Here is a 55,639-nt window from a genome sequence, read left to right on the forward strand (position 1 = left end):
CCGGGTCGGGCAGATGATGCTTCTCGAGCTTAGCCGGAGGGTAGGGGATATCGAACCCGGCGACCCGCAGTACCGGCGCCTCGAGCCGGTAGAAACACCGCTCGGTGATGCGGGCGGCGATCTCGGCGCCGATACCGCCGGTGCGCGACGCCTCGTGCACCACGATGAGCCGGCCCGTCCGGTCCACCGATTCGGCGACGGTGTCCACGTCCAGCGGTGCCAGGCTCCGGAGATCCACGACCTCCAGCGAGATCCCTTCCTCGGCGCCCGTCTTCGCGGCGGCCAGCGCGGTGGCGACCGTGCCCCCGTAGGCGACCACGGTGGCGTCGGTCCCGCGCACGCACACCCGGGCCCGGTCCAACGGCAGGTCGGGCTCGGCTGCCGGGTCGAACTCGGCTTTGTCCCAGTACCGGCGCTTGGGTTCGAAGAAGATCACCGGGTCGTCCAGGGCGATGGCCTGCCGGATCATGGTGAAGGCGTCGGCCGGATTGCTCGGCGCCACCACCCGTAGCCCCGCGGTGTGCGCGAAATACGCCTCCGGTGATTCGGAATGATGCTCGACCGAGCCGATACCGCCCCCGAACGGGATGCGGATGGTCAGCGGCGCCCGTACCGCGCCCCGGGTCCGGTAGTGGATCTTGGCGACCTGGGAGACGATCTGGTCGAACGCCGGATACACGAACCCGTCGAACTGGATCTCGCACACCGGGCGGTAGCCACGCAGCGCCATCCCGAACGCGGTGCCGATGATCCCCGACTCCGCCAGTGGAGTGTCGATCACGCGGCGGTCACCGAAATCCTTCTGCAGCGCGTCGGTGACCCGGAAAACGCCGCCGAGCCGGCCGATGTCCTCACCCATCAGCACCACTTTCGGATCCTCCTCGAGCGCACTGCGCAGCCCGGCGTTGAGCGCCGCGGCGAAGGTGGTGATCATGAGCGGACTCCTTCCTCGCGCGGGGTGGGCGCGACGGTGGCGAGCGCCCCGGCCGGGTCGTCGGCCAGGTACGCCAGATAGTCCCGGCGCTGCTCGTCGAGGCCCCGGTGCGCGGTCGCGTAGACGTGCTCGAAGAGTTCCGGCGGTTCGGGGTCGGCCATGGTGAGGGTCTCGGTGCGCATCCGGTGGGCGACCTCGTCGGCGCGTTCCTCCACTCGCCGCCGGGTCTCGGCGTCGAGCAGGCCCTCGCGTTCCAGTAGCCGCCGCATCCGCAGGATCGGATCCCGCCGCGCCCATTCCTCGGTCTCGGCCGCGGCGCGGTAGCGGGTGGGATCGTCGGCGGTCGTATGCGGTCCCATGCGGTAGGTGATGGCCTCGATGAACGAGGGCCCACCCCCGTTGCGGGCGCGCGCGACCGCCTGCCTGGTGACAGCCAGTACGGCCAGCACATCGTTGCCGTCCACCCGGATCGCGGGGATCCCGTAACCGAGCGCTCGCCGGGCTATCGGCGTGGCGCTCTGCAACTGCACCGGCTCGCTGATCGCCCAGTGATTGTTCTGGCAGAAGAACACCACCGGCGCGCTCCAGCTCGCGGCGAAGGTCAGCGCTTCGGCGATATCTCCCTGGCTGGTGGCGCCGTCGCCGAAATACGCGACGGTCGCGATCTCGGCACCGTCGAGGTGGGCGGCATAGGCATAACCGGTGGCGTGCAACCCCTGCGCGCCGACCACGATCGCCGGGTTGGCCATATTGGCCGCCGCCGGATCCCCGGCGGAATGCGAGACGCCCCGCCACATCGCGGTCAGGGCACTCGGCCGGACGCCGCGGCAATAGGCGACCGCGCTCTCCCGGTAGCTGCCGAACACATAGTCGTCGGGGTGGAGCGCGTGTGCCGATCCCACCTGGGCCGCCTCCTGTCCCTGGCACGGCGCCCAAAGGCCGAGTTGCCCCTGCCGGGCCAGGGCGACGGCCTCGGTATCGATCCGCCGGGTGACCACCAGGTCTTCGTAGAGTCGACGCAGTTCACCGGGCCCGATATCGGCGACCAGGGCCTGATATTCGGGGTGGTGCACCCGAGCGCCGTCGGGCTGGATCAACTGCACCGGATACTCGGTTGTGCCGGGCATCGGCCTCGCCTCCTCACGCGGGTCACGCGATGTGGCCTATAACACATAGCATCCACGCTTAAGCGATCTGCGCAAGTCTTGATCCGACAACTGAGCAGAATGCACGGTTTCGCTGCCTATTGTCCTGTCATACTGCGTTACATGACCAGTCCGGAGACTTCCGATGCGGTAGTGGATGCCACCGACGCGCGCCTGCTGCTGGAACTGATCGCCAACCCCCGGGCCACCGGCGTGGAACTGGCCGCCCGGCTCGGGCTGTCCCGCAATACCGTGCAGGCGCGGCTCACCCGCTGGGAAGCCACCGGCGTACTGGGCAGTTTCGAACGCCGGGTCGAGTTGCGGGCGCTGGGCTACCGGCTGTCGGCCTTCGTCGCGGTGGTCGTGGACCAGCACAGACTGGAGGCGGTGGTCGGCGAATTGGCCGAGATCGCGGAGGTGACCGAGGTGTGCGGGATGACCGGCCCCACCGATCTCACGGTCCGGGTGGTGGCCCGCGACGCCGACGACCTCTACCGCATCACCGGGCAGATCCTGAAGATCCCCGGGGTGGTCCGCACGAATATGGCCCTGGTGATGCAGGAATCGGTGGGACCGCGCACCGCCCCGCTGCTACGCCGGCTCGCCGAGCAGGCACGCCCCGCCGACGGGCGCCGATCCGATTAAGCGACACATGAGGGCATATGTCGCATGTAAGCGTTAGAGTTCCGGCATGGAGCTCTCAGGCACAGTAGCGGACACTTTCTCGGGCCGGACCGCCGTCGTCACCGGGGGCGGATCCGGTATCGGCGCGGCGCTGGCACGACGGCTGACCGGCCACGGGGCACGGGTCGTCGTGGCGGACCTCGATCCGGCCACCGCGCAGCGGGTGGCCGGCGAGATCGGCGAAAGCGCCGTCGCCGCCGGCGGGGACGCCGCCGATCCCGCGGTGATCCAGCGGCTGATCGATACCGCGGAATCCGCCTTCGGCCCGGTGGACCTGTACTTCGCCAATGCCGGGATCGGCGGCGGCGCCGGGCTGGACAGCACCGACGCGCAGTGGGCCGCCGCCCTGGAGATCAACACCATGGCCCATATCCGCGCCGCCCGCCTGCTCGTTCCCGGCTGGCTGGCGCGCGGTACGGGCTACTTCGTGAGCACCGCGTCGGCGGCCGGACTGCTCACCCAGCTGGGTTCCGCGCCGTACTCGGTGTCCAAGCACGCCGCGGTGGGTTTCGCGGAATGGCTGTCGATCACCTATGGCGACAAAGGCATCCGGGTCAGCTGCGTATGCCCGATGGGCGTGGATACGGCGCTACTGCGCGAGGGAATGATCCCGCCGGACAACGAGGCCGCCGGGCGGCTGGCCATCAACGCCGTGAAATCCGCGGGCGCGGTGCTCACCCCGGAAGAAGTCGCCGATACGGTGCTGGCCGGAGTGGCGGCCGGACAGTTCTTGATCCTGCCGCACCCGGAAGTGCTGACGATGTACCAGCACAAGGGGTCGGACTACGACCGGTGGATTCGCGGTATGCGCCGATTCCAGCACGCGCTGGAGAACCCCGCCTCCCCGCAGTGACGCCCGCCGCCCGCCGCCCGCCGGGCTCCGCGGTGACGCTTCCGCTGCCGTCGCACTCCACCGCGCCCGGCCGGCGGAGTCGCGGCGGCCTCGGCCGATACGGCCACCGGAGGCGGTGGTCACGCGCGGGACGCACCGAAATGCCGGGTTACCATAACTCGGTGAATGGGCCCGGTGAGGTGGATACTGCGGCGCGAATCCTCGATTCCGTGGTCGAGATCATCGAAGCCGACGGTTATGACGCGGTGCAGTTGCGCACGGTCGCCAAACGGGCCCGGGTATCACTCACCACGATCTACGGCCTCTACAGCAGTCGCGACGAGCTCATCGTGACCGCCGTGGCGGCATGGATGGCCGCCCATTCCTACGATGAACTGGCTCTGCATCCGCGCGAGGAGCCGCTGGCCGACGGGTTGATGCGCCTGATTCGGCAGGTGTTCCAGCCGTGGGAGCAGAGTCCGCGCATGGCACTGGCCTTCTTTCGCGCCCGCGCCACCGCAGGCGGGCACCGGCTGGACCGCCAGGGGTTCGAGGCCGTCCTGCCCGCCGCCGCGCATCTACTGGCCGGGCTGGACCGCGATTACGTCACCGATATCGCACTGGTCATGGTCAATCTCTGCTACGCGATGGTCGGCCGACTGGTCGACGGGACTGCCGACGTGCCCACGATCCTGTCCTCGCTGGACCGGGTGATGCACCGGTTGACCAGCGACAACACCCAACTGGCGACACAGCGACCGGCGTCGGGCGCGCACTCGGGCGCACCGGCACTGGACTTCTCGCTGTTCTCGTTGTTCGGCCCCGGTATCGGCGAGCCGAACGGTCCCGCAAACGGCGGCGGACCGGCCGGGGCGGACACCGAGCGGTCCACCCGGTAGTCGCCGCGAGATCGACGCCGGCCTCGGCGCGCGCCGGATGGCGCGCGCCCGGAGGTGGCGTTCGCGGTGACCGTGCCGCGCAGCACCGAAGACCGGCCGGGCGGTGCGCCCCCGCTATCGCCGGCCGGGGTCCGCCCAGAGGGTCTCCGCGGCCGACGACGATACGGCCGGGACACCGGCCGCGTCCAGTGCCGCTCGCTTGAAAGCCTGTGCCGCCAGGCTGACCCGATGCGTGTTCACCAGCGCGAACCCGTCACCGAATTCGACAACGGGCCCCCGGCCCCAGAGGTAGGTCTGCCGGGTCGTGTGATCACGCCGCGCCAGGAACTCGTCGCGGACCCGGGCATCGGCCAGGTAGATATCCGCGGCGGCGGCGAGTATGTCGAGGTCGGCGGTCCACCCGGCGCGGACCGGCACATCGGCGAGTGCGATCGCCTTCGCGCCCAGAATGTCCAGAGCTCGGGTATCACCGGGATCCGGCAGGAGTACGACGGTCTCGCAACCCGCCGCGGTTCGATCGAAGATCCAACCGCCCAGGCAGTCCACCGCGGCGGCAACGGTGGGCGCCACGACCGCGGCACGGTTCCGGATCGACCGGCGCCCGGGGCTGTCCGCCCAGCGGGCGGCCGAGCTGATGGAATCGGCTCCGAAGTCGGGGGAAACAGCGAATTGCACTGCCATATCTGCCATTCCGTTCTATCGAACTACACCGTCGGCTGCCGCGTCCGCGCGCAGGCGGAGACTATGGGCATACCGAAAGAGATTCCGTTCGCGCGCCGGAGAAGACCGGCCGCGGTCCGGGGAAGCGCGGGCGGCCGGGTCCGCCGACCGTCGCCGGGCACCGTCCGGATCCGCTGCGGCGACCCGCCGCCACCGGATTTCCCGACGCCCGCTCGACCACCGACGACTACCTGCACAGGCCTGCCCTTCCGTGCGATCGAGAAGACACCTCGACCACCCTGCCGCACTGCTCTCGCACCTACTCCGCAGCGCGGCGCGGCACGACAGTAACACGGTTATTGCCTGTTCATGGCCGGATTCGGCAGTCCTGCCGAAGAACTGTCCGCGGCCGTGCGCCGGTCCCCGCGCGAGCTCGCGGAACATCGGAGAACGCGCTGCGCAGATCACCGAAGGCGACTGGAAGTGCCCGCGGGTGATTCGCGGGCGTGGTGCCCACCGGGAAGCTTCCGGAGAGCCGGTTTCCGCTTACTGCTCGGTGGCGCCGGTGACCAGAATCGCGGCGGCCTTGCGGATCACCTCGGGGATCTCGACCGGTTTGCGCGTTTCCTCATCCACGTAGACGTGGACGAAGGTTCCGGTGGCGGCAAGCTCGAGCTCGTCGCCCGCCTCCCGGAAGATCGCGAGGTCGTAGGTGATGCTGGACCGGCCCAGGCGGGCGATCCGCAGACCCACGCGCAACAGGTCGGGGAAACTCAACGAGGCATGGAAGCGGCATGACGTCTCCGCCACGATCCCGATGGCGGGCAGTTCCCGGATATCGGTACCCGTCGCGTCGATCAGCCAGGCATTGACCGCGGTATCGAAGTAGGCGTAGTACGTCACATTGTTCACGTGCCCGTAGTGGTCGTTGTCGGCCCAGCGGGTGGGCACCGGCCAGAGCACCGGATACTGCTGCGTCACCCGGCCGACGATACCGGGGTCAGCCGGCCGTGGGCACCGCGGCGGCCCCGAGCCGGTGATCGCGCGGGCTCACCCCGAACTGTCGTTTGAACGCGGTACTCAACGCGAAGGCACTGCCGTACCCGACCCGGCGGGCGACGGCCTCCACCGTCTCGTCGGTGCCCTGCAACAGATCGGCGGCCAGATCCAGCCGCCACCCGGTGAGGAAGGCCATCGGCGGTTCGCCGACCAGTTCGGTGAACCGCCTGGCCAGAGCCGCCCGCGAGGACCCCGCTTCCCGGGCCAGGGCGGCCACCGTCCAGCCGTGGGCGGGATTGTGCTGCAGTAGCCGCAACGCCCTGCCGACCAGTGGATCGCTGTAGGCGTGATACCAGGGCGGTGCCTCGTTCCCGGCGAACCAGGTGCGCAGGGTCGCGATGAGCAGCAGGTCCAGCAACCGGTCCAGTACCGCGCTCTGCGCGGGCCGATCCTTCACGGTCTCCTCCACCAGCAGGCTCAGCACCCGCTCGTCGGAACGTCCACGCGGCACCACCAGGGTCTGCGGCAGAGCGCGCAGCAGGCGCCGGCTCACCGCACCCGCCTGCTCGTAGGACCCCGTGACCAGCACGGTTTCCCCGGCGGGGTCGTTACCCCACTGCCGCACACCCAGGCTCATCGTCTCGCAGAGCACCTCGCCGTCCACCGTGGTGGTGAGCTGACCCGGGTTGATCAGGATCTGCGGCTCGGTGGCGGGGTCGTCGGCGACGGTATAGGGCTGCGGCCCCCGGAACACCGCCACATCCCCGGCGCCCATCCGGTACCGGTCGCCGGCCTCGGTGAGAACCCACGCATGCCCCTGGATCACCGCGGCGAGCGTCAACGGCGATTCATCCTGGATGCGTAGCGACCACGGCGGGCTCAGCAGTGAACGCAACAGGAACGCGCCCCGCGCCCGCGGACCCTCCAGCAGCCCGGCCAACGCATCCATTCGCCCAACGATAGCCGCGGTGCCGGGCCCACGACGGCTCCGGGCCGCCCGGTGGCGGGAAGGGTGGATACGGCCCGGCTCGTCCCTGCTCTCGACTCCGCAGTTCGCGAAACTACAGGTACATGCCGGAATCGGGAGCAGCCGCGGTGACCGCGATATCCCCCCGGCCGTCGCGGAGCGCGACCAGCTCCGCGAGCGTCGACTCCGTGGCGGACCCGGCGGCGGGGTGATCACCCAACCAGGTCCGGGCTTCGGCGGCCGACAGCCTCCCGATCTCCAACTGGGCCAGACAGCGCCCGGGCCGGGTGACCGCGGGGTGCAATCGCGACAAGTCTTCGTTGGTGCTGATCGCCACCAGCACATCGCGACTCTGGCCCAGCATCCCGTCGGTGAGGTTGAGTAACCGGGAAAGACCCTGTCCCGAACTGCTTTTCGCCTCCGCGTGAATGAGTTCGTCGCAATCCTCCAGGATCAGCAGCCGCCAGCGGTCGGCTTGCTCGTCCTCGCCTTCGGCTCCCATCGCCGCACGCATCAGATACCCGGGCTTGGCGAACAGCATCTCGGGATCGAGTACACAATCGGCCTGGCACCAGTCGGACCATGATCTGGCCAGCGCCCGCAGCACGGTGGTCTTGCCGGTTCCGGGCGGACCGTGCAGCAGGAGCAGCCGACCGCGAATACTGTGCGGACGCAATGCCATCAGGCGGTCCAGGGCGTCGGCCACGCTGCCGCTGTAGTTCCCGCGGATCTCCGGCCACTCCGGCGTGGTGACCGTGAGGACCCGCCGGGTGGCCCCGCGGTCGCTCTGGTGCCAGAACCCCATCTTCACCGAGGCCAGGTCGGCGGGGGCCGCCTCCTCGGCACCGCGAGTCGCCTCCGCGACTATGCGTTCGGCCAGTTCGTCGCTGATCGCGGTCACTTCCACGGTGGCCGATTTATCCGCCCACCGATCGGCGCGCAATGCCCAGCCGTCCCCGAGCACGAGGATGGACAGCGCGTCGGCTTCGACCACCTGTCGCGCGATCACCGAACCCGGCGGGCGCAACGGCGCGTCGGCCCGCACCCGCTCCAGCTGACTCTTCCGATAGAAGGGCTGCACACCCCGGCCGAAGAGGCTGAGCGCCAACATGTCCAGCAGGTCACGCGGGGTGGAATAGGAATCGAGGACGGCCGACCACGGGAGGGCGTCGGCGGGTTCGGCGGCGGTGCTGTCGAACTCGATCAAGCGCAGGGGTTCGTTGCGTTCTGGCATCGCCGACCATGATCTGCCCACCGTCACGCCGGCGTCCACCCGTTTTTCGCGAAATCGCCGGTGCACCCGTGCGCCGCGCCCGCGCCGGGCGGCTCAGGAGCGCAGCGACAACTCGACCAGCGGCACGGTATCGATATCGCGGCCGGTGGCTCCTTCGATGATTTCGCTCAGCTTCCGGTAGGCCTTCGGATGCCTGATCCGATAACCGTCCAGTACCGCGGCCGCCGCTTCCCGGTCCACGGCGCGCGCCACCGCGAGCGCGCGGTAACGACCCCCGATACTGACCCGGCACCGTGGTTCGGCCAGCAGATTCCGGTACCACTGCGCGGTCTCGCCGAATCCCGAAGCGATCACCACGGTATCGGCGTCCGGGCGGTCCACCGTCTCCAGCGCCACGTAGCGCGCGGCGCCGGACTTACGGCCGATATGTTCCAGCAGCAGGAGCCGGCCACCGAACAGGAAACCCAGCCGGGCCCGGAACAACCAGATCGGCGATCGGACGAACCAACGGGACTGCAGCAGTTTCGCTCCGACACTCGCCATCGGCCGACCGTACAACAGCACCACGGCCCCGGGCGCGGTGGTGAACCCACCCACCCGGGGCCGTGGCGCGACTACCGTGTGATTACAGGGCCTTCAGTTCCTCGGTGACCGCGCCGACCGACTTCTTCGCGTCGCCGAAGAGCATCGAGGTGTGGTCGGCGTAGAACAACGGATTGTCGATACCGGCGAAACCGCTGTTCATCGAACGCTTCAGCACGATCACCGATTTCGCCTGGTCGACATTGAGGACCGGCATACCGTAGATCGGGCTGGCCGAATCCTCGCGGGCGGCCGGGTTGGTGACATCGTTGGCGCCGATGACCAGGGCGACATCGGTGCGACCGAACTCGCCGTTGATATCGTCCATCTCCTTCATGGCGTCGTAGGACACCTCGGCCTCGGCCAGCAGCACGTTCATATGGCCGGGCATACGACCGGCGACCGGATGGATGGCGTATTTGACCTCGACGCCCTTGGCTTCGAGCAGTCCCGCCATCTCCTTGACCGCATGCTGGGCCTGGGCGACGGCCATACCGTAGCCGGGTACCACGATCACCTGATTGGCGTAGGCCATCTGGATCGCCGCGTCGGCCGCCGAGGTGGCCTTGGCCTGCTTCTGTTCGCCGTCACCGGAACTCGCGACCGCACCGCCGCCACCACCGAAACCACCCGCGACGATCGCCGGAATGGACCGGTTCATCGCCTTGGCCATCAGATTGGTCAGGATGGTGCCGGACGCGCCGACGATCATGCCGGCCACGATCATGGCGGTGTTGTTCAGCGCCAGACCGGCCGCCGCCGCGGACAGACCGGTGAGCGCGTTCAGCAACGAGATCACCACGGGCATATCGGCGCCACCGATCGGCAGCACCACCATCAGGCCCAGCACACCGGCGGCCACCAGCAGCCCGATCATCCACAATTGGGATACGCCGCCGTCGGAGGCGCCGAGGCCGATGACCACCGCGGCCCCCACCGCCGCCACCAGCAGCACCAGGTTCACCAGCTGCTGCAACTTCCCGAGCCCGATCGGGCGGCCGGGCAGGATCTCCTGCAGCTTGCCGAACGCGATCACCGAACCCCAGAACGAGATCGAGCCGATGATCGCGGCGAACAGCGAGCCGACGATGATGTGCACCGTGGGTTCCTCGCCGTGCTGGAACGCCGAGAATCCGGTGGTATCGATGAATTCGGCCCAGGCGATGAGGGCGACCGTACCGCCGCCGACACCGTTGAACGCCGCCACCAGCTGGGGCATCGCGGTCATCTTGGTATAGCGCGCAGGCGGTACACCCAGCACCACACCGACTATCAGGCCGGCGACGATCAAAATCCAGTTGGTGCTGTCACGCACCGCGATCAGCGTGGCGATCACCGCGATCGCCATACCTGCCGCCGCGATCCAGTTGCCTCGGACGGCGGTCTTGGGGCCGGTCAGCCCCATCAGGCCGTAGATGAAGAGGGCGAAGGACAGGATGTAGAGGATGTCGACCAAGTTGTCCATGGGTCACTTACCTGCCTTCTCGGCACCCGCGGCGGGCTTCTTACCTTTGAACATGCCCAGCATCCGGTCGGTGACCACGAAACCACCGATCACGTTCAGCGTTCCGAACACCACGGCCACGAACAGGATGGCCTGCACCCCGATCGAGGGATCCTCCACCCGCCCGAGGGTGACCAGCGCGCCCAGCACCACGATGCCGTGGATGGCGTTGGTACCCGACATGAGCGGGGTGTGCAGGGTGTTGGGGACCTTGGAGATCACCGCGAAACCCACGAATCCGGACAGCACCAGAATCGCGATATTCGCCAGCAGCTCGGTGTACATCATTGCGCCTTCGTTGTCGGTTCGGCGTCACGGGTGACGCAGGAATCGGCCAGCACCTGATCGGAGAAATCCGGTTTCAGTTCGCCCTCGGCGAGCATCAGTTCCAGCAGCGCGGCGACGTTCTTCGAGTACAGCTCGCTGGCGTGCTCGGGCATCGTGGCAGGCAGGTTCAGCGGCGAGCAGATCGTCACATCGTGTTTGACCACGGTCTCGCCGGGCTCGGTGAGTTCACAGTTGCCGCCGGTCTCCCCGGCGAGGTCGACGATGACGCTGCCGGGTTTCATACCGGCCACCGCACCGGCGGTCACCAGGCGCGGCGCCGGCCGGCCGGGTACCAGGGCGGTCGTGATCACCACGTCGAAACCCTTGATAGCGTCCTCGAGGGCCTGCTGCTGCTTGTCCTTCTCCTCGTCGGTGAGTTCGCGGGCATAGCCGCCCTCACCGGCGGCGTCGATACCGAGATCGAGCCACTGGGCGCCCACCGAACGCACCTGGTCGGCGACCTCGGGGCGCACGTCGTAGCCGGTGGTGCGGCCGCCCAGGCGTTTCGCGGTGGCCAGCGCCTGCAGACCGGCCACGCCGACGCCGAGTACCAGCACGGTCGCCGGTTTCACGGTGCCGGCGGCGGTGGTGAGCATCGGGAAGAAGCGGGTCGATTCCGACGCCGCCAGCAGTACCGCCTTGTACCCGGCGACATTGGCCTGCGAGGAGAGCGCGTCCATCACCTGGGCGCGCGAGATCCGCGGGATGGCCTCCACCGCGAATGCCTGCACCCCGGCCTGCTTCAGCGCATCGATCTGATTGTCGGCGTTGCGCGGGGCGAGAAATCCGATGAGCGTCTGCCCCGAGGACAGTTTGTCCACCTCGGCATCGCTGGGCGGGGCCACCTTGACGACCACATCGGCCGACCAGGGGTCACCGATCTTCGCACCGGCTTCCTCGTAGGCGGTATCGGGAATGAGCGCGCCCGCTCCGGCTCCGGCCTCGACCACGACCTCCACGCCCTGCTTCACCAGCGTGGGGATGATCTTCGGAACCAAGGCGACCCGCCGCTCGCCCGCGGCGGATTCGCGAACGACACCGACACGCGCCCCGCGCGGCGACGAATCGCTCACGGCCTGCGTTGTCTCCACTTGTCTGCTTCCCTCTCCTGGTGTTTCGGCCGCCGATCAACGGCGCCGGGCGGAGGTGTCCTGCGACACCACCGCCCGAAATCCTGGCAACCGTACATCGGCCGCAGTGAGATTAGCTGAGATGCCCGTCACATTCCGAGTCGACAGAAGGATGTCTTCGCATCGGTAAAGCCTGATAGTGGGATATATCCGCCGAAGCATGCCCAGGAGTTTGAAAAGTTTGCCAAGTCCGTGCCCAGTCCGGGACCCGCCGCAGCCTTACGCCGTAGAGTGCGCCGTGTGAGCGACTGCGTTTTCTGCGGGATCGTGGCCGGTACCGCACCGGCCCATCGGGTGTACGAGGACGATACGGTGACCGCGTTCCTGGATATCCGGCCGATCACCCGCGGGCACACCCTGGTGATCCCGAAGCGTCATGCCACCGACCTGTCCGAACTGGATGCCGAGGCCGGGATGGACCTGTTCCGGGTCGGCCATCGCATCGCCCGGGCGGTACAGGGGCCCGGGTTCGCCGCCGACGGCGCGAATCTGCTGATCAACGATGGCAAGGCCGCGTTCCAAACGGTCGCGCACGTCCATTTGCATGTGATCCCCCGCAGCCACGGCGACAAGTTCCGGTTCGCGACCGGACTCGTGCTGCGCCGCTCGCACGAGCCGGACCGCGTCGCCGCCACGCTCCGCGCGGACCTGGCCGCCCTGCGGCCCGGACCCGACGGCGACGCCGCCTGATTGCCGCGTCCGCACGAATTCCGATCAGTCACGGAAGACACTGCCGATCATGCGATATTTCCGCCGCCGCCTCGGCTCCGCGCATCGCAGGTACCGGCTTCGAAGGAGGACCGAATGACCGACACCCTCGACCATCCCGAACTCACCGCGCGGTTGGCCGACCAGTTCGACGCCCTCGCCGAACTGGTCGCCGGCCTCGGCGAGGAGCAGTGGCGGACACCCTCACCGCTACCGGGGTGGACCGTGTTCGATGTGCTGAGTCATGTGATCGGCACCGAATCGCTGCTGCTCGGCGACAGGCCCCCGGCGCGTGATCCACAGGCGCCGGATGTCGATGTGAAGACTCTGCCGCATGTGCGCAACGAGGTCGGCGCTGTCAACGAGATCTGGGTGCAGCGGCTGCGACCACGCAAGGGCGCCGAACTGCTCGGCCTGTACCGCGAAGTGATCGACCGCCGCCGGGCCGCGCTCGCCGCCATGGACGACGCGGCGTGGTCGGCACCGTCACCGTCCCCCATCGGCGAGGTGCCCTACGCGCGGTTCATGCGGGTGCGGTTGTTCGACTGCTGGATGCACGAACTCGATATCGCCGACGCGCTCGGGAAGCGGGTCGACGAGGGCGGCCCACGGGGCGAACTCGCCTTCGCCGAGTTCGCGCAGTCGCTGCCCCGGGTGGTCGCGAAACGCGGTAGGGCACCGGCCGGTTCACTGATCACGCTGGCACTCACGGGTCCGCTCGCGCGGACCCTGCACATCGAGGTCGGTGACCGGGCCCGCTATGTGGACGCGCCCGCCACCGAACCCACCGTCACACTGGAACTGGACTCCGGTCTGCTGGTGCGGCTCGGCGGCGGCCGGGTGGACGCCGACTCGGCACTGGCCCGGATCACCTTCCACGGGGACGCGGATCTGGGCCGGCAGGTGGTCCGGAATCTGGCGTTCACCCTCTGAGATGCGACTGTTCCTGGCGAGCTATCGATTCGGCGCTCACTACGACGTCTTCGCTTCGCTGATCGGCGAACCGGGCCCGATCGCGGTGATCGCCAATGCCTTCGACTCCTGGCCGCGGGGCCGTGCCGCCGCGCTGACCAGCGAACTGACCCCGTTGCGCGCACTCGGGTTCCGGCCCGAGGAGGTTGATCTCCGCGAATATGCCGGACGCCCGGAAGAATTGGGCCGCCGACTGGCCCGGTTCCCCGTCCTCTGGGTCCGCGGGGGCAACACCTTCGTCCTGCGCGCCCAGTTCGCACGGAGCGGCGCGGACCGGGTGATCCCGGACTTGCTGGCGTCGGATTCGGTCGTCTACGCGGGTTACAGCGCGGGCGCCTGTGTACTGAGCCCGGACCTGCACGGTCTGGAGACCGCCGACGACCCCGCCGAGGTACGGCCGGCCTGCGGTATCGATCCCATCTGGACGGGTCTGGGGGTGGTCGATCGTCCGATCGTGCCGCATCTGGACTCGCCCACCGACCCCGAGCGGACGGGTAACGCCCTCGCCGACCGCCTCCGGATGGCGGGCACCCCGCACTGGGCGCTCACCGATGCCGATGTCGTGGTCCGCGACGGAGACGAAACCCGGGTGTACACGGGTTGATCGGCGGTCAGCGGCGCCGGAAAACCACCCAGCGCATGGCCGAGTACATGTACACCGCCTCGCCTGCCCCGGCCAGCATCCGCGACAGGTGGTACTGCGCACCGAGCGCGGCCAGTCCGGCGCCGACGCCCAGGATGAAGGCGAGGTAGTTGATCAGCACGACGACCGTGTAGACCACTGCCTGCCGTCCCGCCGGCGCGTGGGAGCGAAAGTTCAACCGGCGGTTGAGATAGAACGCCAGTGCGAAAGCGCAGCCGTAGCCGACCGATACCGACAACCATCCCGGTAACCCGAGTCCGCTGCGCAGCCCGGTGAGGATCAGCAGATCGACCCCGAAGGTGAAGCTGTTGATCAGCGCGAAACCGAGGAATGTGGGAGCGACGACGCGGTCCAGACCCCACGGCAGGCGCGCGACCACCGCGGCGCACCAGCGGGCGAATCGGATCTCCCATATATCAGCGTTCGTCGCCAGGTCCTGCACACCGCCAGCCTCGCAGGGCCAGGTGTCCGGCAGGTGAGCGCGCGGAAAACCCACAGTTCGGGCGCTATTTTCCGCAGGGATGCCGTAATCCGGCCGCCTCGCCGAATTGTCATTACAGCAAAATTATTTGCCAATCGGTTCGAAGGTGCGGATAGTCGGCGCCGAGGAGGTGGTCACGGTGACCGATGAACTGGACAACGACTACGACGTGGTGGTGGCCGGCGGCGGGGCGGCCGGTCTGAACGGGGCGCTCATGCTGGCCCGGTCGCGGCGCAGCGTGGTGGTGATCGATGCGGGACAACCGCGCAACGCCCCCGCCGACGGCGTGCACGGGCTGCTGGCGCGCGACGGTATGCCGCCGGCGGAACTACTCGAGACCGGCCGTGCCGAGGTCCGTCGCTACGGCGGCCGGGTGGTATCCGGGGAGATCAACGGCGCGGTCCGCGACGGTGACCGTTTCACGATCACGCTCGCCGACGGCCGGGCGGTCCGGGCACGGCGGCTGCTGGTCACCACCGGGCTGACCGACGAACTGCCCGATATCCCCGGCCTGCGGGAACGCTGGGGCCGCGATGTGCTGCACTGCCCGTACTGCCACGGCTGGGAGGTGCGCGACCGGGCGATCGCCGTGCTGAGCCGCGGGCCGATCTCCGTGCACCAGGTGCAGCTGTTCCGCCAGCTCAGCGATGACGTCGTCTACTTCACCCACGATCAACCCGACCCCACACCGGAAGTCGCGGAACGGCTCGCCGCGCGCGGCGTCCGCGTGGTGCCGGGTGAGGTGGCCGGAATCGAGATCGCCGACGACCGGATCACCGGCGTCCGGCTCGCCGACGGCACTGTCGTCGCCCGGGAGGTCGTCGCCGTGGGCTCGCGAATGGTCGCCCGCGTCGGCTTCCTGACCGAGCTGGGCTTGACGACCACCGAGCATCCGACAGGGTTCGGCCAGTACATCCCGTGCGACGCCACCGGCCGCACCGAGGTGCCGGGGGTCTGGGCCGCCGGCAATGTCACCGATCTGTCCGCACAGGTCGGGGCAGCCGCCGCGGCCGGCGCAATGGCCGGTGCGCAGATCAACGCCGATCTCGTGGAGGAGGAATTCGATACCGCGGTCGCCGCCGCGCGCCGCGGGTTCGCAGCGGCCGCCGAGGCCGAGCTCGCGCAGTCGGTGCACGGCGCCCGCGGCCACGGACTGTGATCACCGGGGTCCCGTCTGGCGCGGATGGGACCCCGTCCGGGCCGCGAGCGGTTAGCGTTGGGGCGTGGACCTGCATGAACTGATCGATCTCCTACCCGTCGGCACGGTGCTCACCGATCCCGATGTCCTCGCCGGATACCGGCAGGACTGGGCGAAGGACCCGGCGGCGGGGACGCCGCTCGCCGTGGTCCGCGCCACCGGAACCGCCGATGTGTGCGCGACGCTGCGCTGGGCCGACGAGCATCGGGTCCCGGTGGTCCCGCGGGGCGCCGGTTCCGGCCTCTCCGGCGGCGCGACCGCGGTGGACGGCGGCATCGTGCTGAGCACCGAGCGGATGCGCGGTATCACCATCGACCCGGTCACCCGGACCGCGGTCGTCGGCCCCGGGTTGCTCAACGCCGAGGTCAAACGGGCGGTCGCCGAACACGGCCTCTGGTATCCCCCCGACCCCTCGTCGTTCGAGATGTGCTCGATCGGCGGTAACGCCGCCACCAACGCGGGCGGCCTGTGCTGTGTCAAATACGGCGTGACCACCGACTACGTCCTGGGTATGGAGGTCGTGCTCGCCGACGGCACCGCGGTCCGGCTGGGCGGCCCGCGGCTGAAGGATTCGGCGGGGCTGTCGCTGACCAAGATGTTTGTCGGCAGCGAGGGCACCCTCGGGGTCATCACCGAACTCACCCTGCGGCTGCTGCCCGCGCAGCCGGCGCAGAGCACCGTGGTCGCCTCCTTCGCCACCCTCACCGCGGCCACCGAGGCGATTCTCGCCGTCACCGGCGCGCTGCGCCCGGCCATGCTGGAGTTCATGGACTCCGTCGCCATCAACGCGGTGGAGGACGAACTGCGGATGGGCCTGGACCGCGACGCCGCCGCCCTGTTGGTGGCCCGCTCAGACGCGCCGGGCGACCACGCCGCGCAGGAGGCCCGGATCATGCTCGAGGCCTGCCGGGCCGCCGGGGCCACCGAAGCGTTCCACACCGCGGACCCGGAAGAGGGCGAAGCGTTCACCGCCGCCCGCCGCTACGCGATCCCCGCGGTCGAACGGCTCGGCCCGCTGCTGCTCGAGGATGTCGGGGTGCCGCTGCCCCGGCTCGGCGATCTGGTGACCGGTATCGCCGAGATCGCCGGGCGCAACGACGTCACGGTGTCGGTGATCGCGCACGCCGGCGACGGGAACACCCATCCGCTGATCGTGCACGACCCGTCCGATCCGGACGAGACCGCACGCGCGCACCGTGCCTTCGGCGAGATCATGGCCCTGGCCATCACCCTCGGCGGGACCATCACCGGCGAACACGGTGTGGGCCGCCTCAAGAAGGCCTGGCTCCCGGATCAGCTGGGTCCCGAGGTGATGGACCTGACCAGGCGGATCAAGACGGCCCTCGACCCCCACGGCATCCTCAACCCCGGCGCTGTCCTCTGAAACCGGAACAAACCGCACCGGGCCCGCCGTTTCACCGAAGGTGAGTACCGAATTGCGACACAACGCCGGCGACACCCGCTTCGAGATCTACCTGGACGGAACCCTCGCGGGCTATGCCGACTACGCGGAGACGGAGTCGCCGAAGGTCCGCAACTTCCACCACACCATCACCTTCCCGGAATTCCGGGGACGGGGCGTGGCCGCGCAGGTGGTGAAGTATGCGCTGGACGAGACCCGTGACGCCGGTTTCGCGGTCGCGGCCACCTGCTGGTACGTCGACGATTACCTCGGCGCCCATCCCGAGTACGCCGATCTGGTACATCGCTGAGCCCGGATACCGCGCCGGACGGACCGGGCGCGGTATACGCCGTTGATCAGCTCGCGGTCTCGTCCAGGATCCACTGACCGTAGGCGGGGTTCACCCCCGCCACCGGTACCGCGACGACCTGTGGAACCTCGTCGGGGTGTTCGGAGTTGGCGCGTTCGACGATCGCGGGCACCAGCGACGCCCGCGTGTGCAGTACGACCACGGCCTCGGAGGCGTCCTCCACCGCACCCTCCCACCGGTAGATCGAGCGCACGTCCGGGATGATGTTCCCGCACGCCGCCAACCGATCCGTGACGAGCCGGTGGGTGAACTCCGCCAGCCATTCTTCGTCGGGTCCACTGATGGTCACGTCCACAAGATCGGTATCGCTCACGGCGTACATGATCCTTGACTTCCTCCCCACGCCTGAAGGCGGGGGATTCCAACCTCGCGGTTGGGTTTTCCTGTTTCACTGACGGTTGCCTCCTCGCATCAGCTGCGAGGCGGTCTCACACGGCGGCCAGCGCCGCCGTATCCTGCTCGCCCGGGCCCTGGTGTCGCCCGCTCGCGCGCTCCTGTTGGACGAACCCACCGAACACCTCGATGCCGTGGCCGGCGCACAGCTGTTGCGGGATCTGCTCGATATCGACAGCGGCTGGTCGCGGCCGACCGCGACGCCACCGGAGTCCCGCTGATCTACACCTATATCCTCGATCCGGCGACCGGGTCCTACCGGACCGGCGAGATGTTCACCGGGCCGTCGCAGCCTCCGCCCCGTTTCCCGTGAAGCTCGATCTCGGCCGGATCTGAACCGCCGCAGCGGATCACAGGCCGAAGGCACGTCCTACATGGTTCGCGGCTTCGTGCTCGGTCATCGACCCGTCGACCTCGAGCACGGGCAGCCCGAGCCGAGCCGCTTCCACGCGCAGGTGGTCGGTGAACATTTCATCGCGGCGCAGCAGGTTGCGCCGGGCGCGGGCGGGGTCGCTCGTCCGGCGCGGGATCTCCCAGCCGCGGCCGGCGAAGACGTTGCGGCGGAACCGTGGTGACGGCAGCAGCCAGATCGCCCGGGCGGGCTCGGCCAGCAGCGGCGCGACCAGGTGCGGCAGCAGGCGGAATCCTTCGGCGACGGTAGGTTCGGAGATTCCCAGCAGGTCGTCGACGATCGCGCCGAAACCCTCGCCCCGGAACCAGTGGAACGTTTCGAACATCGTCTCCGGAGTCCGGTGCACCCAGCGCTCGTCCATGCTCATCACCAGGAACGCCGACAGATACGGCGCGTCGCCGGGCGTGCCGCGCTCCGCGTGCTCGGCCATGGCGTCATCTGTCGAGTACACCCGCAGACCGTGCCGGGTGGCGACAGCGGTCGCGACGGCCGACTTCCCGGCGCCGCTCCCCCCACCGATCCAGTAGACGTGCCGCAGTCGCGACCGGAGTTCGGCCGGGTCGTCGAACTGCGTACACGCACCGGATGTCATCCGATCCATTGTGCGCCCATCCGGCAACACCGGCGGGCCGAACCACACCGCATGCCACAGTCAGCCGGTTCTGCCTGCGATTGCCGGATCGAGCACTGGATCCATCTCGGGATGCTTATCACCAAGACCACTTCCGGTCTGTATCGCTGCCCGGAAACCCTGCACTGCCTACACGGGACGACCGTGCTGGACGGCAGAGTGGCCGAACACTGGCGCAATGTCCCCGGTGAATATCCCTGGGTGGGGATGAAGGTTCGGAGGACCGGATCCGCCGACCCGCACCCGGGCGGCGACAGGGACCGAGCGTCATACCGCCGTGGATCCGCCGGCGAACTGCCCGGCGTATTCGGCGGTGGGCGGTATCTCGGTGATGACATCGATCAGCACGCCGCTCGGATCCGCGAGGAGGAAATGCCGCTGCCCGAAATCCTCCGAGCGGATATCGAGTTCGGCCCGCAATCCGCCCCGCACGACCAGTCGTTCCCATTCCGCGTCGACATCGTCGACCTCGAAGTTCAGCAGCAGGCCCTGGACCGGTTTGCGGTAGCCCGCGGGGACGGTCTGGTGCGTGGAGTCGAGCAGTGCCAGCTCGTAGTACCGCTCGCCTTCGGTGCGCCGCAAACTGACGTACCAGTCCGCCTCGAAAGTGATCTCGAATCCGAACCAGCGGGTGTAGAAATCGCGCGACTGCGCGATCCGAGTGGTGCCGATGACCGGGTAGAAGCTACCGAGTGCCATACCTGCCTCTTTCGCGCCGAATTTCACATACCAACGGTATGCTAACTAGGCTAGGCCGCATACCGTCGGTATGTCAACGGAAGGTTCGTGATGGCCGGATCGCTGCGCGCCCAGCAGCGGGAACAGACCCGCGCAACTCTGCTACACCAGAGCAGGAAGCTGTTTGCCGCCAAAGGTTATGCCGCCGTGGGTCTTTCGGAGATCGTCACCGCATCGGGCGTCACCAAGGGCGCGCTGTACCACAATTTCGACAGCAAACTCACGCTGTTCCGCGCGGTCCTGGCGGACGTGCAATCCGAGGTCGGCGACCGCGTCGCTGCCGCCGCGGACATCGAATCGGACCCGTGGACCCAGCTCGTCACCGGCTGCGAAACCTTCCTGACCCTCTGCACCACCCCCGATATCCAGCGCATCATGCTGATCGACGGCCCCGCGGTCCTCGGCTGGCAGGAATGGCGCGCCATGGACGAATCCGCCTCCGCCCGCCACCTCGAAGACGCCCTCGCCACACTGGTCACCGCCGGAGTCATCCCGCCCCAGCCCATACCGCCGCTCACCCACCTGCTGTCCGGCGCCATGAACGAAGCCGCCCTCTGGCTCGCCACCTCCCCCGGCCCCGGCGCCTTGTCCGACACCCTGGCCTCCCTGCGCCGGATCCTCGAAGCCCTCCGCACCACACCGGTTCCCTGAACCTCCCGGCCGTCACCGGGTCGGTGAACCGTCCGGGTCGCGGACCGCCTCGATCTCGCGCACCGCGCGAGCGATGGCGCGGAAGTCCTTGCGCAGGATCGCACCGTGATTGCTGTCCACCTTCGCGCTGATCCGGATGTTCGGGTTGCGGGTGAGCACCGCGTCGAGGCCGGCGCGGATCCGTTCCTGCTCGTCACCGCGACTGCCGAACGACGTACCCGAAGCGATTACGTACCGCGCCGGGACGGTGATGCTGTCCAATACCGGGCCCAGCTCGCGCTCACGGGAGATCCGGCCGACCTCGATATTGCTCTCGGCCTGCTGTCCGGCACTCATCCGCGGCGCCAAACCGGTCGGGCGCAGGAGCGGCAGGAACCAGCCCAACCGGGTGAACAGCGTGCGGATCCGCTGTTCCATCGCCTCGTCGAGCCAGTCGTAGGGAAACGCCCCATCGACCATGACCGCACCCCGGGCCCGGTCCGGATTCCGGCTCGTCCAGTACGCCCCGACCAATGCCCCGTAGGACCAGCCGACCAGCAGCGGCCGGTCCACGCCCCGGGCCGCCAGGACGGCGTCGACGTCCCGGACGGCCGCCTCGAAGGAGTAGTCCGCCGAACGCTGCGACTTACCGCGAGCCCGCTCGTCATAGGTGATGTGCCGGTAGCCGGGGCCGAGGTCGGCGATGACCTTCTTCCAGTACCCCTGGGTGGCGAACTGGCCGTTGAGGTAGACCACGGGGATACCGGGCCCGCCGGTATCGGTGACGGCCAGGGCCGTGTCCTCGACCGGCACCATGCCGGTCCAATCCGAACCGGTCGCGGAGCTGCTGTTTCTCGTCATGACAACGACTATCGACAGGCGGCCTGATATCGACCTGACGCCGGACTGACATCACCCCTGACACGGCGCCCACCCCGGACGCGCCGCGCTTCCCGCCCGGCTCCTTTCAGGTCACCGGACGTCGCACCTGCGAGGTGTCCGCACCGATCTCGTGCCCGGCTCGGGTGCGCGGGCCGAGTTCGGCGAGTTCGTTCCCGGCGAGGTCGGTCAGTGTCGACCGGGCCTCACCGGCGGTGAACGCGTAGCGCTCACCCCACTGCCGCAACGCCACGAGGGTCGTGAACAGATCCTTGCCCGCGGCGGTCAGCTCGTAGACGTGCCGCTTCCCGCCAGGGGCTGCGCTGGTGGCCAGGATCCCGTTGTCGACGAGCCGGCGGAGCCGGTCGGCGAGGATATTGCGGGCGATTCCGAGCCGCTGCCGGAACTCGGTGAACGACGCCGCGCCGTCCATGGCGTCCCGCACGATGAGCAGGCTCCACCGATCGCCGACGAGGTCGACCGTCCGGGCCACCGGGCAGGTGGGGTCGGTCCATTCGCGGCCGGCGCCGAGTTCCATCGATCCACCTCACCCCATCGGTTGCAATTCGAAACCATTTTGCCATACCGTCAGATGGTTGCATATTGCTACCAATTGGAGGTGGTTATGGATATCGCGAAGTCACCGCGGCTCGTCCTGGCCATGGTGTGCGCCGTAGCGGTGTCCACGATCTACGCGATCCAGCCGGTTCTCGAAAAAGCCGGTGCCGAACTGGGACTGACGCCGGAGTCGCTGGGCCGGCTGGTCGCGGCCGGGCAGATCGGGTACTTCGCAGGCCTGGTCCTGCTGGTACCGCTCGGCGACATACTGGATCGCCGGCGGCTCATCACCGGCCACCTGCTGCTCACCGGCGCCGGGGCCGCGACCGCGGCGGTCGCGCCGAACGGGATCATCGCTGTGGCAGGCCTGGCGATGGCGGGCCTGTTCGCGGTCGTCGTCCAGATCACCGTCGCCTACATCGCGGCGATCTCCGCACCACACGAGCGGGGACGCAACATCGGCGCGGTCACGTCGGGCGTGGTGACCGGCATCCTCGGAGTCCGCGTCCTGGCCGGGCTCCTGAGCGATACCATCGGCTGGCGCGCCGTCTATGTTCTGCTCGCCGCGGCCTGCGCCGTACTCGCGGTCACGGTCCGGACGAGACTCCGGCCCGACCCCAGACCATCCGGCGGCCGATATCCGCAGGTACTGAGATCCCTGGGGCGGTCGGCCGCGAAAGACCCGCTACTCCTCGGCCGAGGCGTCATCACCTTCTTCGTCTTCGCCTCGTTCGGAACGCTGTGGAGCGGCCTGGCCCTACCGCTCGGGGCGCAACCCTGGACGTTCGGCACCACCGAGATCGGGCTCTTCGGCCTGGCCGGGCTCGCCGGAGCCGCCGGAGCCGCCCGGGCCGGCCGCTGGGCCGACGCCGGTCGCGCCCAATCGGTCACCGGCGGGGCACTCGTACTACTGGCCGCGTCCTGGCTCCTGATCGCCCGGACCGAACCGACATTGTGGCTGCTCGTCCTCGGTATCGTCGCGCTCGACTTCGCCGTTCAGGCCGTACATGTCAGCAGTCAGCATCTGCTGACCACCGCGCATCCGGACCGCACCGGCAGCGTCATCGGCGCCTATATGGCGTTCTACTCCCTCGGCTCGGCCCTGGGCGCGATCACGACGACCTGGGCCTACACGACCTGGGGATGGCAGGCTTCCTGCCTGACCGGTGCGCTCTACGCACTCGGCGGGTTCGTCACGTGGGGAGTCACCCGGTCGGTGGCGGCCGCTCCCCCGGCCGGGGACGATCCGGCTACGCCCCCTGCAGACTCGCGCGGTATTCCCTGTTCACGGCCATGAGCCGGTCGAGTGCGTCGCGGGTCCGGATCAGTTCGTCGATATGCGCGGACAACCGGTCGCGTTCCTGTTCCATCCGTGCCATCGCGGCGTCGGAGGTCTCCGCGCTCGGCGATTCGACGCAGGGCAGTACTTCGGCGACAGTCCGGCTGGACAGTCCCGCGGCGTACATCCGCTGGATGAATTCGACCCGCTCGACCTGGTCGGCCGTGTAGTGCCGCTGCCCGCTGACGCTGCGGGTGCTGATGAGCAGTCCCTGCTCTTCGTAGTAGCGCAGGGATCGGATGCTGACCCCGGTGCGTGCCGCCAGTTCGCCGATGCGCATCGCGTCCTCTCGCATGACTCACGCCACAGGCCTTGCCTCTGACATCGATGTGAGGTTTTACGGTAGCCGATATGCCCGAACCGGGCACACCGGATACGAAGGAGACCAGAGTTGATCAGCCTTTTCGACAACTACCGACTCGGTGATCTGGCGCTGCCCAACCGCATGGTGATGGCTCCCATGACCCGGGTCCGGGCCGCGACCGGTGGTCTGGCCACAGCCGCGATGGCGACCTACTACGCGCAGCGAGCGACCGCCGGTCTGATCGTGAGCGAAGGGGTGCAGCCGAACGCGGTCGGCCAATCCAATCCGGGGACACCCGGGCTGTACACCGACGAACACGTCGACTCCTGGCGTCCGGTGACCGCCGCTGTGCACGCCAACGGCGGGCGGATCTTCGCGCAGATCATGCACGGCGGACGGGTCTCCCATCCCGACACCACCGGCCTGCGACCGATCGGTCCTTCGGCCGTACCCGCCGTCGGTGACGTCTTCGCGCCTACCGGCCGTATCCCCGCTCCGGTGCCCCGCGCCCTGGATACCGCCGAGATCCCCGCGCACGCCGAATCCTATGCCGACGCGGCCCGCCGCGCCGTCGACGCCGGTTTCGACGGTGTGGAACTGCACGGCGCCAACGGCTACCTGATCTCCCAGTTCCTCTCCTCGAACGCCAATCTGCGTACCGACCGCTACGGCGGCTCCCTCCGCAACCGGATCCGGTTCGCCGTCGAAGCGGTCTCCGCGACCGTCGCGGCGGTGGGCGGCTCCCGGACCGGTATCCGCCTCTCCCCCGGCGGCGGCTTCTGGGGTGTCGAGGAAACCGACACCCCCGCGCTCTACGCCGCGCTGCTGAACGAGCTGGCCGGCCTCGACCTCGCCTACATCCACCTGGAGGCCACCACCGACGACGAGACACTCCTCGATCTCCGCCGCGCCTGGCCGGGCACCCTCGTCATGAACCCGGTGCATCCCTCGGGCCCGAAACCCGCCGGCCCGGCCGACGCCGAACGCTGGCTCGGCCTGGGTGCCGACCTCATCAGCTTCGGCCGCGCCTTCCTCGCCAACCCCGACCTCGTCGAGCGACTGCGCAACGCACTCCCCATCACCCCCGCCGACGAGGACACCTACTTCCAGGGTGGTGACCGGGGCTATCTGACCTACCCGGCGTACCGGTACACAGCCTGATCCCAGGTGCGGCCGAGCGGGCCGGGCCGCGAACCGGCCTGTTCAGTGCGCGCCGCGCTGCGCGCCATACTCCGCGGCGACCGGTCGGCCCGGTGAGCCGTCGGTATCGGCGTCGACGGCCGACGAGCCGGGAATCCACGCCGTGATCGCGATCCGGACGTCCGGCGGCCGGGCGTCCGCGAGTCGGACCGGGCCGGTCGCCGATCACCCTTTACCGGACGTTCCGGCGGTCCGGTCCGAGCGTGCGGCGGTGATATCGACGGCATGGTCCACCGCCCAATCGGCCAGCGCCGACAGCGGGACCAGCAGTGTGTCCCCCAGCGGGGTGAGTCCGTATTCCACGGCCGGCGGAACCGTCGGGTACACCACACGACCGATGAGCCCGTCGTCCTCGAGCGCGCGCAGGGTCCGGGTCAGCATGCGCTGACTGATGCCCTCGATCGAGCGGTGCAGTTCGTTGTAGCGGTAGCGACGTTCGGCCAGCAGCGCGATCACCAGCAGAACCCATTTGTCGCCGATCCGACTCATCAGCCCCGACACCGGGCATGCCTCGTACTCCGCCACCGGCACCGGTGTGGGAAGTGCGGCGGCGGCGATGGAGGGCACATCCGTGTGCGTACTGAACATAAAAGTGCCTTCTTTCGCTTCCGGTGGCCGCTGCCGAGGATGAGTACAGCAGTCGAGTCCGCGGAGGTGTGATGTCCAGAACCATTCTTATCAGCGGCGGCACGGACGGTATGGGTCGTGCGATCGCCCTGGAACGCCTCACCCGGGGCGACCGGGTCGTGGCGATCGGCAGCAACCCGGCCAAAGGCGAACAACTCACGGCCGCGGCCGGCGCGGACGCGGATCGCCTCCACTTCGTCCGCGCCGACCTGCGTTCCGTCACGGAGGTGGAACGGGTGGTCGGCGAGATCGGCGCGGCCTACGACACCCTGGACGCACTTCTGCTCTTCGCGAACCGCACCTCGCGGAATCGCGTCCAGACCGCCGAGGGTTTCGAGCAGACCTTCGCGCTGTACTACCTCAGCCGGTATCTGCTATCGCACCAGCTGGTTCCGCTGCTGGCACGCGCCCCGCGACCGGTGATCGTCAGTATCGCCGGGGTCGGCGTGCAGAAGGGCGCGGTCCACTGGGACGATCCCCACCTCACCCGCGGCTACAGCGTGGTCGGCGCCCAGTTACAGGCCGGGCGGGCCAACGACCTGCTCGGTGTGTCGTTTGCCGAAGAGCACGGCGACAAGATCAAAGTTGTCCTCTACCACCCTGGCTTCACCAAGAGCGGCGACCTCTCCCCGCTCGGTTTCCTCACCCGGACCGTGATCCGTTCCCTCGCCACGGTCGCCGCACGCCCGGTGCGCACATCGATTCGCCCGCTACACGATTTCATCGACAACCCGCCCGCGGAACCACTCACCGCCGTGGACCGCGGCCGCACCCTGGACCTCTCACTGCCCTCACTCGATCCCGGCAACGCCCGCCGCCTGGCCCGGCTCACCGCCGATCTCCTGGCCGTGCGAGCCTGACACAGCCACACCACCGGATCGACCGCTCCCCGCGAGCTCACCCGCACCACCGGCTCGAATGCCCGTCGCGCGAGATCACCGGCGGCGGCGTTCGCGCATCGCGGTAGCCCACCGGGATGTCGTGCCCGGCGCTACCGTCCGGCATCACCGGATCCCGGCGCGGACCGGGACCGGAGCACCGGCCGGCCGATATTTCCCGGCACCGCCTCGGCCGCCGGGGCTGCACCCGGGTCGATGACCGCATCCGCAGCTTTCCTCACCCGGCGGCCGGGACATGCTCGCAGGTCTGATCCTTCCCGGGCATGGTGCCGTCGACCAGGTAATCCGTCGCGATATCGAACGCGCAGGAGTTCTTGCCGAGGACGTACACCCCGTGCCCACTCCCGTCGACATCCACCAGCCGGGACCGCTCGCCGAACTTCTCGTCGAGCAGCTCGCCGCCGCGCAGCGGGGTCACCGGGTCGCGCTGGTTCTGCAGGATCAGCACATCGGCCGGTCCCGTGTTGTCGATCCGCACCGCCGGCTCGACCGGACCCCACTTCCAGTAAGCGCACGGCAGGATATTCGCCGTGGCCGCACCGAAGAGCGGGTACTGTTCGCGGTCCTCGGCCACAGCCCGCTCATAGGCCCCGATATCCTCGGGCCATTCGACATCGTTGCAGGTCGTCGCGAGGAAGACCGTCAGAGAGTTGTCGTGCGGCACGAGCGCCGTGGGGTCGGCGGGCGGCGCGGTGGCGGCCGGGTCGCCCGCCGACCCGGCCCGCACGGCGGCGAGCTGCGACTGCCAGGTCTGCGCCATCTTCTCGTAGGACTTCGTGTTGAAGAGCGCGGCGAACACACCGAATCGGAAGAATCCGCCGTCGATCCCGTCGACCGGTTTCTTATCGAGCCCTTCCGCGATGGTGAAGTAGGTCGCGCGCACTTCCTCCGGTGTCCGGCCCAGCCCGTAGCTGTCGTGCCGCGCGGCGGCCCACTGCGCGAAATCCGGGAACGTCTCCTCTACACCCCGGCCGTACCTGCGCATTCCGTCCTGATCGAGGAAGGTATCGCCGATATTGCTGTCGAGCACCACCCGGTCGGCGCGCTCCGGGAACATCGAGGCGTACGCGGCCCCCACCGCGGACCCGTAGGAGTAGCCGAGGAAGCTGGCTGTCTCCTCGCCGAGCGCGGCCCGGATCCGGTCCAGGTCGCGGGCATTGTTCGCCGTCGTCAGATGCGGCAGCCGGCCCTCAGGGTCGTTCGCCGCGCACAGTTCGGCGACATCCCGGGCAACCGCCGCCTGCGCGGCGACCGCCGCCTCGTCGACCGCGTACGGCGGGATATTGGTGTAATACGGCCGGTCGATCGTGAAACCACAGCTGACCGGCGACGAGTGCCCGACGCCGCGAGTGTCCATACCGATCAGGTCGTAGCTGTCCAGGACACTGTCCGGCGCACCTTGGTCGACCAGCAGCTTGGACAGCCCCAATCCGGACCCACCCGGGCCGCCCGGGTTCAGCAACAACACACCCCGCCGCTTGTCCGGATTCGTACTGGCCAGCCGGGAGATCATGAGTTCGATCTGCACGCCCCCGGGATCGCTGTAGTTCAGCGGCACCGGCAGGGTCGCGCACTGCAGCTGCGGCGGGTCGGCCGGAACATCCTCCGGGCACGGGCCCCACTGGAGTTGCGTGCCGGGCTCGCCCCCTTCCTCGGCGGCTACCGGGGGCGCCCCGGCCAACGCTCCGGTGAGACAGAACACCGCCAGCAGGGGTAGCCCTCGACGAAGACGCCATTTCCGGTTCATATGCCCACTCTCCGACGTGGTCTCGCAGGTCGACTGTGCCGACTACCACCCCACACCGTGCCGTCGCGGCACAGTCAAGGTTGTCTTTCCGCCTCCTCGGCAAGCCGTGGAGACCAGCAGGTGACCGAGGAGGGTCGACATGAGTCCGGGCCGAGTCGGACACCAGCATCAATCCCCGATGCATCTCGAGGTGGGTGGCAAACCTGGGAAGGGTCGGAGGCAGCAACCGACGCGCCTCGTCCTGAGCTGCCACCGCGTCCGATTCATCGCCGAGCCGAGCTCGCAGCAACGAGCGAAACACTCCGAGCTGCATCAATATTCGAGGTCGGCCCAGTCGATAGTGATCGGGAACGGGAAATCAATCCTTACCCCGTGCTCGTCGGCAGGCGTCCATTCGCCTGCCATGAGGTAGTTGGCGGGGTGAAGCGGGCGCACTCCGGCAGGTAGCTGAGCGTGGCCTGTTTCCAGCGCGTATGCCCGCACCACCGCGATCGCGCTGGTGTTGCGCGCCAGGCCGACCTCCCAATACCAGGGAATTCCGGCGCCCGCGTAGCGGCTCTTCTTGGCTTCCATGTCCGACTGCGTATTCGAGGGGGAGAGCACCTCGCCGACGAGCAGTGTGTCGATTGCCCTGACGTCCTCGTATGGGGAGTCCAGGCAGCGGTGAACCAGGAAATCCGGAGTGAGGAAATCGGACTTACCGTTGGCGCCGAGAAAGACATTGGTTTCCACATTGACCCGCCAGCAGGTCTCCGGGTTCTCCGAGATGGATTTACGCGCGCAGTTTTCGATTGCGTTGCGCATCCGGACAGTGAACATCTGGTGTTCGGCGGGGCCGCGACGCACCCACACCACGCGGCCGCTCCAGAGCTCGATCTGCTGGGCGATATCCTCCGGCAGTTGCTCGAGCTCCTCCCAGGTCATGAACTCGGGAAGGTCGGGCTTCTCGATCCGTGGGGTGGGCATGCGGCCATGATATGCGGTGTCGGCGCGTCCCATGGATGGTCCGCGGGCGTCCGTCCGCACCAGGAACGGCCCTCCCGGGTCGCGCGCAAAGCCGACACCGCACGCACGACCCGGGAGGCTCGAACCACCTCGACGGCGATCGCCGCGGGATGCCTCAGCCCTTGAGCAGGGCGCGGGACATGACCACCCGCTGGATCTGGTTGGTGCCCTCGTAGATCTGGGTGATCTTGGCGTCGCGCATCATCCGCTCCACCGGGAAATCGGTGGTGTAGCCGGCCCCACCGAACAGCTGTACCGCGTTCGTGGTCACCTCCATGGCGACATCCGAGGCGAAGCATTTCGCGGCGGCCGAGATGAAGCCGAGGTTCGGCTCGCCGCGCTCGGCGCGGGCGGCGGAGGTGTAGACCATCAGCCGAGCGGCTTCGATCTTCATCGCCATATCGGCCAGCATGAACTGGGTGTTCTGGAAGTCGGCGATGGACTTGCCGAACTGTTTGCGGTCCTTGGTGTAGGCCAGTGCGGCGTCCAGGGCGCCCTGGGCCAGGCCGACCGCCTGCGCGCCGATGGTGGGGCGGGTGTGGTCGAGGGTCTGCAGGGCGGTTTTGAAGCCGGTGCCGGGTTCGCCGACGATGCGGTCGCCGGGGACCCTGCAGTTCTCGAAGTACAGTTCGGCGGTCGGGGAGCCCTTGATGCCGAGCTTGTGCTCGAGCGGGCCCACGACGAAGCCTTCGTCGTCCTTGTGCACCAGGAACGCGGAGATACCGTTGGCGCCCTTGTCGGGGTCGGTGACGGCCATGACGGTGTACCAGGAGGATTTGCCGCCGTTGGTGATCCAGCACTTGGACCCGTTGATGATCCAGTCGTCGCCCTCCTGGCGGGCGCGGGTGCGCATACTGCCCGCGTCCGAGCCGGCTTCTCGCTCGGACAGCGCGTAGGAGGCCATTTCGCCGTTGACGATATCGGCGAGCACCTTCTGCTTGAGTTCCTCGGAACCGTTGAGGATCATGCCCATGGTGCCGAGCTTGTTCACGGCCGGGATGAGCGAGGAGGAACCGCAGACGCGGGCGACCTCTTCGATGACGATGCAGGTGGCCACGGAATCGGCGCCCTGACCGCCGTAGACCTCGGGGACATGCACGGCGTTGAAGCCGGCGGCGTTGAGCGCGGAGAGGGCTTCCTCGGGGAACCGGGCGTGCTCGTCGACGTCCTTGGCGTACGGGGCGATTTCCTTCTCGCACAGGGCGCGGATGGCCGAACGCAGCTCATCGTGGAAGTCCGCCAGCTTGAACAGATCGAAATCCGGGTTTCCCGCCATTGGGTTCACTCCTGTTACTTACGGGGCGGTGCCGACAATCGGCACTCAGTGTCAAGACCTCTGCCCAGTCTACCGCGCGCTCGCCCGGGTTCGTGCGCCGCATTCTGGCACTCAGTGTCAGTCGGCGGGTGCTTCGGCCAAACTGCCCAGCCGCTGCCGCAGCAGTTCGGCGACATGCCGTACGGGCAGGTCCCGGCGGAACACGGCGAGCACGAGATCGTCCTCACCGCCCGGGTGTCGGCCACCCCGGGGGATCTCGCCGAGCGCGGTCCGCAGGTCACCCGGGCCCGCCGCCGATTCGCCGCGGATCATCCGGCGTAGCAGATAGTTGTGGGTGGCGGTCACCGCGGCCGCGAACTGTACGCGCGCCAGGTCGGGGGAATCGGGCAGCCGCTCCCGCAGGTAATCGGTGAACAGGCGCTCGTAGCGGAAGACGGTCACGATCTCCCGGTCCCGCAGTGCCGGGACCCGGCGCACCACCCGGTACCGCCGCTCGGCGATATCGCGCCAGCGGGTGAACCGCTCGAACACCCCGACCGCCGCCTCGCAGACCGCGTCCCACGGGTCGAGCTGCGCCTGCTGCAGGTACTCCTGCGCAGCGGCCAGCTGGGCCTCGTGGTCGGCGAAGATCACATCTTCCTTGGACCGGAACTGCCGGAAGAACGTACGCCGCGATATCCCGGCGGCCTCGGCGATCTCGTCCACCGAGGTCGCCTCGTAACCCTGATCCGCGAACAAACGCAATGCCTCGTCCACGACACCGAGCCGGAAACGGACGAGCTCGGCGCCGCCGACTCGGCGGGCGGTTTCCTCGTTGTCCATGGCGACACCGTAGCGAGCGGGGCCGCGCTGCCCTCAGCGTCGTCCGTCGAGCGCGATATGGAGGTCGGCTCCGCTGAACAGTAGATCCGCACCGCGCTGTGGCGGCGGGCCGCTCTCGACGGACCGCGCCCGCGGGGCGAGCAGGTACAGCTGGTGCAAGAACACCTCCACCGCGAGCGTCGCGAGTTGCTTACCCGGGCAGATGTGCGCACCGAACCCGAAGGTCAGCGGTAGTTTCCCACCCCGCCGCAAGTTCCCGCAGTCCGGGAAAGCCGCAGGATCGCGGTTCGCGGCCGCGAACATGACCAGCACCGGTCCCGCGGGCAACTCGGTCCCACTGGTCAACACGACCGGCCGCCGGATACGCCGCTTCCAGGCCACCAGCCCCGGGTCCAGCCGAAGCACTTCGACCGCCACCTCGGCCGCGGTCCGGGGTTCGGCCAGCAGCCGCCACCATTCCCGATCCGGGTCGTGCAGTAGTCGCTGAACACCCTGCTGGATACTGCCGCTCACCGTATGCACTCCGGCCGCCAGCGAATTCGCCACCGCCGAAACCGCCACCCGGCGCGGGATCCCCGCATCGCGCAGGCGGGTCGCGAAACCGACCGTGTCGCTGCGCAGACCGTGGTCGACAGCACGCCCGCCGACCGTGAACAACTGTCCGAGCGCCGCCACCGCGCCGGCCAGTTCCCGGCCGCGCATCGATCGGCCCAGCAATCCCGACTGGGCGCCACTCCACACCGCGACCCGCGGCCACATTTCGGGCGGCAGCCCCACCGCGGAACCGGTCACCCTGGTGGCGTACGCGATGGACAGCGCGGTCACGTCCAGCGTCGTCCCGAACGGCGCCGTCGCGGCGAGGGCGGCGTGGAAATGCTCGGTCAACGCCGCGAGGTGCTGCGGCCTGTCCGCGGCCCGGATCGTGAAATGCCCGGCCGGACCGGCCATGGTGTTCCACACCCGGTCGTGCAGGGGTTCGTCGGCCAGATCGGCGGTCGCCTTCGCGGGCAACGGGATCAGATGCCGGAACAGATGCGGTAGCGCTCGCGGAGTCGCGGCGATGCGCGGATACCCGACCAACGGCTCCAACGAGTTGTCCCGGGATATCTCCGCTTTCCCGGCGGCAAGAACCTCGCGGACATCGTCGTACTTCCAGATCATCCGTAGTCCGGACCGGTGCGCGTAGGAGCGCTGCGGCCATTCGTGCAACCGGCGGTAGCGCTCGTCGCGCTCGGCGAAGAACATCTCGTTCGCCGTCACCTCAGCAAATGGGAACTCCGCCACGGGAACCGCCTGACTGTCGACCCTGTACACCGTCAGGGATCGTAGGCCGGGCAAATGTACGGCGCATCCCGGGAACGGTGAGACCACAGCCGTCCCCGGGAAGCGCGATCAGCCCAGCAGGCGCGCGCGCAGCGCCTCGTCCTTCTCCAGCACCATCGTCTCGAGACCGGCCTGGAACTGTTCCATCCGCTCGCGCAACGCCGTCTCGTGCGCCCCGAGAATCCGGGCGGCCAGCAGGCCCGCGTTCCGGGCGCCACCGATCGACACGGTGGCCACCGGAACTCCGGCGGGCATCTGGACGATCGAGAGCAGCGAATCCATACCGTCGAGGTACTTCAGCGGGACCGGGACACCGATCACCGGCAGCGGGGTCGCCGAGGCGACCATGCCCGGTAGATGCGCGGCGCCGCCGGCGCCCGCGATGAGCACCCGCAGACCCCGGCCGGCGGCGTCGCGGGCGTAGTCGAGCATGCGCTGCGGGGTCCGGTGCGCGGACACCACACCCACCTCGAACCGGATCCCGAACTCGGCCAGCGCCTCGGCGGCGGCCTCCATCGTGGGCCAGTCGGAATCGCTGCCCATGATCAATCCGACCGCCGGGGAGCCCGGAACACTGCCTTCCACCACGTCACTCATGCGGGTCCCATCCATCGGTCCATACCGCGTGCGACATCCAGTGCGCCGCGCGCTCGGCTCGTTCCCGTACCACCGCGACATCGTCGCCGAGCACGTTCACATGCCCGATCTTGCGGTCCGGGCGTTCGCCCTTTCCGTACAGGTGCACCTTGGCGTCCGGCATCCGGGCGAACAGATGGTGCAGGCGTTCGTCCATCGACATGACCGGCGCCTCGGGCGCCCCGAGGATATTCGCCATCACCGTCACCGGCGCGAGCGGGCGGGTATCGCCGAGCGGGTAGTCGAGCACCGCGCGCAGATGCTGTTCGAACTGGCCGGTGCGGGCGCCGTCCATCCCCCAGTGCCCGGAGTTGTGCGGGCGCATGGCCAGCTCGTTGATCAGCAGGGTGCCGTCGGTGGTCTCGAACAATTCGACCGCCATCGCGCCGACCACCCCGAGATCCGCGGCCAGCCGCAGTGCGAGCTCCTCGGCCTCGGCGGCCAGCTCCTCGTCGAGATCGGGCGCCGGGGCGATCACCACGGCGCACTGACCGTGGCGCTGCACGGTCTCCACCACCGGCCAGGTCGCGGCCTGACCGTACGGCGAGCGGGCCACCATGGCCGACAGCTCACGCTTCAGCGGAACCCGCACCTCGGCCAGCAGTTGCACGCCCGCGCCGAGCTGCTCGGCGGTGATCTTCGCCGCGGCGTCGGCGTCCTCGGGCATCCACACGCCGCGCCCGTCGTAACCGCCGCGGATCGCCTTGAGCACGATCGGCCAGCCGTGCTCTTCGCCGAAGCCCACCGCCGCGCCCTCGGATTCGACCACGGTGAACGCGGGGACGGGCAACCCGCGCGCGGACAGTTCCGTGCGCATGGCCAGTTTGTCCTGGGCGAAGCGCAGCGCGTGCGGCGGCGGGAGCACATTCACCCCCTCGGCGACCAGCGCCTCGAGGTGTTCGGTGGGCACATGCTCGTGATCGAAGGTGAGCGCGTGCGCGCCGGTCGCGGCCCGGCGCAACGCGCCGAGGTCGGAATGGCTGCCGAGCACCACATCGGGGCTCACCTGGGCCGCCGGGTCGTCCGGCCGTTCGGCGAGCACCCGGAGCCGCTGCCCCAGCTCGATGGCCGCCTGATGCGTCATCCGCGCCAGCTGCCCGCCACCGATCATGGCGACGGTCGGCATCGCGGCAGGGTCGAAACTACGTGCGTTCACGTCGGTCAATACTGTCACGTCCTGCGCGAACGGCAGCTGGCGGTATGCTCCGGACTTGTGTCATTCGTCGACGACGTGGTCAGCGTCCTGCCGCGATCTCTCCAGGAGATCGCCTACCGCCAGCGCGAGCTCATCAAGTTCGCCATTGTCGGAGCGACCACGTTCGTTATCGACAGCGGCATCTTCTACGTCCTGAAATGGACGGTTCTGGAGGAGAAGCCGATCACCGCGAAGATCATCGCGGGTGTCGTCGCGGTCATCGCCTCCTACATCCTGAACCGCGAATGGTCGTTCAAGAACCGCGGCGGCCGGGAACGCCATCACGAGGCACTGCTGTTCTTCGCGGTCAGCGGAGTCGGCGTGGTGCTGAGCATGGCGCCGCTGTACCTCTCCCGCTATGTCTTCCAGCTGCACCAGCCCACGGTCAGCTTCATGGTGGAGAACATCGCCGACTTCATCAGCGCCTACATCATCGGCAACCTGTTGCAGATGGCGTTCCGGTACTGGGCGATGCGGCGCTGGGTCTTCCCCGACGAGGTCGACCAGATGCTCGAACAGCTCGAAGAGTATGTGGAAGAGGAGCACGACCGGCGCACTCTCGGCCGCTGAGTCCACCGCCGCGACCGATCAGCGCGGCTCCCCCGCCACCCGGGTCTCCACTCGCGCGGCCAGTGGTTTGCCGAGGAACACCGCGAACAGCGCGGGCCGCCGCCGCTGCAACTCCAACCGGCCGCCGTCGGCCTCGATCAGCGCACGCGCCAGCGCGAGGCCCACACCCGTGGATCCCGCTCCGGAGAAACCACGATCGAAGATATGCGGCGCCAGTTCGTCGCTGACCCCCTCGCCTTCGTCGGCGACCTGCACACACACCAGCGGTTCGCGATCCTGCCCGGGACGCACGGTGCGCACCGAGACCGTGCAGGTACCGCCGCCGTGCATCAGCGCGTTGTCGACCAGCACCGTCACCGCTTCCCGTAGCCGGGACCCGGACATGGGTGCCCGCAGCGATTCGTCACCGGTCAGGTACAGGGTGCGGCCGGCCTCCCGGAACGGATGCGTCCACTCGGTGACGATTCCGCGCAGTTCGTCCATCACCGGTACCGGATCGCGGTCGGTGGCGTCCTCGTCGCGCGAGGCCCGGACGAGATCGTCGATGGCCTCGGTCAGCCGGTCGACCTGGGCCATGGCCTCCTCGGCCTCGTGCACCACCGCCGGATCGGTGTGCGCGGACAGTTCGTCCAACCGCAGGCGAACCGCGGTCAACCGGCTGCGCAGCTGATGGGATACATCGGCGACCAGCGCGTGCTCGCGTTGCAGTCGGCCCGCGATCTCGACCGTGGCCGAATCGAGCACATCGGAGACACGGTCCAGTTCGGCGATGCCGTGGCGGCGCGGATCCGGGCGGAAATCGCCCATGGCGAGCCGGGCGGCCCGGGCGGCCACATCACGGATGGGGTCGGCGACCCGGCGCGCGGTGACGATGGCGACCGTGATCGCCGCGCCCAGCGAGATCGCCACGGCCAGCGCCACCCCGGCCACCGCCTGCCGCTGCCGGGCCTGCATCGGGGTCGCGGGCACCTCGAGTCGCAGTGATACATCGGTACCCATCGACAGCGACTCCACCAGCGGGTCGGTCACCGTCCCGGCGCCGACCTCGACCTTCACCGCCGTATCCTCCGGCGCCGGATACACGACGGTGAGCCGCCCGCCTTCGGGCACCAGCGGCTGCACAGTGTGCAGATCCAGGCCGCCGCTGATCACCCCGCTGCCGTGTTCCTGACCGATGACCTCCGCGGAGATCAGTTCCAGCCGGCTGCGCAATTCGTTGCGGGTGATGTCCTCCACCCACAACCACGCCGTGTACGTGAGCGGCACCCCGAGCACGACCGTGGTGAGCATCAGCACGGTCAGCATCGACCGCAGAATCCGCCGCCGCACGTCAGTCGGTGTTCAACCGGAAACCGACACCGCGCACGGTGACGATCCGCCGTTCGGCCATCGGGCCCTCGTCGCCGATCTTGCGTCGTAACCAGGACATATGCATATCCAGAGTCTTGGATCCGCGCAGTTCGGCGTCGCCCCAGACCTCGCGCAGGATCGTCTCCCGGGGCACCACCTGGCCGGCCCGATCGATCAGCACCTTGAGCAGCTCGTACTCCTTGTTCGCCAACCCGACTTCCACTCCGTTGACCAGAACCCGCCGGGCCGCCGGCTCCAGGCGGATCCCGCCGACCTCCACGGTGTCGTCACCGATCCCGCTGCGCCGCAGCAGGGCGCGGACCCGGGCCAGCAGTTCGGCCAACCGGAAGGGTTTCCCGACGTAGTCGTCGGCACCGGCGTCCAGCCCGACCACGAAATCGACTTCGTCGGTACGGGCGGTGAGCATCAGCACCGCCATCTCGGCACCGCGGGCCCGCACCTGCCGGCACACCTCCAGCCCGTCCATTCCGGGCAACCCGAGATCGAGGATCAGCAGATCATGGTGTCCTTCCAGTGCGCGGTCCAACACCGCGGGACCGAAGCTCTCCACGGTCACCGAATATCCCTCGCGGCCCAGCGCCCGCGAGAGCGGCGCCGCGATGGCCTCGTCGTCTTCGCCCAGCAATACGGCGGTCATGCGACAAGATTACGGTCCACCAGCCCGGTACCGGCCTCCTCACGCCCGGGCAGCGGCCCGCGGCGCCGGGATCAGAAGCCGCCGTACCGGGGCGCCGCCTCGAAGACCTGGTGATAGAGCAGCGCGTGCACCTGTTCCACATTCGGGATATCGCTGTATTCCAGGGGTTCTTCGGACGAGGACCCGATGATCAGCTCCCCGGTCCCGAACACCCGGTCGACCAGCCCGTGCCGGAACTGGACACTCGAGATCCGGCTCATCGGGATATCGATACCGGTGTGGGTCATCACACCCTCACGGACCAGCACCCGGCGATCGGTGACGATGAAATGAGTGGATTTCCAGGTCACAATCGGCGCGATACTGCGCCACGCCAGCAGCAACAGCCACACGACCAGCACCACGAGCAGCAGGACCGTCCGCCACGATTCGTCGGCGGTACGCCACACCAGACCGCCCAGGAAGCCGGCCACCGCGGTCACCACGATCAACGTGACGATGGGCCAGAACAGCATCTTCCAATGCGGATGGGTGTGCAGGATCAGCTCTTCGTCGGGCGCCAGCGCATCCTCCGGATAACCCATGTGCGCACGATACCCCCAAAAACACCCGAAACCCCCGACCCGGGCCGGGTACGGAAAGCACTAGCCCTGCTCAGCCATGCGAAGAAGCCCACCTCCCGACCAGGACCTCGAATGCCAACGCAACCGCATGTGTCGAGTCTTACGAGACACCTCCAAGGGTTGAGGCCCGTCTCGCCGTTTCGGCCTCGAAAGCGCATGAGCCGAAGGCTCGAGTCTCGAGGCCGAAACGGCGAGACCAAGGGGGCCTCAACCCCGCGCCGCCGGAGGCGGCGCCAAAAACACAGCACCTTCACGAGCAAGCCCACTTCTACCTTCCCGAGCAGGTCTGCATCTCTCACCTACACGAGCAGATCACCCGGCAAACAGTTGCAGCAGCCTGCCGACAGGTACCGCCCGGAAATTTCCCTACTCCGGGGGAGAAAAATTACTGGTCCGCCGCATCCCCGCGGCCCGGCCCTTTTCCGCGATGACCATCGCCATTTTCGCGCTGGCCTCGTCGATCATCTCGTCGCCGAGCATCACCGCGCCGCGGGCGCCGCCGGCGGTGGAGGTGTGGTAGGCGTAGGCCTCCAGGATGAGTTCGGCGTGGTCGTAGTCCGACTGCCGGGGGCTGAAGATTTCGTTGGCGGCGTCGACCTGGCTCGGGTGCAGTACCCATTTTCCGTCGAAGCCCAGGGCGGCGGTGCGGCCGGCGGCGCGCCGGAAGCCGTCGATATCGCGGATCTGCAGGTAGGGGCCGTCGATGGCCTGCAGGCCGTGGGCGCGGGCGGTGAGCAGGATGGTCATCAGGATGTGGTGGTAGGCGTCACCGGTGTCGTAGCCCTCGGGCTGTTCACCGACCACGAGGGTGCGCATATTGATGCTGGCCATGAAGTCGGCCGGGCCGAAGACCAAGGTCTGCACCCGGGGGGCGGCCGTGGCGATGTCGTCGATATTGCGCAGGCCCAGTGCGTTCTCGATCTGCGGTTCGATACCGATGCGGCCGGGTTCGAGTCCGTTGGCCCGTTCCAGCTGACTCAGCAGCAGATCCAGCGCGCGCACCTGACCGCCGTCGGTGACCTTGGGCAGCAGGATGGCGTCGAGTGCGGTACCGGCGCCGTCGACCACCGAGATCACATCCGCGTAGGTCCACTGCGTGGTCCAGTCGTTCACCCGCACCACCCGCAGCTGCCCACCCCAACCGGAGTCGTTGAGGGCGGCCACGATATTCGCGCGGGCCGCGGCCTTGGCCTCGGGTGCGACGGCGTCTTCGAGGTCGAGAAAGACCTCGTCGACCGGTAGGCCCTTGGCTTTGGCGATCATCTTGGGGTTGCTGCCCGGCACGGCGAGCACGGAACGGCGCGGCTTCATCAACTCTCCTGGGGGTCGGCCCGGTCCGGCCCCGGAACATCTAGCCTGGCACCCATGGCAGCTACCAGGGTGTATATCGCCAGGCTGACCGGCCTGGCGGTGCTGGGGCCGGACGGCGAGTCTATCGGCCGTGTTCGCGACGTGGTGGTCGCCGTCCGGTACGACCGGCAAGAACCGCGTGTCCACGGCTTGGTGGTGGAGTTGCCGACCCGTCGCCGGATCTTCGTCCCGATGCTGCGTGTCACTGCCGTCGAGCCCGGTTCGGTGAACTTGAACACCGGCAATGTGAGCCTGCGGCGTTTCGCGCAGCGTCCCGGTGAGGTGCTGGCCATGGCGCAGATCGTCGACTCGGCAGTACGCGTGGACGATCCCGATCTGCCCGATCTGGCGGGGGTGGATGTGTATGTGGTGGATCTGGGGATGACGCTCACCCGCACCCGGGACTGGCGGGTGTCGCGGGTGGCGGTGCGCGGGCACCGCAGGCTCGGGCGGCGACGTACCGTGCACGTGGTCGACTGGGCTCGGGTGCAGGGACTCACACCGTACGAGCTGGGGCGGCCGGGTCAGGATGTGAGCACGCTGCTCGAGCAGTTCGAGGGGCAGCGCGCCGCGGATGTCGCGCATCTGTTGCGCGAACTGCCGGAGAAGCGGCGGCTGGAGGTCGCCGTGGCGCTCGACGACGAACGGCTCGCCGATGTGGTCCAGGAGTTGTCCGGCGACGATCAGCTGGAGCTGCTGGGCAAGCTCGATATCGGGCGCGCGGCCGATGTCCTCGAGGCCATGGATCCCGACGACGCCGCCGATCTGCTGGGCGGGCTGCCGGAGAACGAGGCCGAATCGCTGCTGGCGCTGATGGATCCGGAGGAATCGGAACCGGTGCGCCGGCTGCTCGAGCACTCCCCGGATACCGCGGGCGGGCTCATGACCCCGGAACCGGTGGTCCTGACACCTTCGACGACCGTCGCGGAGGCGCTGGCCCGGGTCCGGGACCCCGACCTGACGCCCGCGCTGGCCTCGATGGTTTTCGTGGTGCGGCCGCCGACCGCGACGCCGACCGGGCGCTATCTGGGCTGCGTGCACCTGCAACAGCTGCTGCGGGAACCGCCCGCCCATCTGGTGGGCGGGCTCCTGGACACCGATCTGACCACCCTCCGCCCGGAGGCCCCGCTCACCGCGGTGGCCCGCTATTTCGCCAGCTACAACCTGGTGTGCGCGCCGGTGCTGGACGAGCAGAATCATCTGCTGGGCGCGGTCAGTGTGGACGACGTACTGGATCATCTGCTGCCGCGGGATTGGCGTGAGGACGAGCAACTGTTCGAGGGTGTACGGCAGTGACGGACAAGAGCACCGCGAGCCGGGCGGCGGCATCCGCCCGGCAGCGGCTGGAGACACCGGTGGAATCCCGGTTCCGATTCGATTGGGACGCCGAGGCGTTGGCGCGCGGCAGCGAACGCATCGCCCGGTTCCTGGGCACCGGACGCTATCTCGCGTTGCAGACGGTGCTGGTGATCGTCTGGATCGTGTTGAACGTCTTTTTCCTCGCGCTGCGCTGGGACCCCTATCCCTTCATCCTGCTGAACCTGGCCTTCTCCACCCAGGCCGCCTACGCCGCGCCGCTGATCCTGCTGGCGCAGAACCGGCAGGACAACCGCGACCGGGTATCGCTGGAGGAGGACCGGTTACGGGCGGCGCAGACCAAGGCCGACACGGAATTCCTGGCGCGCGAACTGGCCGCCCTGCGGCTGGCGGTGGGCGAGGTGGCCACCCGCGACTATCTGAGGCGGGAACTGGACGAGATCCGCGACGCACTCGATCGCCTCGAGTCGGCGGCGGGCGTGGGTCCGACGCGCCCGGAGAAGTCCGCCAAGCCGAAGCGCAAGAAAACCTCCGGTCACAAGCCGGTTACGGGCTCTGTTTCATCGCCCGTCGCGGACGAATGACCGGAAATCCGCAATATGCTCCTGACCGGTAGGTAACCTGGATCACGTTGTCCCGAGCACGCCGTCCGGGAATGTCCGGGACGGTTGCTCACCTGTGACATAGAGGAACGGTGGAGCCGAATGCGGATACCTACCCCTGTGGCAATGTCGGCCCTGGTCATGGCGGGCCTGGTAGCGAGCGGTTCGGCCGCCCACACCACCTTCTCGTCGACTCCCCCGGAGGCTCCCGGGTCCCAGCTCGCCGCCGATACCGATCGGCTCGAAGACCCGGACGTGACCACCGACGCGCCACTGCCCCAGACACTCGGAATGTTGCCGGTCGAGCGCTCGACACCCCGGAAACTTCGCGCACTCAGCCCCTCCCCCGCAGACGGTGTCCCGCCTTTCGGCGGCATCGTCCCGCTGCAGACCATCAACCTGCCCCGGGGGGGCGGCGCGCTCGGTATACCGGAGATCGTGCTCGCGGCCTATCGCAATGCCGAACTGGCCCTGCAGTCCTCGACACCGGGCTGCGGTGTCACCTGGAATCTGCTGGCCGGGATCGGCCGGATCGAATCCGGCCACGCGAGCAACGGCCGCACGGACGCCACCGGTACCACCAACCCGCCCATTTTCGGTCCGGCACTGGACGGCTCGCTACCCGGCAACGAAGTCATCCGCGCGGCCGACGGCGGGTACGTCCGGGCGCTGGGACCCATGCAGTTCCTGCCGAGTACTTGGTCGCGCTACGCCGCGGACGGCAACGCCGACGGGCGTGCCGATCCGCACAATGTCTTCGACGCCGCCCTCGGCGCCGGGAAGTACCTGTGCTCGGGGGGCCTGAATCTGCGTGATCCACAGCAGGAATTGCGGGCGGTGCTGCGCTACAACAACTCCATGTCGTATGCGGCCAATGTGCTGAGCTGGTCGGCGGCCTACCGGACCGGTGGCCGGCCGGCCCCGGACACCGTCTCGCCCGATCTGCTCCCGCCGGGCAGTACCACGACCGGATTCCCGGCCGGTCCAACGGATCTGCTCGCCGCAGAGACCGAGAACCAGGTTCCGCCGCCCCCGCCCCCGCCCTCGCTGCCGGTGCAGACGCCGCGACCCGCACCCATGATCCGGATCCCGGGCCTGCCACCGATTCCCTGTGGGTTGCTGTGCCCACCCGCTCCGGGCGCCCCGAAGGTCGGCGAGGCGCTGCCCGATCCGGCTCCGGTCGTCCCGGACGGGCCCGCGGGCCGTACCGGGCCGGCAGCTCCGGCCCCCGCGCCCGGGGACCCGGCGGCACCCGGGTCCGGTGGCCCGTCCGCACCGGGCCCGGCCGAATCCGCACCGGCGCCCGCCGAGAACCAGAACCCACCCGCTCCCGCACCTGCACCTGCACCGCCGGCGCCGCCGTCGATCACGCTCCCCGGCGGGATCGTCATCCCGCTGCCGGTCGGGCTCGCCCCGGCTCCCGTGGTGGCTCCGCCCGCGCCGGCGGACACCACCCCGGCAGCCCCCGAAGCCGCGGCTCCGGCGGCACCGCCGGCGTCTGCTCCACCCGCCTGAGCAGTCGTTTCCATCGGACGCGCGATAGCCGCGCCCACGCCGGAGAGGCGGACCCGGACACCGGCCGGGCCCGCCCGGCGGTGTGTCCGGCCGGGCGGGGGCGAACCGGGTTCCGTAGCGGCGCCGCCGCTTCCCCTTCCCATCCGCGCGGAAATAATGGTCACGGAGGAGTAACAAACAGATCTCGGATGCGGTATTGTCGACACAACAGGTCACGGACCGGCAACGAACCACTCGTGACCGCAGGCTGTGCGTTGAGATGAAGGGCTTGAGTACGTGGGGCGTCACCGTAAACAGCAACCTGCCACCGTTTCCCGCACCTCGGTGATCGCACTCACCGGGCTGGTTCCGGCCGGAGTCGTGGCCACCAATGCCGCCGCGGCAGTGGTCACCGATCCGACTGCGGCCTCGGTGGCCATGCAGGTCTCGGCACTCGGCGCCGCCCCCGCGCAGGCCGCGGCCCCCGCCGCCGTCGACCCCACCGCGATGCACGCCATGGCCAAGCAGTCACCCGAGGCGCGCGTCGAGGTGAAATCGGTCGCGCTGGATCCGAACCGCCCTCGCAACGATCTCCCCGTGGCCGCCTCGGGCATCCCCGGGATCGCCGAGGCCGCCTATATCGGCGCCGCGCAGATCCTGGCCGACGAGAATCCCGACTGCAATATGCCGTGGACCATGCTGGCCGGGATCGGCCGGGTCGAGTCCACCCACATGAACAACGGCCGGGCCGATGCCGACGGTAATGCCCTGGCCCCGGTGTTCGGTCCCGTGCTGGACGGCAGTCTGTCGGGCAACAATGTCATCCACGATTCCGACGGCGGCGCACTGGACGGCTTCGGCGGCTACGACCGCGCCGTGGGCCCCATGCAGTTCCTGCCGGAGACCTGGACCGGTTTCGCCGCCGACGGCAACCGCGACGGCATCTCCGATCCGCAGAACTACTACGACGCCACCCTGACCGCCGGCAAGTACCTGTGCTCCGGTGGCCTGGACATGAGCGATCCCGCCCAGCAGACCAGGGCGATCCTGCGCTACAACAACTCGATGGCCTACGTCGCGAACGTGATGGCCTGGGAGCAGTCGTACCAGACGGGTATCGCACCACGGCCCGCGGAACTCCCCAAAATCTGACCGCACTACCATCGGCAGCATGCCAGTGGTAACGGAAGCGGACGTGCGGGGCGCCCTCGCGAAGGTCGACGACCCGGAGATCCGCAAACCGATCACCGAACTGGGCATGGTGAAGAGCATCCGGATCGAACCGGACGGCAATGTGCATGTCGAGGTCTACTTGACCACCGCCGGCTGCCCGTTGCGCACCGAGATCACCCAGCGGGTCAGTACCGCGATCGCCGACGTCCCGGGCGTGGGCGCGGTCTCGGTCGATCTCGATGTGATGAGCGACGAGCAGCGCACCGAACTGCGCAAACAATTGCGCGGTGACTCCGCCGAGCCGATCATCCCCTTCGCCCAGCCCGGTTCGCTGACCCGCGTGTACGCGGTGGCCTCCGGAAAGGGCGGCGTCGGTAAATCCAGTGTGACGGTCAACCTGGCGGCGGCGCTCGCCGACCGCGGCCTGTCCGTCGGGGTCCTCGACGCCGATATCTACGGCCACTCCATCCCGCGCATGCTCGGTACCGACGCCCGGCCGACCCAGGTCGAGCGGATGATCATGCCGCCGGTCGCGCACGACGTGAAGATGATCTCGATCGCGCAGTTCACCAAGGGCAACACCCCGGTGGTGTGGCGCGGGCCCATGCTGCACCGGGCCCTGCAGCAGTTCCTCGCGGATGTGTTCTGGGGCGATCTGGACGTCCTGCTGCTGGATCTGCCGCCCGGCACCGGTGATGTGGCCATCTCCATCGCCCAGCTGATCCCGAACGCCGAGATCCTGGTCGTGACCACCCCGCAGATCGCGGCCGCCGAAGTCGCCGAGCGCGCCGGCGCCATCGCACTGCAGACCCGGCAGCGGATCGCCGGCGTGGTGGAGAACATGTCCTGGCTGGATCTGCCCGACGGCACCCGGATGGATTTGTACGGGTCCGGCGGCGGTCAGGCGGTGGCCGACCGTCTCACCCGGGCGGTGGGCGCGGAGGTACCGCTGCTGGGTCAGATCCCGATCGAGCAGGCGCTGCGGGAAGCCGGTGACGCGGGCACGCCCATCGTGCTGAAGGATCCGGAGAGCCCGTCGGCCGTGGCCCTGCGCGGGGTGGCGGATAAGCTCGCGATCCGCCGGCGCGGCCTGGCCGGTATGTCGCTGGGTATCGACACCACCCGTCATCTCTGAGCGCACATAGACTCGGTCCATGCTCACCCTGCTGCTGTACGTCGTGATCGTCGGTTTGGTGGCCGCAGTTTTGTTCCTCCTGGCCAGCGCCCTTTTCGGGCGGTCGGAGGAGCTGGGCCCGCTCCCCGAGGGCACTACGGCGACGGTGCTACCGGTGGAGGGCATCGACGGCGCGGATGTCCGGGCGCTGCGCTTCCAGCAGGTCGTCCGCGGGTACAAGGCCGGCGAGGTCGACTGGGCGCTGGCCCGGCTGGCCGCCCGGATCGACGAGTTGCAGGGTCAACTCGCCGAGGCCCGCGCGGCCGGTGCCGCCTCGCCACACGGTCCGGAGCAGCCGTGACCGCGTCCGTGGCGACCGACACGCTGATCCGTTGCCCATGGTCGGTGGAATCACAGCTCTACCGGGACTACCACGACCAGGAATGGGGCCGGCCGCTACACGGGGACGATGCCCTGTTCGAGCGGCTGTGCCTGGAGGCTTTCCAGTCCGGCCTGGCGTGGATCACGATTCTGCGCAAACGGCCTGCGTTCCGGGAGGCGTTCGCCGGATTCGCCATCGACCGGGTCGCGGAGTTCGGCGACGCGGATCGCGAACGGCTGCTCGCCGACGCCGGCATTGTGCGCAATCGCGCGAAAATAGACGCGTGTATCGCCAACGCGAAAGTCGCGCGCGAACTCGATATCGGCCTCGACGAATTGCTGTGGTCCTTCGCCCCGCCGTCGCGACCGCGTCCGCGCGCATTGCCCGATATTCCGGCGACGACGCCCGAATCCATCGCACTGGCAAAAGAATTGAAGCGGCGCGGTTTCCGTTTCGTCGGGCCAACCACCGCGTACGCGCTCATGCAGGCCACCGGTATGGTCGACGATCACTTGGCCGAATGCTGGGTCGATACCCGGCACACCGCGGTCGGCTGACCGATCACATTTGGACGTCGAGTGTCCGTCATCTCATGCGATAGGGAAGAATGGACCGAGTGCGGTCCGTCGTCTCAGCCGACGGACCGCCTGGTTGGCGACAACCGGAGTTCCGAGCAAGTGCGCAGCATACAGCGCAGATCTGGAGGGAGCAGAGGATGGCGGCCATGAAGCCCCGTACCGGGGACGGTCCCCTCGAGGCAACCAAGGAAGGCCGTGGGATCGTCATGCGGGTCCCACTCGAGGGTGGCGGGCGTCTGGTCGTAGAACTCACGCCGGACGAAGCCGCGGCACTCGGTGACGAATTGAAGAGTGTCACCGGCTAGACAGGTAGCCGAAGAATCGGCGCTCGCCGCGGTCGCCGAGGTACTGAGCTGCCCCGAATGCGACCGCGGCCTGTCGTCCGCGCCGGGCACACTACGCTGCTCTCGCGGGCACAGTTTCGATATCGCCCGGCAGGGCTATATCAGCCTGCTCACCGGCGCCGCCACCAAACTGACCGGTGACACCGCCGCCATGCTCGACGCGCGGGCGGCTTTTCAGGGCACCGGAAATTTCGCTCCGATCGCCGACGCCGTCGCCGCGGCCACGGTGACCACGCGCGATTCCGGCACCGGCGGGTTCATCGCGGATATCGGGGCGGGTACCGGTTACTACCTGGCGCGAGTTCTCGACGCGGTGCCGGCGGCCCGGGGGATCGCCTTGGATATCGCCAAACCGGCCGGTCGGCGGTGCGCCCGCGCCCATCCCCGCGCGGCCGCGGTGGTTGCCGACGCCTGGCGGGGCCTGCCGCTGCGCGAACACACGCTCACCACCGCGCTCTCGGTGTTCGCTCCACGCAATCCGGACGCCGTAGCCCGAGCCCTCGGTCCGGGCGGCCGCTATCTCGTCGTCACACCCACAGACCGGCATCTGGCCGAGCTCATCGATCCGGTCGGCATGGTCACGGTCGACCCCGCGAAGGACCGTCGTCTCGCCGAGGCCATGACCGGCCGTTTCACCCGGACCGATCGCCGCACGGTCGAGTATGCGATGACCCTCTCCCGCGCCGATATCGCGAACCTGGTGGCGATGGGGCCGTCCGCGCACCACGCCGACGACGCGACGGCCCGGATCGCCCGCCTGCCCGATCCCTTCGAGGTCACCGCGTCGGTCACCGTGGGCACCTACACCCCGGCCTGACCTCACCGGCCACTCGCCGCCGCGGTGAGAAGAGGGCAATCACCCTGGCACAGCATGCAATCCACTCGCGACATCGGGCTGATCGCCGAGTAACACCGTCCTGATGTCCTTGTCCTATGCGGATACCGACATTCGGGAAACGAAAAGACACCGGCACCACCACCATCTACGAGCAGATCGGCGGCCACGAGGCACTCGAAGCGGTCGTCGCGGATTTCTACACCAGGGTCCTCGCCGACGCGGAACTGGCCGGTTTCTTCAGCGGGACGAACATGTCCCGGCTCCGGGGCAAACAGGTCGAATTCTTCGCCGCGGCACTGGGCGGCCCCGAACCCTATTCGGGCGCGCCGATGAAACAGGTGCACCAGGGACGCGGGATCACCATGCACCATTTCACCCTGGTGGCCGGACACCTGACCGAATCACTGACGGCGGCCGGCGTCGGCGAGGAGACCGTCGCGCAAATCATCGCGGCTGTCGCCCCACTGGCCGACGACATCACCTCGGGGTCCTCCTCGGCCTGACGGCCGGCGAGAGGCTCAGCGTTTACAGACGGCGTGGTATACGGCGAGGGTCTGCTCGGCGATCCGGTACCAGTCGAAATCGGCCCGGGCGCGGCGACGGCCGGCCGCGCCCAGTTCGGCCGCACGCGCCCGGTCCAGCGCCAGCTCGTTGATCGCGGCCGCCAGCGCGCGCTCGTAGGCGTCGGTCGCCCCCGCTTCGAAATGCACCAGCCGGCCGGTCCGCCCGTCCGTGACCACCTCGGGAATCCCGCCCACATCCGAGGCGATCACGGCGGTCGAACAGGCCATGGCCTCCAGGTTCACGATGCCCAGTGGTTCATAGACCGATGGGCAGACGAAAACTTCGGCCGCCGCCAGCAGCTGCCGGATCTGTTCGGTGGGCAGCATCTCCCGGACCCAGAACACATTGCCCCGGCGGCGGTGCAACCCGGACACGGCATTCGCGACCTCGGTCTCCAGTTCCGACGTGTCCGGCGCACCCGCACACAGAACGAGCTGGATCTCCGGATCGATCTCGCGCGCCGCGCCCAGCAGATGACCGACACCCTTCTGCCTGGTTATCCGTCCGACGAACACCGCCAGCGGCCGGTCCGCCCGTACACCGAGTTCGTCGAGGATTCGGCGGCTACCGGGCTCCGGCGGGCCGGGATGCCAGACGTCGGCGTCGATCCCGTTGCGCACGACGTGCACCCGGGTGGGATCCAGCGCGGGATAGGCGTCGAGTACGTCGCGGCGCATCCAGTCGCTCACCGCGATCACCGCGTCGGCGTGTTCGAGCGCATTGCGTTCCGACCAGGACGAGAGCCGGTATCCACCGCCCAGCTGTTCGGCTTTCCACGGTCGCCGCGGTTCCAGCGAATGGGTGGTGACCACGTGCGGGATCCCGTAGAGGGTGGCGGCCAGATGCCCCGCCAGGCCCGAATACCAGGTGTGCGAATGGACCACGTCGGCCGCGCCGACCGCGTCGGCCATCCGTAACTGTGCCGACATCATCCGGAGGGCGGGATTGGCGCCGTCGAGGGCCGGATCGGGTCCGTGCACCCGTGCGGTGTCGCGCGGTACTCCCATGCAGTGCACGGTCACCGCGCTCATCCGCCGTAACCGGGCCGCCAGTTCGGTCACGTGGACGCCCGCGCCCCCGTAGACCTCGGGTGGAAACTCTCGGGTCAGCATGGCCACCCGTAGCTCGTCGGCCGCGGACAACTCGGCCGCGCCGCTGGAACCGGAACTCACGAATTCACGGTAGCCGCCGAGCGGTCGACGCCCGCCGACCACCTCGTTCGGTAGTTTGGCACTGTGAGGAGCCAGCCGCACGTACTAGGAATCGTGCTCGCCGGTGGCGAGGGCAAGCGACTCTTTCCGTTGACCGCCGACCGGGCCAAGCCGGCCGTCCCCTTCGGCGGCGCCTACCGCCTCATCGACTTCGTGCTCAGCAATCTCGTCAATGCCGGTTTCCTCCGGATCTGTGTGCTCACCCAGTACAAATCGCATTCACTGGACCGGCATATCTCACAGACCTGGCGGCTGTCCGGTTTCGCCGGTGAATACATCACTCCGGTTCCCGCCCAGCAGCGACTCGGGCCGCGCTGGTATACCGGCAGTGCCGACGCCATCATGCAATCGCTGAATCTCATCTACGACGAGGATCCCGATTACATCGTGGTCTTCGGCGCCGATCACGTCTACCGGATGGACCCCGAACAGATGGTGGCCCACCATATCGACTCCGGGGCCGGGGTCACGGTGGCCGGTATCCGGGTGCCGCGCAGCGAGGCGGGCGCTTTCGGCTGTATCGATTCGGACGAATCCGGCCGCATAATCGGTTTCCTGGAGAAACCGGCGCATCCCCCCGGTATCCCCGACGACCCGAATTCGACCTTCGCCTCGATGGGCAACTATGTCTTCACCACCAAGGTGCTGGTGGATTCCATCAAGGCCGATGCCGAGGATTCCGATTCCGACCACGATATGGGTGGTGACATCATTCCCAGCCTGGTCTCGGCGAGTCAGGCGGCGGTCTACGATTTCGCCGACAACGAGGTGCCCGGCGCCACCGACCGCGACCGCGGTTACTGGCGCGATGTCGGCACCATCGACGCTTTCTACGAGGCCCATATGGACTTGGTGTCGGTGAACCCGGTGTTCAACCTCTACAACCGGCACTGGCCCATCCGGGGCGCCGCGGAAAATCTCCCGCCGGCGAAATTCGCGCGGGGCGGCCTGGCCCAGGAATCGATTGTCGGGGCGGGCAGCATCCTGTCCGCGGCGACCGTCCGCAGTTCGGTGCTCAGCGCCAATGTGATGATCGACGACGGGGCCACCGTCGAGGGCAGTGTGCTGATGCCCGGGGTACGGATCGGGCGGGGCGCGGTGGTCCGGCGGGCGATCCTGGACAAGAACGTCATGGTGTCCGAGGGCGAGATCATCGGCGTGGATTCCGAGCGCGACCGCTCCCGGTTCGCGATCAGCAACGGCGGTGTGGTGACCGTCGGCAAGGGCATCTGGGTCTGACCGATACGGCGGTGCCCCCTCCCGGCGGAAGGGGGCACCTCACGGACGGCGACAGTTCAGCGGACGTCGCGGCCCCGCACCCCGGCGAGTCCGGCCGCGAGCAGCACCGCGGCGATCACCGTGACCGCGACGACCGGAGTCGCGGTGAACTCCGATCCCGGCACCTTGGGTGCGTGACTGAACGGTTCCAGATCGCGGAACCACTGCGGCGCGCCGGAGAACGAACCGAGCAGGAACACCGCGATCGCGGCGGTGAGCAGTCCCCAGGCCACCGGAGTCCAGCGCGGCACCAGCCCGAACAGTGCCAGGGTCAGCCCGGCGAAGAACCAGATCGCCGGAAGCTGGATCAGCGCCGCGGCCACCACGCCGGGCAGTTCCCCGCCGATATCGTCCTTGGCGAGACCGTAGGCCACGCCACCGAGCAACCCGGCGGTCAGCATGATCACCACGGGACCGCCGAGCGCGAACGCCAGATGGCTACCGGCCCAGCGCAGCCGGCCGACGGCACCGCTGAGCACCGATTCGGCCTGGTGGCCGTTCTCTTCGCTGAACAACCGCAGTGTCGCCGAGACGGCGTATGCCGCGCCCGCGACCCCGAGCATGGTGAATGCGTAGGAGATGAATGAATCCTCGATCGATTCGGAGCCGCCCATCCGGGTGATCAGATCGCGCAGTGTCTCGTTCTCGGCGAAGCTGTCCCCGATACCCGCCACCACACTGCCGATCACCAGGCCGTAGAGACCGACCCCGATCGTCCAGGCCAGCAGTGTGCCGCGTTGCAGCCGCACCGCCAGGCCGAAGGGTCCGGCCAGGTCCGCACCCGCTGCCGGTGCCCCCAATCGTTCCGCGATGAGACCCGCACCGACATCGCGGCGGCGCAGTAGCGCGTAGGCGACGATCATCAGCACCACCAGCAGAGTCAGGTGCAGCGCGAGCACCCACCAGCGATCACCGGCGTACGGCCGCACCTGCAACGACCAGCCCTGCGGGGACAACCAGGTCAGCGGACTCACCGCGCCCGCCCCCGCCCGGGCGTCACCGATCGCCCGCAGGGTGAAGGTGACCGCGAGCACCGCGAACGCCAGCCCGCGGGCCAGCCGCGCGCCGGTGCAGACCTGCGCCGTCACCGCGGCCACGGCCGCGAACACCATGCCGGATCCGGCCAGCGCGAGCCCGAAGGCCAGCGATCCGCTCGCCGGGACCTCGGCCGCGGTCAGGCTCACCGCGCCGAGCAGTCCGGTGAGCAGTGAGCCGCCCAGCGCCAGGACGAGCGCGGCCGTCAGGTTCGCGTAGCGACCGACCGAGGTGGAGGCCAGGATCTCGCTGCGTCCCGTCTCTTCCTCGGCCCTGGTGTGCCGGATGACGGTGAGGATGGTGGCCACCGCGATCAAGGTGTGGAACATCCCGGCCTTCCAGATGCCCACCGCGCCGATCGAGGTGTTGTAGATCGGGCCGTACATCGCCACTTGCGCCGGGCTGGCCAGGATGGTGGCCGCGAAGGAGGCGCGATCGGCCGCGGTGGGATACACCGATTCGATACTGGCCACGTAGACCCCGCCCAGCGGCAGGGACAGCAGCAGAATCCACAGTGGCGCCACGATCCGGTCGCGGCGCAGGTACAGCCGCAGCAGCCGGGCGGTCCCGGTGAATGCGGTGCGGCCGGGACTCGTATGGAGCACGCTGTGCCGTGCCCCGGCGACGGCGGTCGTCATTTCCGCGCCTCTTCCAGCTCGCCGGCCTCCTGGCCGTTGATCGAGTAGTGCCGCATGAACAGCTCTTCGAGCGTCGGCGGACGGCTGGTCAGGCTGCTGACACCGGTATCGCCGAGGACGCGGATGAGTTCGGCCAGATGTTCGCCGTCGACCTGGCAGCGCAGTGTGTGGTCGTTCATGCTCACATCGGCCACCCCGGGCATGGCCGCGATATCACCGGGATCGCCGGTGAGTTCGGCGGTGATGGAGGTACGGCTCAGATGCCGCATGGACGACAGCGTGCCGCTCTCCACCGTGCGCCCGGACCGGATGATGGTGACCCGCTCGCACAGTGCCTCCACCTCCGAGAGGATATGACTGGACAGCAGCACCGTCGCCCCCCGCTCGGCCGCCTCGGCGACACATTCCCGGAACACCTGTTCCATCAGCGGGTCCAGGCCGGAGGTGGGCTCGTCCAGCAGCAGCAGCCGGGCGTGCGAGGAGAAAGCCGAGACCAGCGCGACCTTCTGGCGGTTGCCCTTGGAGTAGGTGCGCGCCTTCTTCCGGGGATCGAGTTCGTAGCGTTCGATCAGTTCGGCCCGGCGCGCGCTGTCGAGCCCACCGCGCATCGAGGCCAGCAGGTCGATGGTCTCGCCCCCGCTCAGCGACGGCCACAGGGTCACATCACCGGGCACGTACGCGATCTCGCGGTGCAGTGCCACCGCGTCCGCCCAGGGGTCACGCCCCAGCATCCGCACCTCACCGGAGGTGCGCGCCAGTAGGCCGAGCAGCACCCGGATGGTGGTGGACTTACCGGCTCCGTTGGGGCCCAGGAATCCGTGGACCTCGCCCTCGGACACTTCCAGGTCCAGTCCGTTCAGTGCCCGGACCTGACCGAAGTGTTTGTGCAGATCCCGGATCCGAATTGCCGAAATCATCGTGTCTCCTCGTGGGACAGAGATAGAGCGTTGATGGAAAGGTTTCGCCGGCGCGGCGGATCGGACGCCGCGCCGGCTCAGTGCGCATCGCCGGCGGTTCGTGCCGGCGACGGCGTTTCTGGTGGGTGTGCGGAGCCCGCCTCCGCTCCGGCGGCCGGCGCGGCCGCGCGGCCGGCGGTCGGTGCGTCCGGCGTCGGCGGTGTACCGTGCCCGGACCGGGCCGCGGTGTCGGCCAGGAGGGCGTCGAGCATGGTCGAGTCGGGCAGCAACCCTTCGGTGAAGATCTCCAGGGCGGGCAGCAGCATCTGGTCGCTGTACTCCCGCAGCGCCTGCCGGTAGTCGACCGCGCCCGCGGCTCCGGCACGCAGCTGGATGAACAGCAGCATGCCGCCGCCGTTGACGCTCGCCAGATAGCGTGACATCGCTTTGAGGTCCCGCGGCCGCCGGACGGCGCCGGAGGCGATACCGGCTTCCAGGTACTGCTCGACGTCCTCGACCATGTGCTCGAACATCGCTACCGCGAGGTCGCCACCGGCCTGGAAGCTGCGCATCACGTAGGCGATGATCGGGGCGAACTCCTCGATCTCGGCCAGCTGCTGCAGCAGATTCCCCGAGGACGGCCGGTTCATATAGCTCATCTTCGATTCGCGGATCACCGCGCGCACATGGTCGTCGCATTCACGCCGCAATCCATCCTTGGACCCGAAATGATGGTTGACCAGGCCGGGCGACACCCCTGCGGCCGCCGCGATGGCGCGTACACCGACCCCGAAGCCCGCCTCGCCGAACAGCACGAGGGCGGCATCCCGGATCCGGGCCCGCGTGTTCAGATCATCGCTTGAACGCATGTTCAATACGTTAAACACTTGTTTAATCATCGCGCAAGAGGCGGCACCGTAGAGATTCCGTAAAGACAACCCGCTCGGGCCCTGCACCTCGCACGGGAGACAAACGCAGCCGGACGTGGCCTTCGGCGCGTCGTGAATACAGGCGGAACAGACCGCCGGACGAGTACGGCCGGCGCGACCCGGCACCCTCATCAGCCGTCACCGTGGCGAGGCCTGCCCCGACGGCCTTGATGGAGTCGCCCCCAGGAACCCGTCGAGCACAACGACGGCATCGACCACTGCGACCCGGTTCAGGCCCGGCCCGCCTGCTGCGCCTTATCCTCGGCCGGGTACGGCCGGGAGCCCGATGGCGCGGAGGTCAGGGTGCGGCGGCCGGTACCGGCCGCGAGGCTAGCCCTTGGACGCGCAGAGCAACCCGTCGCCGAGCGGGATGAGCACGCTGGTCAGACCTGGATCCTCGGCCACGCACCGGGTGGCCGAACGCACCGCCTGGGTCGCCGCGTCACGATTCGCCGGATCCGGTACTCGGCCCCCGAGTAGCGCATTGTGCAGCAGGACCGCCCCGCCGGCCCGCAGCAACCGCACCGCCTCGGCGATGTACTGCGGGTGCTCGATCGGCGAGGCATCCAGGAACACCAGGTCGTAGGCACCGTCGGCCAGCCGCGGCAGCACGTCCAGCGCACGCCCGTTGATCAGCCGGGTCCGGGCGAGCGGGATATCGGCGGCCCGGAACGACTCCTTGGCCGCCCGCTGATGTTCGGGTTCGGAATCGATGGTGGTCAGCGTGCCGTCCTCGCGCATACCGTCGAGCAGCCACAATCCGCTGACCCCGGCACCGGTACCCACCTCGACCACCGCCCGCGCGTCCAGCAGTTGCGCGTACATGCTCAGTAGCGCGCCGACCGACGGCGGTACCGGAGCCACGCCCAGCTCGGTGGCCCGTTCGCGGGCGCTGACGAGTACCTCGTCCTCGACGACGGATTCCTCCACGTAGGCGAGATTGAGCTCCAGGTTCGATGCCACGCCCAAGAGGCTATGCCAAACGCGGCGATGCTGGTCGCAACATTCTCAGGTGTCCTTCAGGATCCCCATAAGCGCCCCACACCGGGAGGCGGAAGAGTGTGGGCTACGCAAGACCAGCCGACCGAGCGCATCGGACGGGAACAACGGAGTACCGACCCACCGTTGTACCCGATGAACCACGGCCCGAAGAACGGGCCGCGTATTCGAGCCTACGCCTCGGTCCCGATCAGGAGGTTGTCACCATCCACATGGTCGATGCGGCACGCGAGTCCGCCACCTTGCCCGAACTGCCCCGGGCCGACCGCTCGGCGACCCCCGCCGGGCACGGCCTGCCGGGGCCGGAGGAATTCGGCCCGCGGCCGTTTACCGGGCCGGATTCGGAGGTAGCCGCGCACCACGACCCGGTGACCGAAGACCCCGCTCCACCGGACGCCCTGATGGAGGTGCCCGATATGTCCATAACCGACGAGCGAGCCGAGGAATACGACGCCGCCCAGGCCGTGCTGGCCGATGCGCCGTCCGAGCTCGACAGCATGCTGCCGCTCACCGGCACCGCCGCCTTCGACGCCACCGGCGACCGCACCGTGATGCCGACCTGGGACGAACTGGTGCGCGAACACGCCGACCGGGTCTACCGGCTGGCCTACCGCCTCTCCGGTGACGCGCAGGACGCCGAGGATCTCACCCAGGAGACCTTCATCCGGGTATTCCGGTCCCTGTCGAACTACCAGCCCGGCACCTTCGAGGGCTGGCTACACCGCATCACCACCAACCTCTTCCTGGACATGGTCCGGCGGCGCAGCCGTATCCGGATGGAGGCGCTACCGGAGGACTACGACCGGGTACCCGCCGACGGCCCGGGGCCCGAGCAGGTCTTCCACGACGCCCGGCTCGATCCGGATCTGCAATCCGCGCTGGACTCGCTGGCTCCGGAGTTCCGCGCCGCGGTCGTGCTCTGCGATATCGAGGGACTGTCCTACGAGGAGATCGGCGCGACGCTCGGCGTGAAACTCGGCACAGTGCGCAGTCGAATCCATCGCGGCCGGCAGGCACTGCGCGAGTATCTTGCGCATAATGGAGTACAGGAGCGTTTCGCCGCCGAGGCGAGCTTCCGGTGATCCTGCGATCATGACGCCGGGATCACAGCAGTTTGTGATACCGGTCGGGAAGGATGGGCAGCGAATGAGTGGCGACTCCGAAACGCCCGGTCGTCGTTCCCCGCAGTTCCACTCCACCGAGCATCTGGCGAGCGAGGCAGTCGCCGCCTACGTCGATGGCGAACTGCGGATGAATCCCTACCTGCGTGCGGCCCAGCACCTTTCGGTGTGCCCGGAATGCGCGGCCGAGGTCGAGGCCCAGCAGCAGGCGCGGATCGCCCTGCGCCGCGCCTCCCAGGTCTCGATTCCCACCGGCCTGCACGACACACTGTCCCGCATTCCGCTCGCCG

Annotated in this window: 61 protein-coding genes and 1 pseudogene (2 of these 62 only partly in view); 28 read left to right on the top strand and 34 right to left on the bottom strand. The window is 68.6% G+C overall.

Translation table 11 applies throughout. From position 1 onward, the window contains the following. Positions 1–934: the 5' portion of an alpha-ketoacid dehydrogenase subunit beta gene (locus AB0H42_RS21185; RefSeq protein WP_356959041.1), read on the bottom strand. Its footprint begins 41 nt before the window's first position; 934 of the gene's 975 nt are visible here — the first part of the coding sequence; its start codon is at positions 932–934; its stop codon lies off the left edge, out of view. Next, on the bottom strand, positions 931–2,061 hold the full coding sequence (gene pdhA, locus AB0H42_RS21190; RefSeq protein WP_357058204.1) for a pyruvate dehydrogenase (acetyl-transferring) E1 component subunit alpha: 1,131 nt from the start codon (positions 2,059–2,061) through the stop codon (positions 931–933). The genes AB0H42_RS21185 and pdhA overlap by 4 nt, the downstream gene beginning before the upstream one ends. A 141-nt stretch (positions 2,062–2,202) precedes the next feature. Between pdhA and AB0H42_RS21195 the strand changes: the two genes are divergently transcribed. From AB0H42_RS21195 to AB0H42_RS21205, 3 genes are all read left to right on the top strand, one after another. Beyond that, on the top strand, positions 2,203–2,724 hold the full coding sequence (locus AB0H42_RS21195; protein WP_357058206.1) for an Lrp/AsnC family transcriptional regulator: 522 nt from the start codon (positions 2,203–2,205) through the stop codon (positions 2,722–2,724). A 46-nt stretch (positions 2,725–2,770) separates the two neighbouring features. After that, positions 2,771–3,616 (top strand): SDR family oxidoreductase, encoded by an 846-nt coding sequence (locus AB0H42_RS21200; RefSeq protein WP_357058208.1) that lies wholly within the window; start codon positions 2,771–2,773, stop codon positions 3,614–3,616. A 161-nt stretch (positions 3,617–3,777) separates the two neighbouring features. Next, a complete protein-coding gene (locus AB0H42_RS21205; protein ID WP_357058210.1) occupies positions 3,778–4,494 on the top strand; it encodes a TetR family transcriptional regulator in 717 nt (238 codons plus the stop codon). 114 nt (positions 4,495–4,608) lie between these two features. Here AB0H42_RS21205 and AB0H42_RS21210 read toward each other — a convergent pair whose 3' ends face one another. From AB0H42_RS21210 to AB0H42_RS21245, 8 genes are all read right to left on the bottom strand, one after another. After that, the gene (locus AB0H42_RS21210; RefSeq protein ID WP_357058212.1) at positions 4,609–5,175 is read right to left on the bottom strand and encodes a hypothetical protein; all 567 of its coding nucleotides are present in this window, start codon (positions 5,173–5,175) and stop codon (positions 4,609–4,611) included. Between the two features lie 525 nt (positions 5,176–5,700). Then, positions 5,701–6,135, bottom strand: a complete 435-nt coding sequence (locus AB0H42_RS21215; RefSeq protein ID WP_357058214.1) for a thioesterase family protein — start codon at positions 6,133–6,135, stop codon at positions 5,701–5,703. A 19-nt stretch (positions 6,136–6,154) separates the two neighbouring features. Further along, the gene (locus AB0H42_RS21220; protein ID WP_357058216.1) at positions 6,155–7,102 is read right to left on the bottom strand and encodes an AraC family transcriptional regulator; all 948 of its coding nucleotides are present in this window, start codon (positions 7,100–7,102) and stop codon (positions 6,155–6,157) included. A 112-nt stretch (positions 7,103–7,214) separates the two neighbouring features. Then, positions 7,215–8,354: a DUF5925 domain-containing protein gene (locus tag AB0H42_RS21225; RefSeq protein ID WP_357058218.1), complete on the bottom strand. Its 1,140-nt coding sequence runs from the start codon at positions 8,352–8,354 to the stop codon at positions 7,215–7,217. A 93-nt stretch (positions 8,355–8,447) separates the two neighbouring features. Beyond that, on the bottom strand, positions 8,448–8,897 hold the full coding sequence (locus tag AB0H42_RS21230) for a nitroreductase family deazaflavin-dependent oxidoreductase (RefSeq protein WP_357058220.1): 450 nt from the start codon (positions 8,895–8,897) through the stop codon (positions 8,448–8,450). 82 nt (positions 8,898–8,979) lie between these two features. Beyond that, positions 8,980–10,401, bottom strand: coding sequence for an NAD(P)(+) transhydrogenase (Re/Si-specific) subunit beta (locus AB0H42_RS21235; RefSeq protein WP_357058222.1), 1,422 nt, complete (start codon positions 10,399–10,401; stop codon positions 8,980–8,982). A 3-nt stretch (positions 10,402–10,404) separates the two neighbouring features. After that, a complete protein-coding gene (locus AB0H42_RS21240; protein WP_327148238.1) occupies positions 10,405–10,725 on the bottom strand; it encodes an NAD(P) transhydrogenase subunit alpha in 321 nt (106 codons plus the stop codon). Beyond that, positions 10,725–11,858 carry a Re/Si-specific NAD(P)(+) transhydrogenase subunit alpha gene (locus AB0H42_RS21245; protein ID WP_357058224.1) on the bottom strand — a complete coding sequence of 378 codons (1,134 nt, stop codon included), beginning with the start codon at positions 11,856–11,858 and terminating at the stop codon, positions 10,725–10,727. Before AB0H42_RS21245 ends, AB0H42_RS21240 begins: the two co-directional genes overlap by 1 nt. A gap of 279 nt (positions 11,859–12,137) precedes the next feature. Between AB0H42_RS21245 and AB0H42_RS21250 the strand changes: the two genes are divergently transcribed. The 3 genes from AB0H42_RS21250 (at position 12,138) to AB0H42_RS21260 (ending at position 14,181) form a co-directional block, all read left to right on the top strand. After that, positions 12,138–12,587 (top strand): HIT family protein, encoded by a 450-nt coding sequence (locus tag AB0H42_RS21250; RefSeq protein ID WP_357058226.1) that lies wholly within the window; start codon positions 12,138–12,140, stop codon positions 12,585–12,587. Between the two features lie 114 nt (positions 12,588–12,701). Further along, entirely contained in the window at positions 12,702–13,538 is an 837-nt protein-coding gene (locus tag AB0H42_RS21255) for a maleylpyruvate isomerase family mycothiol-dependent enzyme (RefSeq protein ID WP_357058228.1), read from the top strand. 1 nt (position 13,539) lies between these two features. Continuing rightward, positions 13,540–14,181, top strand: coding sequence for a Type 1 glutamine amidotransferase-like domain-containing protein (locus AB0H42_RS21260; protein ID WP_357058231.1), 642 nt, complete (start codon positions 13,540–13,542; stop codon positions 14,179–14,181). Between the two features lie 7 nt (positions 14,182–14,188). Here AB0H42_RS21260 and AB0H42_RS21265 read toward each other — a convergent pair whose 3' ends face one another. Continuing rightward, positions 14,189–14,653 carry a GtrA family protein gene (locus AB0H42_RS21265; RefSeq protein ID WP_357058345.1) on the bottom strand — a complete coding sequence of 155 codons (465 nt, stop codon included), beginning with the start codon at positions 14,651–14,653 and terminating at the stop codon, positions 14,189–14,191. Positions 14,654–14,840: 187 nt separating this feature from the next. On the opposite strand from AB0H42_RS21265, the gene AB0H42_RS21270 reads away from it, so the two are divergent. The 3 genes from AB0H42_RS21270 (at position 14,841) to AB0H42_RS21280 (ending at position 17,611) form a co-directional block, all read left to right on the top strand. Further along, entirely contained in the window at positions 14,841–15,860 is a 1,020-nt protein-coding gene (locus AB0H42_RS21270) for an NAD(P)/FAD-dependent oxidoreductase (RefSeq protein WP_357058233.1), read from the top strand. A 64-nt stretch (positions 15,861–15,924) separates the two neighbouring features. Then, the gene (locus AB0H42_RS21275) at positions 15,925–17,283 is read left to right on the top strand and encodes an FAD-linked oxidase C-terminal domain-containing protein (RefSeq protein WP_357058235.1); all 1,359 of its coding nucleotides are present in this window, start codon (positions 15,925–15,927) and stop codon (positions 17,281–17,283) included. A gap of 40 nt (positions 17,284–17,323) precedes the next feature. After that, the gene (locus AB0H42_RS21280; RefSeq protein ID WP_357058237.1) at positions 17,324–17,611 is read left to right on the top strand and encodes a GNAT family N-acetyltransferase; all 288 of its coding nucleotides are present in this window, start codon (positions 17,324–17,326) and stop codon (positions 17,609–17,611) included. A 46-nt stretch (positions 17,612–17,657) separates the two neighbouring features. Here the strand turns inward: AB0H42_RS21280 and cutA are convergent, their stop codons facing one another. After that, positions 17,658–17,984 (bottom strand): divalent-cation tolerance protein CutA, encoded by a 327-nt coding sequence (gene cutA / locus AB0H42_RS21285; RefSeq protein WP_245713406.1) that lies wholly within the window; start codon positions 17,982–17,984, stop codon positions 17,658–17,660. Positions 17,985–18,093: 109 nt separating this feature from the next. Here cutA and AB0H42_RS21290 point away from each other — a divergent pair. Then, a pseudogene (locus AB0H42_RS21290) lies at positions 18,094–18,240 on the top strand (ATP-binding cassette domain-containing protein); the annotation flags it as partial. 174 nt (positions 18,241–18,414) lie between these two features. Here the strand turns inward: AB0H42_RS21290 and AB0H42_RS21295 are convergent. Together AB0H42_RS21295 and AB0H42_RS21300 are read right to left on the bottom strand one after the other, a co-directional pair. Beyond that, the gene (locus tag AB0H42_RS21295; protein ID WP_357058239.1) at positions 18,415–19,068 is read right to left on the bottom strand and encodes a hypothetical protein; all 654 of its coding nucleotides are present in this window, start codon (positions 19,066–19,068) and stop codon (positions 18,415–18,417) included. Between the two features lie 306 nt (positions 19,069–19,374). Beyond that, complete coding sequence (locus AB0H42_RS21300; protein ID WP_357058241.1) at positions 19,375–19,833, bottom strand: VOC family protein; 459 nt, start codon at positions 19,831–19,833, stop codon at positions 19,375–19,377. 63 nt (positions 19,834–19,896) lie between these two features. On the opposite strand from AB0H42_RS21300, the gene AB0H42_RS21305 reads away from it, so the two are divergent. Continuing rightward, positions 19,897–20,496 (top strand): TetR/AcrR family transcriptional regulator, encoded by a 600-nt coding sequence (locus tag AB0H42_RS21305; protein ID WP_357058243.1) that lies wholly within the window; start codon positions 19,897–19,899, stop codon positions 20,494–20,496. A 12-nt stretch (positions 20,497–20,508) separates the two neighbouring features. Here AB0H42_RS21305 and AB0H42_RS21310 read toward each other — a convergent pair whose 3' ends face one another. After that, positions 20,509–21,336 carry an alpha/beta hydrolase gene (locus tag AB0H42_RS21310; RefSeq protein WP_357058245.1) on the bottom strand — a complete coding sequence of 276 codons (828 nt, stop codon included), beginning with the start codon at positions 21,334–21,336 and terminating at the stop codon, positions 20,509–20,511. 106 nt (positions 21,337–21,442) lie between these two features. After that, a complete protein-coding gene (locus AB0H42_RS21315; RefSeq protein WP_357058247.1) occupies positions 21,443–21,892 on the bottom strand; it encodes a helix-turn-helix domain-containing protein in 450 nt (149 codons plus the stop codon). 87 nt (positions 21,893–21,979) lie between these two features. Here AB0H42_RS21315 and AB0H42_RS21320 point away from each other — a divergent pair, with 87 nt between their 5' ends. Then, positions 21,980–23,209, top strand: a complete 1,230-nt coding sequence (locus AB0H42_RS21320; RefSeq protein WP_357058249.1) for an MFS transporter — start codon at positions 21,980–21,982, stop codon at positions 23,207–23,209. Here AB0H42_RS21320 and AB0H42_RS21325 read toward each other — a convergent pair. Further along, complete coding sequence (locus tag AB0H42_RS21325; protein ID WP_357058251.1) at positions 23,163–23,546, bottom strand: MerR family transcriptional regulator; 384 nt, start codon at positions 23,544–23,546, stop codon at positions 23,163–23,165. The two genes, AB0H42_RS21320 and AB0H42_RS21325, sit on opposite strands and share 47 nt — an antisense overlap. 96 nt (positions 23,547–23,642) lie before the next feature. Between AB0H42_RS21325 and AB0H42_RS21330 the strand changes: the two genes are divergently transcribed. After that, positions 23,643–24,716: an alkene reductase gene (locus AB0H42_RS21330; protein WP_357058253.1), complete on the top strand. Its 1,074-nt coding sequence runs from the start codon at positions 23,643–23,645 to the stop codon at positions 24,714–24,716. A gap of 204 nt (positions 24,717–24,920) precedes the next feature. On the opposite strand, the gene AB0H42_RS21335 is transcribed toward AB0H42_RS21330, so the two are convergent. After that, positions 24,921–25,343 carry a helix-turn-helix domain-containing protein gene (locus AB0H42_RS21335; RefSeq protein ID WP_357058255.1) on the bottom strand — a complete coding sequence of 141 codons (423 nt, stop codon included), beginning with the start codon at positions 25,341–25,343 and terminating at the stop codon, positions 24,921–24,923. Positions 25,344–25,414: 71 nt separating this feature from the next. On the opposite strand from AB0H42_RS21335, the gene AB0H42_RS21340 reads away from it, so the two are divergent. Next, entirely contained in the window at positions 25,415–26,242 is an 828-nt protein-coding gene (locus tag AB0H42_RS21340) for an SDR family NAD(P)-dependent oxidoreductase (RefSeq protein ID WP_357058257.1), read from the top strand. A gap of 256 nt (positions 26,243–26,498) precedes the next feature. Here the strand turns inward: AB0H42_RS21340 and AB0H42_RS21345 are convergent, their stop codons facing one another. The 7 genes from AB0H42_RS21345 to AB0H42_RS21375 form a co-directional block, all read right to left on the bottom strand. Further along, a complete protein-coding gene (locus AB0H42_RS21345; protein WP_357058259.1) occupies positions 26,499–28,028 on the bottom strand; it encodes an alpha/beta hydrolase in 1,530 nt (509 codons plus the stop codon). Positions 28,029–28,340: 312 nt separating this feature from the next. Then, the gene (locus AB0H42_RS21350; RefSeq protein WP_357058261.1) at positions 28,341–28,994 is read right to left on the bottom strand and encodes a Uma2 family endonuclease; all 654 of its coding nucleotides are present in this window, start codon (positions 28,992–28,994) and stop codon (positions 28,341–28,343) included. Positions 28,995–29,148: 154 nt separating this feature from the next. After that, positions 29,149–30,309 (bottom strand): acyl-CoA dehydrogenase, encoded by a 1,161-nt coding sequence (locus AB0H42_RS21355; RefSeq protein ID WP_357058263.1) that lies wholly within the window; start codon positions 30,307–30,309, stop codon positions 29,149–29,151. A 117-nt stretch (positions 30,310–30,426) separates the two neighbouring features. Continuing rightward, positions 30,427–31,131, bottom strand: coding sequence for a TetR family transcriptional regulator (locus AB0H42_RS21360; RefSeq protein ID WP_357058265.1), 705 nt, complete (start codon positions 31,129–31,131; stop codon positions 30,427–30,429). 33 nt (positions 31,132–31,164) lie between these two features. Next, positions 31,165–32,391, bottom strand: a complete 1,227-nt coding sequence (locus AB0H42_RS21365) for a hypothetical protein (RefSeq protein WP_357058267.1) — start codon at positions 32,389–32,391, stop codon at positions 31,165–31,167. 132 nt (positions 32,392–32,523) lie between these two features. Continuing rightward, positions 32,524–33,051 carry a 5-(carboxyamino)imidazole ribonucleotide mutase gene (purE, locus tag AB0H42_RS21370; RefSeq protein ID WP_232330484.1) on the bottom strand — a complete coding sequence of 176 codons (528 nt, stop codon included), beginning with the start codon at positions 33,049–33,051 and terminating at the stop codon, positions 32,524–32,526. After that, a complete protein-coding gene (locus tag AB0H42_RS21375; protein WP_357058347.1) occupies positions 33,044–34,216 on the bottom strand; it encodes a 5-(carboxyamino)imidazole ribonucleotide synthase in 1,173 nt (390 codons plus the stop codon). Before AB0H42_RS21375 ends, purE begins: the two co-directional genes overlap by 8 nt. An 87-nt stretch (positions 34,217–34,303) precedes the next feature. Between AB0H42_RS21375 and AB0H42_RS21380 the strand changes: the two genes are divergently transcribed. After that, entirely contained in the window at positions 34,304–34,855 is a 552-nt protein-coding gene (locus AB0H42_RS21380; RefSeq protein WP_357058269.1) for a GtrA family protein, read from the top strand. An 18-nt stretch (positions 34,856–34,873) separates the two neighbouring features. Here AB0H42_RS21380 and AB0H42_RS21385 read toward each other — a convergent pair whose 3' ends face one another. From AB0H42_RS21385 to AB0H42_RS21400, 4 genes are all read right to left on the bottom strand, one after another. Then, positions 34,874–36,184, bottom strand: a complete 1,311-nt coding sequence (locus AB0H42_RS21385) for a HAMP domain-containing sensor histidine kinase (RefSeq protein WP_357058271.1) — start codon at positions 36,182–36,184, stop codon at positions 34,874–34,876. 1 nt (position 36,185) lies between these two features. Next, positions 36,186–36,863, bottom strand: a complete 678-nt coding sequence (locus AB0H42_RS21390) for a response regulator transcription factor (RefSeq protein WP_030522487.1) — start codon at positions 36,861–36,863, stop codon at positions 36,186–36,188. A gap of 71 nt (positions 36,864–36,934) precedes the next feature. After that, on the bottom strand, positions 36,935–37,447 hold the full coding sequence (locus tag AB0H42_RS21395) for a PH domain-containing protein (protein WP_357058273.1): 513 nt from the start codon (positions 37,445–37,447) through the stop codon (positions 36,935–36,937). A gap of 405 nt (positions 37,448–37,852) precedes the next feature. Beyond that, positions 37,853–38,797: a CoA ester lyase gene (locus tag AB0H42_RS21400; protein WP_357058275.1), complete on the bottom strand. Its 945-nt coding sequence runs from the start codon at positions 38,795–38,797 to the stop codon at positions 37,853–37,855. A 54-nt stretch (positions 38,798–38,851) separates the two neighbouring features. Here AB0H42_RS21400 and AB0H42_RS21405 point away from each other — a divergent pair, with 54 nt between their 5' ends. From AB0H42_RS21405 to AB0H42_RS21450, 10 genes are all read left to right on the top strand, one after another. Continuing rightward, complete coding sequence (locus tag AB0H42_RS21405) at positions 38,852–40,132, top strand: CBS domain-containing protein (protein ID WP_357058277.1); 1,281 nt, start codon at positions 38,852–38,854, stop codon at positions 40,130–40,132. Continuing rightward, positions 40,129–40,737: a DUF1003 domain-containing protein gene (locus AB0H42_RS21410; protein ID WP_357058279.1), complete on the top strand. Its 609-nt coding sequence runs from the start codon at positions 40,129–40,131 to the stop codon at positions 40,735–40,737. Before AB0H42_RS21405 ends, AB0H42_RS21410 begins: the two co-directional genes overlap by 4 nt. 144 nt (positions 40,738–40,881) lie before the next feature. Further along, entirely contained in the window at positions 40,882–42,270 is a 1,389-nt protein-coding gene (locus tag AB0H42_RS21415; protein ID WP_357058281.1) for a lytic murein transglycosylase, read from the top strand. 276 nt (positions 42,271–42,546) lie between these two features. Further along, positions 42,547–43,401, top strand: coding sequence for a lytic murein transglycosylase (locus AB0H42_RS21420; RefSeq protein ID WP_357058283.1), 855 nt, complete (start codon positions 42,547–42,549; stop codon positions 43,399–43,401). A gap of 19 nt (positions 43,402–43,420) precedes the next feature. After that, positions 43,421–44,557, top strand: coding sequence for an Mrp/NBP35 family ATP-binding protein (locus AB0H42_RS21425; RefSeq protein WP_357058285.1), 1,137 nt, complete (start codon positions 43,421–43,423; stop codon positions 44,555–44,557). A 19-nt stretch (positions 44,558–44,576) separates the two neighbouring features. Then, on the top strand, positions 44,577–44,897 hold the full coding sequence (locus tag AB0H42_RS21430) for a DivIVA domain-containing protein (protein ID WP_357058287.1): 321 nt from the start codon (positions 44,577–44,579) through the stop codon (positions 44,895–44,897). Beyond that, positions 44,894–45,475 carry a DNA-3-methyladenine glycosylase I gene (locus AB0H42_RS21435; RefSeq protein ID WP_357058289.1) on the top strand — a complete coding sequence of 194 codons (582 nt, stop codon included), beginning with the start codon at positions 44,894–44,896 and terminating at the stop codon, positions 45,473–45,475. Before AB0H42_RS21430 ends, AB0H42_RS21435 begins: the two co-directional genes overlap by 4 nt. A 158-nt stretch (positions 45,476–45,633) precedes the next feature. After that, positions 45,634–45,801, top strand: a complete 168-nt coding sequence (locus tag AB0H42_RS21440; RefSeq protein ID WP_064484472.1) for a DUF3117 domain-containing protein — start codon at positions 45,634–45,636, stop codon at positions 45,799–45,801. Beyond that, complete coding sequence (locus AB0H42_RS21445) at positions 45,788–46,657, top strand: putative RNA methyltransferase (protein ID WP_357058291.1); 870 nt, start codon at positions 45,788–45,790, stop codon at positions 46,655–46,657. The genes AB0H42_RS21440 and AB0H42_RS21445 overlap by 14 nt, the downstream gene beginning before the upstream one ends. A 116-nt stretch (positions 46,658–46,773) precedes the next feature. Next, positions 46,774–47,181, top strand: a complete 408-nt coding sequence (locus AB0H42_RS21450; protein WP_357058293.1) for a group 1 truncated hemoglobin — start codon at positions 46,774–46,776, stop codon at positions 47,179–47,181. 15 nt (positions 47,182–47,196) lie between these two features. On the opposite strand, the gene glgA is transcribed toward AB0H42_RS21450, so the two are convergent. Then, positions 47,197–48,354, bottom strand: coding sequence for a glycogen synthase (gene glgA, locus AB0H42_RS21455; RefSeq protein ID WP_357058349.1), 1,158 nt, complete (start codon positions 48,352–48,354; stop codon positions 47,197–47,199). A gap of 123 nt (positions 48,355–48,477) precedes the next feature. Here glgA and glgC point away from each other — a divergent pair, with 123 nt between their 5' ends. Further along, positions 48,478–49,692 (top strand): glucose-1-phosphate adenylyltransferase, encoded by a 1,215-nt coding sequence (gene glgC / locus AB0H42_RS21460; protein ID WP_357058295.1) that lies wholly within the window; start codon positions 48,478–48,480, stop codon positions 49,690–49,692. Between the two features lie 56 nt (positions 49,693–49,748). Here glgC and AB0H42_RS21465 read toward each other — a convergent pair whose 3' ends face one another. From AB0H42_RS21465 to AB0H42_RS21480, 4 genes are all read right to left on the bottom strand, one after another. Beyond that, positions 49,749–51,404 carry an ABC transporter permease gene (locus AB0H42_RS21465; protein ID WP_357058296.1) on the bottom strand — a complete coding sequence of 552 codons (1,656 nt, stop codon included), beginning with the start codon at positions 51,402–51,404 and terminating at the stop codon, positions 49,749–49,751. Continuing rightward, the gene (locus AB0H42_RS21470) at positions 51,401–52,321 is read right to left on the bottom strand and encodes an ABC transporter ATP-binding protein (protein WP_357058298.1); all 921 of its coding nucleotides are present in this window, start codon (positions 52,319–52,321) and stop codon (positions 51,401–51,403) included. The genes AB0H42_RS21465 and AB0H42_RS21470 overlap by 4 nt, the downstream gene beginning before the upstream one ends. A gap of 77 nt (positions 52,322–52,398) precedes the next feature. Beyond that, positions 52,399–53,169 carry a TetR family transcriptional regulator gene (locus tag AB0H42_RS21475; RefSeq protein ID WP_357058300.1) on the bottom strand — a complete coding sequence of 257 codons (771 nt, stop codon included), beginning with the start codon at positions 53,167–53,169 and terminating at the stop codon, positions 52,399–52,401. 390 nt (positions 53,170–53,559) lie between these two features. Next, positions 53,560–54,198: an O-methyltransferase gene (locus AB0H42_RS21480; RefSeq protein WP_355244272.1), complete on the bottom strand. Its 639-nt coding sequence runs from the start codon at positions 54,196–54,198 to the stop codon at positions 53,560–53,562. A 527-nt stretch (positions 54,199–54,725) separates the two neighbouring features. Here AB0H42_RS21480 and sigE point away from each other — a divergent pair. Both sigE and AB0H42_RS21490 read left to right on the top strand, forming a co-directional pair. After that, positions 54,726–55,310, top strand: a complete 585-nt coding sequence (sigE, locus tag AB0H42_RS21485) for an RNA polymerase sigma factor SigE (protein WP_357058351.1) — start codon at positions 54,726–54,728, stop codon at positions 55,308–55,310. A gap of 64 nt (positions 55,311–55,374) precedes the next feature. After that, positions 55,375–55,639 carry the 5' portion of a hypothetical protein gene (locus AB0H42_RS21490; RefSeq protein WP_357058302.1) on the top strand. It continues 131 nt past the right edge of the window, so only the first 265 of its 396 coding nucleotides appear in the window; the start codon lies at positions 55,375–55,377; the stop codon falls past the right edge of the window.

Source organism: Nocardia sp. NPDC050799, assembly GCF_040654015.1.
In the GTDB taxonomy this organism is placed as follows: Bacteria; Actinomycetota; Actinomycetes; order Mycobacteriales; family Mycobacteriaceae; genus Nocardia.

Excerpts from the sequence above, each read along its gene's own strand:
- AB0H42_RS21320 (WP_357058249.1), top strand. The coding sequence starts at position 21,980 with ATGGATATCGCGAAGTCACCGCGGCTCGTCCTGGCCATGGTGTGCGCC.
- AB0H42_RS21355 (WP_357058263.1), bottom strand. The coding sequence starts at position 30,309 with ATGGCGGGAAACCCGGATTTCGATCTGTTCAAGCTGGCGGACTTCCAC.
- AB0H42_RS21360 (WP_357058265.1), bottom strand. The coding sequence starts at position 31,131 with ATGGACAACGAGGAAACCGCCCGCCGAGTCGGCGGCGCCGAGCTCGTC.
- AB0H42_RS21225 (WP_357058218.1), bottom strand. The coding sequence starts at position 8,354 with ATGCCAGAACGCAACGAACCCCTGCGCTTGATCGAGTTCGACAGCACC.
- AB0H42_RS21220 (WP_357058216.1), bottom strand. The coding sequence starts at position 7,102 with ATGGATGCGTTGGCCGGGCTGCTGGAGGGTCCGCGGGCGCGGGGCGCG.
- AB0H42_RS21345 (WP_357058259.1), bottom strand. The coding sequence starts at position 28,028 with ATGAACCGGAAATGGCGTCTTCGTCGAGGGCTACCCCTGCTGGCGGTG.
- glgA (WP_357058349.1), bottom strand. The coding sequence starts at position 48,354 with ATGCTGACCCGAGAGTTTCCACCCGAGGTCTACGGGGGCGCGGGCGTC.
- AB0H42_RS21400 (WP_357058275.1), bottom strand. The coding sequence starts at position 38,797 with ATGAAGCCGCGCCGTTCCGTGCTCGCCGTGCCGGGCAGCAACCCCAAG.
- AB0H42_RS21465 (WP_357058296.1), bottom strand. The coding sequence starts at position 51,404 with ATGACGACCGCCGTCGCCGGGGCACGGCACAGCGTGCTCCATACGAGT.
- sigE (WP_357058351.1), top strand. The coding sequence starts at position 54,726 with ATGCTGCCGCTCACCGGCACCGCCGCCTTCGACGCCACCGGCGACCGC.
- AB0H42_RS21350 (WP_357058261.1), bottom strand. The coding sequence starts at position 28,994 with ATGCCCACCCCACGGATCGAGAAGCCCGACCTTCCCGAGTTCATGACC.
- AB0H42_RS21230 (WP_357058220.1), bottom strand. The coding sequence starts at position 8,897 with ATGGCGAGTGTCGGAGCGAAACTGCTGCAGTCCCGTTGGTTCGTCCGA.
- AB0H42_RS21200 (WP_357058208.1), top strand. The coding sequence starts at position 2,771 with ATGGAGCTCTCAGGCACAGTAGCGGACACTTTCTCGGGCCGGACCGCC.
- AB0H42_RS21440 (WP_064484472.1), top strand. The coding sequence starts at position 45,634 with ATGGCGGCCATGAAGCCCCGTACCGGGGACGGTCCCCTCGAGGCAACC.
- AB0H42_RS21195 (WP_357058206.1), top strand. The coding sequence starts at position 2,203 with ATGACCAGTCCGGAGACTTCCGATGCGGTAGTGGATGCCACCGACGCG.
- AB0H42_RS21375 (WP_357058347.1), bottom strand. The coding sequence starts at position 34,216 with ATGCCGACCGTCGCCATGATCGGTGGCGGGCAGCTGGCGCGGATGACG.
- AB0H42_RS21325 (WP_357058251.1), bottom strand. The coding sequence starts at position 23,546 with ATGCGAGAGGACGCGATGCGCATCGGCGAACTGGCGGCACGCACCGGG.
- AB0H42_RS21470 (WP_357058298.1), bottom strand. The coding sequence starts at position 52,321 with ATGATTTCGGCAATTCGGATCCGGGATCTGCACAAACACTTCGGTCAG.
- AB0H42_RS21425 (WP_357058285.1), top strand. The coding sequence starts at position 43,421 with ATGCCAGTGGTAACGGAAGCGGACGTGCGGGGCGCCCTCGCGAAGGTC.
- AB0H42_RS21260 (WP_357058231.1), top strand. The coding sequence starts at position 13,540 with ATGCGACTGTTCCTGGCGAGCTATCGATTCGGCGCTCACTACGACGTC.
- AB0H42_RS21255 (WP_357058228.1), top strand. The coding sequence starts at position 12,702 with ATGACCGACACCCTCGACCATCCCGAACTCACCGCGCGGTTGGCCGAC.
- AB0H42_RS21390 (WP_030522487.1), bottom strand. The coding sequence starts at position 36,863 with ATGACCGCCGTATTGCTGGGCGAAGACGACGAGGCCATCGCGGCGCCG.
- AB0H42_RS21240 (WP_327148238.1), bottom strand. The coding sequence starts at position 10,725 with ATGTACACCGAGCTGCTGGCGAATATCGCGATTCTGGTGCTGTCCGGA.
- AB0H42_RS21235 (WP_357058222.1), bottom strand. The coding sequence starts at position 10,401 with ATGGACAACTTGGTCGACATCCTCTACATCCTGTCCTTCGCCCTCTTC.
- AB0H42_RS21305 (WP_357058243.1), top strand. The coding sequence starts at position 19,897 with ATGGCCGGATCGCTGCGCGCCCAGCAGCGGGAACAGACCCGCGCAACT.
- AB0H42_RS21415 (WP_357058281.1), top strand. The coding sequence starts at position 40,882 with ATGTCGGCCCTGGTCATGGCGGGCCTGGTAGCGAGCGGTTCGGCCGCC.
- AB0H42_RS21430 (WP_357058287.1), top strand. The coding sequence starts at position 44,577 with ATGCTCACCCTGCTGCTGTACGTCGTGATCGTCGGTTTGGTGGCCGCA.
- AB0H42_RS21475 (WP_357058300.1), bottom strand. The coding sequence starts at position 53,169 with ATGCGTTCAAGCGATGATCTGAACACGCGGGCCCGGATCCGGGATGCC.
- pdhA (WP_357058204.1), bottom strand. The coding sequence starts at position 2,061 with ATGCCCGGCACAACCGAGTATCCGGTGCAGTTGATCCAGCCCGACGGC.
- AB0H42_RS21405 (WP_357058277.1), top strand. The coding sequence starts at position 38,852 with ATGGCAGCTACCAGGGTGTATATCGCCAGGCTGACCGGCCTGGCGGTG.
- purE (WP_232330484.1), bottom strand. The coding sequence starts at position 33,051 with ATGAGTGACGTGGTGGAAGGCAGTGTTCCGGGCTCCCCGGCGGTCGGA.
- AB0H42_RS21295 (WP_357058239.1), bottom strand. The coding sequence starts at position 19,068 with ATGACATCCGGTGCGTGTACGCAGTTCGACGACCCGGCCGAACTCCGG.
- AB0H42_RS21335 (WP_357058255.1), bottom strand. The coding sequence starts at position 25,343 with ATGTTCAGTACGCACACGGATGTGCCCTCCATCGCCGCCGCCGCACTT.
- AB0H42_RS21315 (WP_357058247.1), bottom strand. The coding sequence starts at position 21,892 with ATGGAACTCGGCGCCGGCCGCGAATGGACCGACCCCACCTGCCCGGTG.
- AB0H42_RS21450 (WP_357058293.1), top strand. The coding sequence starts at position 46,774 with ATGCGGATACCGACATTCGGGAAACGAAAAGACACCGGCACCACCACC.
- AB0H42_RS21340 (WP_357058257.1), top strand. The coding sequence starts at position 25,415 with ATGTCCAGAACCATTCTTATCAGCGGCGGCACGGACGGTATGGGTCGT.
- AB0H42_RS21310 (WP_357058245.1), bottom strand. The coding sequence starts at position 21,336 with ATGACGAGAAACAGCAGCTCCGCGACCGGTTCGGATTGGACCGGCATG.
- AB0H42_RS21395 (WP_357058273.1), bottom strand. The coding sequence starts at position 37,447 with ATGGGTTATCCGGAGGATGCGCTGGCGCCCGACGAAGAGCTGATCCTG.
- AB0H42_RS21210 (WP_357058212.1), bottom strand. The coding sequence starts at position 5,175 with ATGGCAGTGCAATTCGCTGTTTCCCCCGACTTCGGAGCCGATTCCATC.